Origin of the sequence: Micromonospora arborensis (assembly GCF_003205615.1) — a bacterium.
GTDB lineage: Bacteria > Actinomycetota > Actinomycetes > Mycobacteriales > Micromonosporaceae > Micromonospora > Micromonospora arborensis.
In genome coordinates, this window is the sequence record NZ_PYBV01000018.1 from 58,623 (window position 1) to 115,698 (window position 57,076).

53 protein-coding genes, 1 tRNA gene and 1 other RNA gene (1 of these 55 running past the window's edge) are annotated in these 57,076 nt (G+C 71.4%); 15 read left to right on the forward strand and 40 right to left on the reverse strand.

The features are described from left to right. Window positions 1-64: 64 nt before the first annotated feature. Window positions 65-1,180 (reverse strand): ricin-type beta-trefoil lectin domain protein, encoded by a 1,116-nt coding sequence (locus tag C7C45_RS15520; protein WP_110564379.1) that lies wholly within the window; start codon window positions 1,178-1,180, stop codon window positions 65-67. Between the two features lie 468 nt (window positions 1,181-1,648). On the opposite strand from C7C45_RS15520, the gene C7C45_RS15525 reads away from it, so the two are divergent. Continuing rightward, the gene (locus C7C45_RS15525; RefSeq protein WP_110564380.1) at window positions 1,649-2,077 is read left to right on the forward strand and encodes a VOC family protein; all 429 of its coding nucleotides are present in this window, start codon (window positions 1,649-1,651) and stop codon (window positions 2,075-2,077) included. Between the two features lie 12 nt (window positions 2,078-2,089). Here the strand turns inward: C7C45_RS15525 and C7C45_RS15530 are convergent, their stop codons facing one another. From C7C45_RS15530 to C7C45_RS15545, 4 genes are all read right to left on the reverse strand, one after another. Beyond that, window positions 2,090-3,307: a hypothetical protein gene (locus C7C45_RS15530; RefSeq protein WP_146247325.1), complete on the reverse strand. Its 1,218-nt coding sequence runs from the start codon at window positions 3,305-3,307 to the stop codon at window positions 2,090-2,092. A gap of 146 nt (window positions 3,308-3,453) precedes the next feature. Further along, entirely contained in the window at window positions 3,454-4,587 is a 1,134-nt protein-coding gene (locus C7C45_RS15535; protein ID WP_110564382.1) for an epoxide hydrolase family protein, read from the reverse strand. Between the two features lie 171 nt (window positions 4,588-4,758). Further along, window positions 4,759-5,304, reverse strand: coding sequence for a WapI family immunity protein (locus tag C7C45_RS15540; protein ID WP_110564383.1), 546 nt, complete (start codon window positions 5,302-5,304; stop codon window positions 4,759-4,761). 45 nt (window positions 5,305-5,349) lie between these two features. Further along, a complete protein-coding gene (locus C7C45_RS15545) occupies window positions 5,350-6,489 on the reverse strand; it encodes a hypothetical protein (protein WP_110564384.1) in 1,140 nt (379 codons plus the stop codon). A gap of 170 nt (window positions 6,490-6,659) precedes the next feature. Between C7C45_RS15545 and C7C45_RS15550 the strand changes: the two genes are divergently transcribed. Beyond that, window positions 6,660-8,201 carry a gluconokinase gene (locus tag C7C45_RS15550; protein ID WP_110564448.1) on the forward strand — a complete coding sequence of 514 codons (1,542 nt, stop codon included), beginning with the start codon at window positions 6,660-6,662 and terminating at the stop codon, window positions 8,199-8,201. A 22-nt stretch (window positions 8,202-8,223) separates the two neighbouring features. On the opposite strand, the gene C7C45_RS15555 is transcribed toward C7C45_RS15550, so the two are convergent. Beyond that, complete coding sequence (locus C7C45_RS15555) at window positions 8,224-8,508, reverse strand: putative quinol monooxygenase (protein WP_110564385.1); 285 nt, start codon at window positions 8,506-8,508, stop codon at window positions 8,224-8,226. Window positions 8,509-8,664: 156 nt separating this feature from the next. Between C7C45_RS15555 and C7C45_RS15560 the strand changes: the two genes are divergently transcribed. After that, window positions 8,665-10,038: a serine hydrolase gene (locus C7C45_RS15560; RefSeq protein ID WP_146247326.1), complete on the forward strand. Its 1,374-nt coding sequence runs from the start codon at window positions 8,665-8,667 to the stop codon at window positions 10,036-10,038. Between the two features lie 7 nt (window positions 10,039-10,045). Here the strand turns inward: C7C45_RS15560 and C7C45_RS15565 are convergent, their stop codons facing one another. The 7 genes from C7C45_RS15565 to C7C45_RS15595 form a co-directional block, all read right to left on the reverse strand. Then, entirely contained in the window at window positions 10,046-10,819 is a 774-nt protein-coding gene (locus C7C45_RS15565) for a hypothetical protein (RefSeq protein ID WP_146247327.1), read from the reverse strand. Window positions 10,820-11,054: 235 nt separating this feature from the next. Continuing rightward, complete coding sequence (locus C7C45_RS15570; protein ID WP_244200398.1) at window positions 11,055-13,376, reverse strand: putative bifunctional diguanylate cyclase/phosphodiesterase; 2,322 nt, start codon at window positions 13,374-13,376, stop codon at window positions 11,055-11,057. A 550-nt stretch (window positions 13,377-13,926) separates the two neighbouring features. Then, on the reverse strand, window positions 13,927-14,160 hold the full coding sequence (locus C7C45_RS15575) for a zinc-ribbon domain-containing protein (protein ID WP_110564388.1): 234 nt from the start codon (window positions 14,158-14,160) through the stop codon (window positions 13,927-13,929). Window positions 14,161-14,328: 168 nt separating this feature from the next. Further along, the gene (locus C7C45_RS15580) at window positions 14,329-15,192 is read right to left on the reverse strand and encodes an SRPBCC family protein (RefSeq protein ID WP_110564389.1); all 864 of its coding nucleotides are present in this window, start codon (window positions 15,190-15,192) and stop codon (window positions 14,329-14,331) included. After that, window positions 15,185-15,742, reverse strand: a complete 558-nt coding sequence (locus tag C7C45_RS15585; protein WP_110564390.1) for a winged helix-turn-helix domain-containing protein — start codon at window positions 15,740-15,742, stop codon at window positions 15,185-15,187. Before C7C45_RS15585 ends, C7C45_RS15580 begins: the two co-directional genes overlap by 8 nt. Before the next feature lie 100 nt (window positions 15,743-15,842). Then, window positions 15,843-17,186, reverse strand: coding sequence for a class I SAM-dependent methyltransferase (locus tag C7C45_RS15590; RefSeq protein WP_110564391.1), 1,344 nt, complete (start codon window positions 17,184-17,186; stop codon window positions 15,843-15,845). Next, window positions 17,183-18,580: an FAD-binding oxidoreductase gene (locus C7C45_RS15595; RefSeq protein ID WP_110564392.1), complete on the reverse strand. Its 1,398-nt coding sequence runs from the start codon at window positions 18,578-18,580 to the stop codon at window positions 17,183-17,185. Before C7C45_RS15595 ends, C7C45_RS15590 begins: the two co-directional genes overlap by 4 nt. A 93-nt stretch (window positions 18,581-18,673) precedes the next feature. Between C7C45_RS15595 and C7C45_RS15600 the strand changes: the two genes are divergently transcribed. Both C7C45_RS15600 and C7C45_RS15605 read left to right on the forward strand, forming a co-directional pair. Then, window positions 18,674-19,144, forward strand: a complete 471-nt coding sequence (locus tag C7C45_RS15600) for an aminoacyl-tRNA deacylase (RefSeq protein ID WP_208641179.1) — start codon at window positions 18,674-18,676, stop codon at window positions 19,142-19,144. Between the two features lie 69 nt (window positions 19,145-19,213). Then, window positions 19,214-19,921 carry an RICIN domain-containing protein gene (locus C7C45_RS15605; protein WP_110564394.1) on the forward strand — a complete coding sequence of 236 codons (708 nt, stop codon included), beginning with the start codon at window positions 19,214-19,216 and terminating at the stop codon, window positions 19,919-19,921. Between the two features lie 19 nt (window positions 19,922-19,940). Here C7C45_RS15605 and C7C45_RS15610 read toward each other — a convergent pair whose 3' ends face one another. Next, window positions 19,941-21,296, reverse strand: a complete 1,356-nt coding sequence (locus C7C45_RS15610) for an MFS transporter (protein WP_425271140.1) — start codon at window positions 21,294-21,296, stop codon at window positions 19,941-19,943. Window positions 21,297-21,315: 19 nt separating this feature from the next. On the opposite strand from C7C45_RS15610, the gene C7C45_RS15615 reads away from it, so the two are divergent. Further along, window positions 21,316-22,305 carry a GlxA family transcriptional regulator gene (locus tag C7C45_RS15615; protein WP_244200399.1) on the forward strand — a complete coding sequence of 330 codons (990 nt, stop codon included), beginning with the start codon at window positions 21,316-21,318 and terminating at the stop codon, window positions 22,303-22,305. Window positions 22,306-22,927: 622 nt separating this feature from the next. Here the strand turns inward: C7C45_RS15615 and C7C45_RS15625 are convergent. From C7C45_RS15625 to C7C45_RS34075, 7 genes are read right to left on the reverse strand one after another with little or no spacing between them, the layout of a single operon-like run. After that, a complete protein-coding gene (locus C7C45_RS15625; protein WP_110564396.1) occupies window positions 22,928-23,392 on the reverse strand; it encodes a hypothetical protein in 465 nt (154 codons plus the stop codon). 29 nt (window positions 23,393-23,421) lie between these two features. Next, on the reverse strand, window positions 23,422-25,374 hold the full coding sequence (locus tag C7C45_RS15630; RefSeq protein ID WP_110564397.1) for a VWA domain-containing protein: 1,953 nt from the start codon (window positions 25,372-25,374) through the stop codon (window positions 23,422-23,424). A 2-nt stretch (window positions 25,375-25,376) separates the two neighbouring features. After that, on the reverse strand, window positions 25,377-26,837 hold the full coding sequence (locus tag C7C45_RS15635) for a magnesium chelatase ATPase subunit I (RefSeq protein WP_110564398.1): 1,461 nt from the start codon (window positions 26,835-26,837) through the stop codon (window positions 25,377-25,379). A gap of 50 nt (window positions 26,838-26,887) precedes the next feature. Then, window positions 26,888-27,538, reverse strand: a complete 651-nt coding sequence (locus C7C45_RS15640) for a response regulator transcription factor (RefSeq protein WP_110564399.1) — start codon at window positions 27,536-27,538, stop codon at window positions 26,888-26,890. Next, a complete protein-coding gene (locus C7C45_RS15645) occupies window positions 27,535-28,779 on the reverse strand; it encodes a sensor histidine kinase (protein ID WP_110564400.1) in 1,245 nt (414 codons plus the stop codon). Before C7C45_RS15645 ends, C7C45_RS15640 begins: the two co-directional genes overlap by 4 nt. Window positions 28,780-28,833: 54 nt before the next feature. Beyond that, window positions 28,834-29,331: a hemerythrin domain-containing protein gene (locus C7C45_RS15650; protein ID WP_167454726.1), complete on the reverse strand. Its 498-nt coding sequence runs from the start codon at window positions 29,329-29,331 to the stop codon at window positions 28,834-28,836. A 5-nt stretch (window positions 29,332-29,336) separates the two neighbouring features. Then, complete coding sequence (locus C7C45_RS34075) at window positions 29,337-29,510, reverse strand: hypothetical protein (RefSeq protein WP_167454724.1); 174 nt, start codon at window positions 29,508-29,510, stop codon at window positions 29,337-29,339. On the opposite strand from C7C45_RS34075, the gene mgrA reads away from it, so the two are divergent. Continuing rightward, window positions 29,509-30,504 (forward strand): L-glyceraldehyde 3-phosphate reductase, encoded by a 996-nt coding sequence (mgrA, locus tag C7C45_RS15655; RefSeq protein ID WP_110564402.1) that lies wholly within the window; start codon window positions 29,509-29,511, stop codon window positions 30,502-30,504. The genes C7C45_RS34075 and mgrA overlap by 2 nt on opposite strands. Window positions 30,505-30,629: 125 nt before the next feature. On the opposite strand, the gene C7C45_RS15665 is transcribed toward mgrA, so the two are convergent. Further along, window positions 30,630-30,980, reverse strand: coding sequence for an SdpI family protein (locus C7C45_RS15665; RefSeq protein ID WP_244200403.1), 351 nt, complete (start codon window positions 30,978-30,980; stop codon window positions 30,630-30,632). A gap of 118 nt (window positions 30,981-31,098) precedes the next feature. Here C7C45_RS15665 and C7C45_RS15670 point away from each other — a divergent pair, with 118 nt between their 5' ends. Continuing rightward, window positions 31,099-31,221: a 50S ribosomal protein L36 gene (locus tag C7C45_RS15670; protein WP_030490864.1), complete on the forward strand. Its 123-nt coding sequence runs from the start codon at window positions 31,099-31,101 to the stop codon at window positions 31,219-31,221. 155 nt (window positions 31,222-31,376) lie between these two features. Here C7C45_RS15670 and C7C45_RS15675 read toward each other — a convergent pair. Both C7C45_RS15675 and C7C45_RS15680 read right to left on the reverse strand, forming a co-directional pair. Beyond that, window positions 31,377-31,449: transfer RNA gene (locus C7C45_RS15675), tRNA-Ala, on the reverse strand. An 89-nt stretch (window positions 31,450-31,538) separates the two neighbouring features. Then, entirely contained in the window at window positions 31,539-32,129 is a 591-nt protein-coding gene (locus C7C45_RS15680; protein ID WP_030490862.1) for a YqgE/AlgH family protein, read from the reverse strand. Between the two features lie 172 nt (window positions 32,130-32,301). Here C7C45_RS15680 and C7C45_RS15685 point away from each other — a divergent pair, with 172 nt between their 5' ends. Then, on the forward strand, window positions 32,302-33,102 hold the full coding sequence (locus tag C7C45_RS15685) for an S-methyl-5'-thioadenosine phosphorylase (RefSeq protein WP_110564404.1): 801 nt from the start codon (window positions 32,302-32,304) through the stop codon (window positions 33,100-33,102). 130 nt (window positions 33,103-33,232) lie between these two features. Continuing rightward, the gene (gene mdlC / locus C7C45_RS15690) at window positions 33,233-34,828 is read left to right on the forward strand and encodes a benzoylformate decarboxylase (protein WP_110564451.1); all 1,596 of its coding nucleotides are present in this window, start codon (window positions 33,233-33,235) and stop codon (window positions 34,826-34,828) included. Window positions 34,829-34,877: 49 nt separating this feature from the next. Here mdlC and C7C45_RS15695 read toward each other — a convergent pair whose 3' ends face one another. The 10 genes from C7C45_RS15695 to pruA all read right to left on the reverse strand — a co-directional run bounded on the left by C7C45_RS15695 (window position 34,878) and on the right by pruA (window position 43,697). Continuing rightward, window positions 34,878-35,831, reverse strand: a complete 954-nt coding sequence (locus tag C7C45_RS15695; RefSeq protein ID WP_110564452.1) for a hypothetical protein — start codon at window positions 35,829-35,831, stop codon at window positions 34,878-34,880. 45 nt (window positions 35,832-35,876) lie between these two features. Beyond that, the gene (locus C7C45_RS15700) at window positions 35,877-36,392 is read right to left on the reverse strand and encodes a hypothetical protein (protein WP_244200400.1); all 516 of its coding nucleotides are present in this window, start codon (window positions 36,390-36,392) and stop codon (window positions 35,877-35,879) included. 129 nt (window positions 36,393-36,521) lie between these two features. After that, complete coding sequence (locus C7C45_RS15705) at window positions 36,522-37,196, reverse strand: hypothetical protein (protein ID WP_110564405.1); 675 nt, start codon at window positions 37,194-37,196, stop codon at window positions 36,522-36,524. Between the two features lie 99 nt (window positions 37,197-37,295). Beyond that, window positions 37,296-37,671: a transfer-messenger RNA gene (gene ssrA / locus C7C45_RS15710) on the reverse strand. Window positions 37,672-37,775: 104 nt separating this feature from the next. Further along, a complete protein-coding gene (smpB, locus tag C7C45_RS15715; RefSeq protein ID WP_110564406.1) occupies window positions 37,776-38,255 on the reverse strand; it encodes an SsrA-binding protein SmpB in 480 nt (159 codons plus the stop codon). Window positions 38,256-38,392: 137 nt separating this feature from the next. Continuing rightward, entirely contained in the window at window positions 38,393-39,268 is an 876-nt protein-coding gene (gene ftsX, locus C7C45_RS15720; protein WP_110564407.1) for a permease-like cell division protein FtsX, read from the reverse strand. A gap of 67 nt (window positions 39,269-39,335) precedes the next feature. Further along, window positions 39,336-40,016, reverse strand: coding sequence for a cell division ATP-binding protein FtsE (ftsE, locus tag C7C45_RS15725; RefSeq protein WP_030331491.1), 681 nt, complete (start codon window positions 40,014-40,016; stop codon window positions 39,336-39,338). Window positions 40,017-40,134: 118 nt separating this feature from the next. Further along, on the reverse strand, window positions 40,135-41,256 hold the full coding sequence (gene prfB, locus C7C45_RS15730) for a peptide chain release factor 2 (protein WP_110564408.1): 1,122 nt from the start codon (window positions 41,254-41,256) through the stop codon (window positions 40,135-40,137). Between the two features lie 121 nt (window positions 41,257-41,377). Next, the gene (locus tag C7C45_RS15735; protein WP_030331495.1) at window positions 41,378-41,893 is read right to left on the reverse strand and encodes a PadR family transcriptional regulator; all 516 of its coding nucleotides are present in this window, start codon (window positions 41,891-41,893) and stop codon (window positions 41,378-41,380) included. A gap of 175 nt (window positions 41,894-42,068) precedes the next feature. Then, window positions 42,069-43,697, reverse strand: a complete 1,629-nt coding sequence (pruA, locus tag C7C45_RS15740; RefSeq protein ID WP_110564409.1) for an L-glutamate gamma-semialdehyde dehydrogenase — start codon at window positions 43,695-43,697, stop codon at window positions 42,069-42,071. 450 nt (window positions 43,698-44,147) lie between these two features. Here pruA and C7C45_RS15745 point away from each other — a divergent pair, with 450 nt between their 5' ends. Then, window positions 44,148-45,251: a hypothetical protein gene (locus C7C45_RS15745; protein ID WP_110564410.1), complete on the forward strand. Its 1,104-nt coding sequence runs from the start codon at window positions 44,148-44,150 to the stop codon at window positions 45,249-45,251. A gap of 70 nt (window positions 45,252-45,321) precedes the next feature. Here C7C45_RS15745 and C7C45_RS15750 read toward each other — a convergent pair whose 3' ends face one another. Beyond that, window positions 45,322-45,831 (reverse strand): DUF6912 family protein, encoded by a 510-nt coding sequence (locus C7C45_RS15750; protein ID WP_110564411.1) that lies wholly within the window; start codon window positions 45,829-45,831, stop codon window positions 45,322-45,324. 215 nt (window positions 45,832-46,046) lie between these two features. Here C7C45_RS15750 and C7C45_RS15755 point away from each other — a divergent pair, with 215 nt between their 5' ends. Beyond that, window positions 46,047-46,274 (forward strand): helix-turn-helix domain-containing protein, encoded by a 228-nt coding sequence (locus tag C7C45_RS15755; protein WP_110564412.1) that lies wholly within the window; start codon window positions 46,047-46,049, stop codon window positions 46,272-46,274. A gap of 283 nt (window positions 46,275-46,557) precedes the next feature. Then, window positions 46,558-47,148: an Rv3235 family protein gene (locus C7C45_RS15760; RefSeq protein ID WP_110564413.1), complete on the forward strand. Its 591-nt coding sequence runs from the start codon at window positions 46,558-46,560 to the stop codon at window positions 47,146-47,148. A gap of 272 nt (window positions 47,149-47,420) precedes the next feature. Here the strand turns inward: C7C45_RS15760 and secA are convergent, their stop codons facing one another. Next, a complete protein-coding gene (gene secA / locus C7C45_RS15765; protein WP_110564414.1) occupies window positions 47,421-50,348 on the reverse strand; it encodes a preprotein translocase subunit SecA in 2,928 nt (975 codons plus the stop codon). Window positions 50,349-50,516: 168 nt separating this feature from the next. On the opposite strand from secA, the gene C7C45_RS15770 reads away from it, so the two are divergent. Both C7C45_RS15770 and C7C45_RS15775 read left to right on the forward strand, forming a co-directional pair. Further along, on the forward strand, window positions 50,517-51,668 hold the full coding sequence (locus C7C45_RS15770) for a GNAT family N-acetyltransferase (protein ID WP_110564415.1): 1,152 nt from the start codon (window positions 50,517-50,519) through the stop codon (window positions 51,666-51,668). Beyond that, window positions 51,665-52,777: a GNAT family N-acetyltransferase gene (locus tag C7C45_RS15775; protein WP_110564416.1), complete on the forward strand. Its 1,113-nt coding sequence runs from the start codon at window positions 51,665-51,667 to the stop codon at window positions 52,775-52,777. The genes C7C45_RS15770 and C7C45_RS15775 overlap by 4 nt, the downstream gene beginning before the upstream one ends. A gap of 69 nt (window positions 52,778-52,846) precedes the next feature. On the opposite strand, the gene hpf is transcribed toward C7C45_RS15775, so the two are convergent. The 4 genes from hpf to mtrB form a co-directional block, all read right to left on the reverse strand. Beyond that, window positions 52,847-53,497 (reverse strand): ribosome hibernation-promoting factor, HPF/YfiA family, encoded by a 651-nt coding sequence (gene hpf, locus C7C45_RS15780; protein WP_110564417.1) that lies wholly within the window; start codon window positions 53,495-53,497, stop codon window positions 52,847-52,849. A gap of 245 nt (window positions 53,498-53,742) precedes the next feature. Beyond that, on the reverse strand, window positions 53,743-54,450 hold the full coding sequence (locus tag C7C45_RS15785; protein ID WP_110564418.1) for a ComF family protein: 708 nt from the start codon (window positions 54,448-54,450) through the stop codon (window positions 53,743-53,745). Window positions 54,451-54,454: 4 nt separating this feature from the next. After that, window positions 54,455-56,269 (reverse strand): LpqB family beta-propeller domain-containing protein, encoded by a 1,815-nt coding sequence (locus tag C7C45_RS15790; protein WP_110564419.1) that lies wholly within the window; start codon window positions 56,267-56,269, stop codon window positions 54,455-54,457. Further along, a protein-coding gene (mtrB, locus tag C7C45_RS15795; protein ID WP_110564420.1) for an MtrAB system histidine kinase MtrB crosses the window boundary here: on the reverse strand, window positions 56,266-57,076 show its end. The gene runs 947 nt beyond the window's last position; the window shows 811 of its 1,758 coding nt (coding positions 948-1,758); its start codon lies off the right edge, out of view; the stop codon is at window positions 56,266-56,268. Before mtrB ends, C7C45_RS15790 begins: the two co-directional genes overlap by 4 nt.

Here is a 57,076-nt window from a genome sequence, read left to right on the forward strand (position 1 = left end):
CAGCAACATCACCGATGTTGTGCGGTGGCTCTGCTCCACGCCGCGAAGCCGCGGCGCAACTGGGCTATCGGCGGCTCCACTGCTGGTTGGCCTGGCCGGTGCAGGTCCAGAGGATGAGCTTCGTGCCGTTGCTGGTGCCCTGGTTGCTGGGGTCCAGGCAGAGGCCGGACTGCACGCCGGTGATGGTGCCGTTCGCGTTGACGTTCCACTGCTGGTTCGTGCCGCCGTGGCAGTCGTAGATGGTGACCTGGGTGCCTGGGGAGGTTCCGTAGCCGGCGGCGTCGAGGCACTTGTTGCCGTACACGGTCAGTGCCTTGCCCGTGGTGTAGGTCCACCGCTGGTTCGTGCCGCCGTGGCAGTCCCACAGACTTACCTGGGTGCCGTTGGTGGTGGAGTTCCCGGGGACGTCGACGCACCTGCCGGACAGGGCGCCCACGATGGTGGTGGTGGTCTGTCCGCCGCCGCTGCCCGGGTTGCCGATGCTTCCGGGCACCGACTGCAGAGCGCTGTACCAGCGGGCGGCCATCTTGTCGTAGCCGCCGGCGGTGGGGTGGACGCCGTCGATCAGGTCGGCGGTGGTGAGGGCGCTGTGCATGTCGACCAGGTGCACCCGCTTGCCGGCGTTGACCTTGCTCTGGACGATGCCGGGGATCGCCGCGTTGAAGGTGCGGTTGGCCGCCTCCTGGCCGCTGTTGGAGAGCGGGATGAGCTGCGCCACGAACACCTCGGCGGTGGGCGCGGTGGTCGTGATCTTGTCGATCAGGGTGGAGAGCCGGTTCGGCGCGGTGCTCACGTTGTAGTTCTGCAGGATGTCGTTGGTGCCGATGTGCAGCAGGACGGTCTGCGGCCGCTGGGTGTTCAGCCAGCCGACGATGTTGGCGTCGATCTGGTCGATCCGCCAGCCGGGGTGCCCCTGGTGGTCGTGGTCGCCCAGGCTGGCCGGCCCGTTGAACTGCGACCCGACGAAGTCCACCGTGTACCGGCCGCTGGCGAGGCGCTGCCAGAGCCCGATGCGGTAGCCGCCCGGCACCTGGGTGCCCTCGGTGATGGAGTCGCCGAGCGGCATCACCCGCACCCCGCCGTTGGACTCCGCCTGGGCGGCACCCGCGGGTGTCACCACTCCGGCGACCACGACACCGAGCGCGGCGAGTGTCGCGAGCCATCGTGCCCTCGTTCGCATAGCTTCTCCCCTGGTTGGTCGAGCTGGCCGAGGGCATGGGCCGGCCGGACCGAGCAGCCGTCCGCCGCCGGGCGTCATCCGGCGTACCGACTGTCACTAGGGCGTGGCGTTACTGCCTCAGCACTGGGACGAGTGTGAGCGATAACAGCGATGATTGTAGATTCCTTGGGTGGATCTGGTCCAGCTCCAACGGCCTTGTGTTAGGGCTGCGGTCGGCGGGTCAACCCGTGCTGGACAAACGGGGCTCCCTGGTGAATCAGGGTGATGAGAGGTTCGCGCCGATCTTGCGGTTGTGGTTGTCGACATGAGATGGAATGCCCCTTGTGTCGGGACAGGAAGTGCAAGATCGCGGGGCGAGACGACGCTGGTTGACGAACAGCCGTTCCGCCTAACGCAACGGCGTTGGGTCCAGCTCTACGTCGGGGCGGCCTACCATGCCCCCAGGTGGCCGAGGGTTAGGTTACGAAGATGGAGCAGCGGATCAGCCTCGTCACCCTCGGAGTCACGGACGTAGCGCGCGCGAAGGCGTTCTACGAGCACCTCGGCTGGCAGGGCCAGGAGGTCGAGGAGACCGTCTTCTTCCAGGCCGGCGGTCTGGCCGTGGTCCTCTGGGACCGCGACAAGCTGGCCGCCGACGCTGGCATCGACAACCCCTGCACCGGCGCGCTGACCCTGGCCCAGAACGTCCGTTCCCGGGCGGAGGTCGACGAGCTGATGGCCACGGCGGCAGCCGCCGGTGCCACGGTGACCAAGCCGGCGCGGGAGACGTTCTACGGCGGCTACGCCGGCTATTACGCCGACCCGGACGGTCACCTGTGGGAGATCGCCTGGAATCCCGGCTTCACCCTCGCGGCGGATGGCACCCTGACCGTCCCCGACTTCGGCACCACCGACTGAGTCGGGAGCGATTCAGGGCGCCGGCGACGGGCAGAGGAGCTGGTCCAGCAGCGGAAGCTGCAACGGGTCCAGGCAGACCGTCAGCAGTGCCGGGTCAGGCGGAGGCGTCCCGGTCGGGGTCGGCGCGGCCGACGGCGTCGGCAGGGCTGGCATGGCCGGGGCGGTGGTGGGCGCCGGACCAGGGGTCGGCACCAAACTGACGGCCGGGGCCGGGGGCGGGACGACCAGGGGAACCGGGGCCGCCACCGGGGCGACCAGGGGAACCGGGGCCGCCACCGGGACCACCGCCGGGCGGGCCACCAGCACCACCTTCCGGGCAGGCCGCGGGGCAGGAGGCCGGGTCAGCGTCGCACGGCTGACCGATCCGGCCCTGGTCTTCGGCCCGACCGGCGCGACCGGCCCGACGGGGAGGACCGGGACCAAGACCGCCTCAGCCACAGCCGCAGGCCCGGCCTGCTCCGACCCCAGGGCGCGAGAGGCGAGAGCGCCAGGTCCCATCGCAGTGGGGCCGAGCGTCGCGAGCACCACCGTCGCGACGGCGGCGGCACCGAGCGCCCGGCGGTCGGGGCGTACCGCCGTCAGCGGCGCCTCGTCCGGCCCGACCGGAGGCATCGGTACGGGCCGAGCGCGCTGATGAGCGGCCTGCAGCGCGTCTACCTGCGCGGTGACGGCAGCACGATCGTCGGCTGCCGCGAGGGTGAGGTAGAAGCGGAAGTTCACCACCGTGTTAGCGGGCACGAGCAGCCCGAGGAGTCGACTGTGGTCGGGCAGCAGAGTGACCGGGACGTCGGGGTGGTGGGCGGTGCCGACCAGGTCGGCGTACCGCCACTCGCGCCGACGCTCGCTCCCGGCGAACGCCACCCGGTGGCTGGTCACGACGGCCAGGCCCGTGTCGACGACCCGCAGGCCCACCGGCAGTGCTTCATCCGATGTGGGAGCGAAGTCGCACGGGCCCGGGGTGGGCAGCCCGGGGAGGTGTCGCGCCTCGGCTTCGACAAGCTTGGCGCCGGGCACGATGCGGAAGACGAGTTCGTCGGCGTCGAGGTCCACCGGTAGTCCGGTGCGTGGCTGCGTACACCCGAGGAAGCTGGCGGCTTCGACGCGGAGCCGGGCCAAATGGTCGTTGCGGCGTTGCCAGGCGTCGGTGGCGTCGCGGTACGCGCGCTGCCGCCGCTGGTTCTCGCGCTCGGCCCAGGCGATCCGCCAGGGTGAGCACTCCACAGAGGTCACGGTCACACGCGGTACAACCGCTCACGTATGTGACAGGGAACGCGACCGTGATCGATGCATCCCGTTGCGCCCGAAAGGAGAGAATTGCAGGATCACGCCCGACAGCGGCGGAGCCGGGCCAAGATCGGACCGGCTCCGCCCCCCTGTCACGACCTGCGTAGCGAGCTGAAGAACTGCCTCATCTCGGCAGCCAACAGGTCTGGCTCCTCCAACGGCATGAAGTGCCCACCCCGGCCGGGTTCGCTCCAGTGCCGGATGTCGGTGCAGGCCCGCTCGGTGATCTCCCGGGGAAAGTTGGCCTGCGAGGGCTCGGTGCTGACCGTGAACGCCGCGGGCACGTCGATCATGGGTCGCGGGGTGTTGTGGGCGAAGTCGGCGTACTGCCGGAACGAGGAGCCGATCGTGCCGGTCGCCCAGTACAGCGTGATGATCGTGAGCAGGGTGTCCCGGTCGATGCTGTTCGCCAGGTCCCCGCGGTTGTCGCTCCAGTCCCGGTACTTGTCGACGAGCCAGGCGGCCAGCCCGGCCGGCGAGTCGGCGAGCGCTGCCGCGAGGGTGTCCGGGCGGGTGCCCATGATGGCGCTGTAGCCGCCGTCGGTCTCGTCGTACGCGGCCTCGGCGTCCAGGTACGTCTGCTCGGCCGCTGACAGCGGTCGCGCGTCGAAGCTGGCCGGGAACGGTGGATGGATCAGGTGGATGCCGGCCACCTGCTCCGGGTACAGGGCACCGAGCCAGCCGGTGACCACTCCCCCGACGTCGCCGCCGAAGGCGCCGTAACGCTCGTAGCCGAGCACGTCGGTCATCAGTTCGTGCAGCGTCCGAGCCAACAGAGCCCGGGTCACCGGCTCGTCCGGGACCTCTGAGAAGCCGAAGCCCGGCAGCGAGGGCACCACCACGTCGAACGCGCCCCCGGGCCGGGCCGGGTCGGTCAGGCGGTCGACCAGCGGCAGCATCTCGACGAAGCTGCTGGGCCACCCGTGGCTGAGGAGCAACGGCGTGGGCGTACCCGCCGGACGGGCCGCGCGGACGTGCAGGAAGTGCAGCTTCCGGCCCCCGACGAGGGCCAGGTGCTGCGGGTACGCGTTCAGCTCGGCTTCGCGCGCTCGCCAGTCGAACCCGTCGTGCCAGTAGGACACCAGGTCCCGCAGGTAGTCGGGGTCGACGCCGCCCTGCCACGGATGGTGGCCGCTGCGGTCGGTGAAGCGGGTACGGGCCAGTCGGGCCCGCAGGTCGTCGAGGACCGCATCGGATACGTCGATGCGGAAGGGAGAGACAGACATGGGTCCTCCGATAAAGGAGGGCGCTCCCCGACGCGAGAGGTCAGCTGAGGGGGACGGCCGAGAAGAGCGCCCAGGAATGACGATGGGTGTTCACCGGGCTCACCTCCTTCTCGTGGCTGACGAAGATCACCCTACCCACCCCGGGGTCGAGCGTGAACGCGGTGCCGCTGGTCAGCCGGCGCGGCGCGGGTGGTTCATCGGCCCGGACAGCGGGCCCCTGGTGGGGAACCTCGACGGGGCACGCGGTGGGTACGCCTCGCAGTGTTCGGCCCACTGTTCGGCGGCGGTGGTGAGGGCGTCCGCGGAGACGGTGAGGATCAGCGGGTAGATCGCGCTGGACGGGCGACGCATCCACGGTGGCAGCGACTCGGCGGAGAACTCCACGATCAGCTCCAGCCGGCGACGGCGGAGCACCCGCGTGCGCAGGGCCAGGTTGGGTTCGGTGAAGCGGACCATGGCTGGTGGGGCGCTCAACCCGAGGGCCGCGGTGGCCTGTCCGTGCAGCCAGCCGCCGAGCGCTCGGGCTTCCTCGACCATGAGGCTCGGGTAGTGGTGCGACCAGGTCTGCCCGTCGGCGGTGCGGGCGTCCACCTCGATGAGCAGCCAGTCGTGCCAGCCGGGCGCGGCCCGGTCCGGGTCGTCGGGCGGGTCGATGCCAGGCTGGTAGCCGACGGGGCGTATCCGCACCCGCGCGCCATCGTCAGACCGGATCTCCACTCGATCATTGTGGCCGACCGAAGCAGACTTTAACTCCCAAATGGGTCACTTCGTGATCGTTCGCCGCACCCCGCCGTGCTCCCCGCAGGCCTTCGGCCCGCCGCCGGCCAGGCTGACCGAACCGTCACGGCACTGCACGAGGTAGCCCCGACCGGCCCAGAACTGCGGCACGCACGTGAACCAGTCGCACACCTCGGTGGCGGGCCGACGGATCCGGGTGCCACCGCAGAAGTCGTACCCAAGTGGGTTTTCCGGTGCTCCGCAGCGCGGAGCCTGGGTCTTGCTGGGTGCCGGGCGGGGCGACTTCGTCGGTTTCGGCGTGGGGATGCGGCGCGCGAGCGCCGGGGTCGCCGGGCGGGTCGACGTGTGTGACGCGCTGGGGGTGGCGGCGACGGCGACCTCCGAGCCGCCGGTCGGGTCGGACGGGTCAGACTCGACAAGCGCCGCCGGCACCAACAACGCGATGGCCGCGGCCACCGCGACGGTCCGTCGACCACCGGGAACGAACGACGACAACCGGGCCTGCCCCGGCGTGTTCACCGCCGGCCGGAACGGCTTGAGCTGGGCGTGCTCGGCGATCAGCTCGTCGAGCTGGTCGAGCACCGCGGCGCGCTGTTCGATCGCGTCGGCGAAGGCCAGGGTCAGCTTGAACCGGAAGTCCGGCGCCGCGTCGGTGGGCAGCAACAACCCGGAGGTGTGCCGCCGGTCCAGCACCTGGATCAGGGTGACCGGCGACGCCGGGTCGTGGGCCAGACCGGTCATCCGGCCGTACGCCCAGTCGCGCCGGCCACGTCCGCCGAGCAGCACCAACCGCCGACTCGTGAGCACGGCCATGCCGGCGTCGGTGACGCGTACGCCGTCGGGGCGGCGCGGGCGCAGCGGCCCGGACGGCGGGGCGACCGTGAGGTCCGGAGCGGGCAGCACAGTGGTGTGCCGTACCTCGACCAACTGCGCGGCGGGCAGCACCCAGAGCACCACCTCGTCGGTGGCCAACTCCAGGGGCAGGCCGGCACCGGCCGCGGCGGAGCCGTGGAAGTCGGCGGCGAGGGCGCGCAGCCGCCGTAACTCGTCGTCGCGTCGCCGCCACGCCGTCTCGGCGCCGCGGTACGTGCTGACCCGCCGCACGTTCTGCCGGTGCGCCCACCGGTACCGCCACGTAGAACCCGTCGAATCAGTCTTTGCCACGCCGACTCCTTCGCCGCGCAGGCCACCAATCTGGGGTGTCACACGGGTTAACAGGTGCGGCACGGCCGCCGGACACGCCACAACGGGCGAAATGGCCGATCGGCGGAGCAACTAACACGATTGGGCGATACTGGTGCCGACGTTTCATCTTTCCCGAGGGGGTGCCGGTCGTGCCGTCAGCCACCTTGCCCGGCGTGGTGATCGGCGTCGACATCGGCACCACCAGCACGAAGGCCAACGCGTACGACACGACCGGGCGGCAACTCGCCAGCCACCTGGCCGACTACCCGATGAACAACCCGCAACCCGGGTACGCCGAGCAGGACCCGCAACTCATCCTCGATGCCGTCCTCAAGTCCCTCAGCATGGTCGTGGCCGAGCTGGCCGTGCCGGTGTCCGGGCTGGCCTTCTGCTCCGCCATGCACAGCCTGATCGGGTTGAACGCGGCCGGCGACCCGCTCACCCCGTCGTTGACCTGGGCCGACTCCCGGTCGAGCCGGCAGGCCGAGCGTCTGCGGGCGGTGCCGTCCGGGCTGGCCCTGCACCGGCGCACCGGCACACCGATGCATCCGATGTCACCGCTGCCCAAGCTGCTCTGGTTCGCCGAGCAGGAGCCGAAGCTCTTCGAGAGCGTCACGCACTGGGTGGGGATCAAGGACTGGGTGCTGCTGCGGATCTGCGACACGCTGGTCACCGACCACTCGATCGCCTCGGCCACCGGCCTGCTGGACATCCACCGGCTGGAGTGGGACAGCGAGGCGTTGGCCATCGCCGGCATCACCGCGGAGCAGCTACCCCGACTGGTCGCCACCACCGCCGTGTTGCCCGGCCTCACCCCGCAGGCCGCCGCCATCACCGAGTTGCCGCAACGCACCCCGGTGGTGGTCGGCGCCGGTGACGGACCGCTGGCGAACCTGGGCCTCGGCGCGGTGCACCCCGGCATGGTGGCCTGCTCCATCGGCACCAGCGGCGCGATGCGCGTGATGGTGGAGCGACCCGGCGTGGACCCGCTCGGTGGGGTGTTCTGCTACGCGCTGACCGAGCACCGCTGGGCGGTCGGCGGTGCGATCAACAACGGCGGCATCGTCCTCAAGTGGGCGGGTGCGGCACTCGCCCCGGACCTCGGCGACCACTCCGAGGAGGATCTGGTCGCCCTCGCGGCCCGCGCGCCGGTCGGCTCGGGCGGGCTCATCATGCTTCCGTACCTGCACAGCGAGCGGGCACCGCACTGGAGCGCGCTGCCGCGCGGCGCGTACGTGGGGCTGACCCACGCCCACCGCCGCGAGCACCTGATCAGGGCCGCCATGGAGGGGGTCTGCCAGCAGCTCGCGCTGGTGCTCAGCTCGGTCCGCGCGGCTGGCAACGAGGTCCACGAGATCCGGGCCAGCGGCGGCTTCGCCCGCAGCGGCCTGTGGCGGCAGATGCTCGCCGACGTGCTCGGCCTGCCGGTGAGCTTCCCGGCCGGGCACGAGGGGTCGAGCTTCGGCGCGGCGCTGCTCGGCATGCAGGCGCTCGGGCTGATCCCCAGCATCGACGTGGCGGCCGAACTCGTGCGGATCGAGGAGACGGTCCGCCCCGACCCGGCCGCCGCCGCCACCTACGCGGCGCTGCTGCCGCTCTTCGCCGAGCTGTACGACGCGCTGGTGCCCGCCTTCACCTCGTTGCGCCGGCTGGCACCCGGCCTGCCCACCGGCCCCGAAGCGCCGATGTGAACAACGCCGGCGCGCTCTGTGGTCAGGGTGCCTCGACGCCGGAGATCAGGTAGCGGTGCACGTCGACGTCGAGGATGGCCGTGGTCTGCACGTCACTCGGCCCGGAGCCGCGGAACGCCGCCAACTGCTCCGGGGACTCCCAGCGTTCGTAGACGTGGATCCGGCCCGGCTCCACGGGGTCGGCCGCGAGCAGAAAGTCGAGGCAGCCGGCGGCGGCGCGCGCCTGCGCGATGACGTCGGAGCAGTCGGACAGGTAGGCGTCGCGCGCTGCCGGTTCGACCTGGAGACTGCCGGCAATGATCAACATGAACTCTCCCCGGGTTGGAGTGCTGCTGATGCGCGAGATACCACAGGGTCATAGTTATACCTCTGAGGTAGGTCGCGTCCGAGGACATCGCCGCCCGGACGGGTGACACCCCTCCCGCCGGCCTCACCCGCCCCCCGCGCTTCATATCGTGCAAACGTGAGAAAAAGCGACAAGAGGCGCTCATCTTCGCTGCTGCGGATCCCGGCCCGCGTACCCCTGAAAGGGCTGGCGGCGACGGTCGCGCTCGCCGTGGTCGCGACGACCGGGCCGGCCACCGCCGACGGCCCGGGCCACGGGCCCGGCGCGGCGCCGACCCACCAGACCGAGCCGGGGTACGCGGCTGAGCCCGGCGACGGCCAGGGCCACGAGCCCGGCCTGGAGCCGACTCCGGAGCGGGCGCCGACCAGCGAGGTGTCCTGGTTGTCGTTCCCCGGTGGGGTGTTCGCGGTGGACTCGCTCGGGCACACCGTGCGCTACCGCGCCTGCGACGGCGACACCGGCCGGGTCGCCGACCCGGCGATGCGGGTCGCCGCCGGGGTGGCCAGCGGTGCGGTCGTCGTCGGGGGCACCGGCTACCGCTACCGGGTGCCGTTGGTCGGCCGGAGCGCGGGCACGCTTGAGCTGATCCGCCGGCACCGCCCGCCGATCGAGCTGACCGGAGTGGTGGTCACCAGCCCGCAGCCGCCCACCGACCCCGTCGCGGGAGCCCAACTGTTCCCGCTCAGCGGGCAGCTCGCCCGCGTGGTCGCCGACGCCAGCCTCAACCCGGCCGGGGTCACCGTCCGCGACCTCTCCGGCCGGTACGGCGACCAGCAGATCGCCGTCAACGGCGCGCTCCGCCCCAAGGCGGCCAGCGTGATCAAACTGTGGATCCTGGTCGAGTTGCTGCGCCGGGTCGACTGTGGACAGGTCTCCCTCGACGACGGCGTACTGGTCACCCCGGCGGACGTGGTCGGCGGCACCGGCCAGCTCCAGTTCGAGACGTTCCCGCAGGTGGTCACCCTGCGCCGGCTCGCCCAATACCTGATCAAGTACAGCGACAACGTCGCAGCGAACGTGCTGATCACCTACCTGGGCGGGTTCGCCCCGGTCAACGCGCTGATCGACTCGATGAACCAGCGATCCACCATCCTGGCCCGCCGGATGCTCGACAGCGCGGCCGCGCAACGCGGCGAGGAGAACTACACCAGCCCGGACGACGTGGTCTCCCTGCTCGGCGCGGTCTGGGACGGCGAGATCCTCACCCCCGCCTCCCGCGACCTGATGATCGGCTTCATGCGGGAGCAGACGCTGAACACCAAGATCCCGGCGGCGTTGCCACCCGGGGTGCCGGTGGCCCACAAGACCGGTGACCTGCCGGACGCCTCCCACGACGTCGGCTACTACCTGATCCCCGGCACCGAGACCGCCGTCGCGTTCCTCACCGCCGGACCCATGGCCACCGGCGACGAGACGGTCCGGCGGATGGCCCGCACCGTCTACGACTTCCTGGTGACCCCCACCGCCACCAACGGGTCGGTCGAGGAGTGAGCCGACGTCAGGCGCCGGGAATGTTCGCCGGCGGGTCCTCGCCGACCAGGTCGGCCGCCGGCGGCTCCGCCGACACCGACAGCCCGAAGTCCGAGTACGTCAGGTCGAGTTGGGCGGTCTGCGACTGCTCGCTGGCCAACTCGATGCGGTAACGGACCAGCCGGCCCTGCTCGTCGACGGAAGCGGTGAACGGCACCGCCCCGGCCCGGTCACCGAGCACGCCGCCGACCCCCTCGCCCAGCAGCGCGCCGCTCTCGCGCAGGTCCAGCGTGCCGGCGTACTCCCGCTCGCCGGTCTGCCGGGCGGCCGACGCCGTGGTCAGCGTGCCGGCCAGTCTGGTGTTGTCCAGGCCCTGCTTCGCCGCCGGGGCACCCGGTGCGCCCACGTGCCACCAGGTCTTGCCGTCCCAGACCGGGACACGGCGGTCCGGAGCGCTGATCCGTACGTAGACGTCCGGCCCGGTGGTGAGCCGTTCGATCTTCACCTCACCCGTGGGCACCTTGAGCGAGGTGGTCTCCAGACCACGCTTCGCCTTCGGGTCCCAGAGCACCACCGTGCCGTCCCCGCCCGCTGGTCCGCCGGTGCCCAGGCTCAACTTGTAGGTCTGCTCGTCGAGCTTCGCGGCGGCGGCCTCCAGCACCCCGACCGGGTCGGCCGGACCGGCTGACGCCGCCGGGCGACCCGCGTCCGGCTCGTCGCCGGCGACGACCAGGGCCCACGCCCCGGCACCGACCGCCACGACGAGCACGGCGACAGCGGCGATCAGCTTCGGCTTCTGCACGGTCATCTCCCCCGAGCGGCACGCCCCGGCCGGTCGCCGATCGACGCTCACCGCGGTGCGGTCCGGCCAGACTAGCCGGACCGCACCGACTCACGCGCGGCTGATTCACCCGTCCCGTCAGCGTGGTGCAACGTCCGGATCGTCACGCCAGCCAGCTTCGCCACCTGACCCACCGTGTACGCCATGGTTTCCCTCCCTTCCGGGAACCAGGCTCCCGCCTGCCGCTACGTGCGGGTCAAGCCCGATCCTGGCCAACCATGGCGGGGACGTCCGGCCGCCCGTACAGGTAGCCCTGACCGCGCGGGCAGCCGATCGCGGCGACCGCCTCGTGCTGACGTTCGGTCTCCACCCCCTCGGCGACCACCGCCAGGTCGAACGCGCCGGCCAGTCGGGTGACCATCTCCACCGTGGCGTACGCCCGCTCGTCCGACCCCAACCGGGCCACGAACGACCGGTCGATCTTCAGCTCGGTCGCCGGGATGCGGTGCAGGTAGCTCAGCGACGAGTAACCGGTGCCGAAGTCGTCGATGGCGATCTTGATGCCCAACTCCCGTAGCTGATGCAGCCGCTCCAGCACCGCTTCGGTGCCCTCGATCAGCGCCGACTCGGTCAGCTCCAGGGTCAACGCCCGCGGGGCCAGCCCGGCGGCGCTGGTGGCCGCGGTGACCGTGGCGATCAGGTCCGGCCGGCGCAGGTGTGCCGCGGCGATGTTCACCGCCACGGTCGCCTCCGGCACCCGCCCCCGCCAGGTCGCCGCGGCCCGGCACGCCTCGTGGATCACCCACCGGTCGATCGGCAGGATCAACCCGGTCTCCTCGGCCAACGGCAGGAACTTCGCCGGCGGCAGCATCCCCAGTTGGGGATGCCGCCAACGCACCAGCGCCTCGGCACTGCGTACCGCGCCGGTGGCCAGGTCGACGATGGGTTGGAACTCAAGGTGCAACTGATCCTCGTCGACCGCCCGGCGCAGGTCGGCGATCAACTCGGCACGGGAGACGGCCGACTCGCGCAGCGCCGGGGTGCACGTCCGGTACGCGGACTTCCCGGCCGCCTTGGCCGCGTACATGGCGATGTCGGCGTCGCGCAACAGGTCGCTGTGGGAGGCGTGCTGCGGGCCGTACTCGGCGATGCCGATGCTCGCCGACGGGTGCACCCCGACGTCCTCGTCGCCGTCGGAGGGCCGCAACGCGTCCAACAGTCGCTCGGCGAGCCGCTCCGGTGCGACCTGTCGATCGCCGTCGACGAGCACCGCGAACTCGTCCCCGCCGAGCCGGGCGATGGTGCCGTCACCGGCCACCGCGGCCCGCATCCGGGCCGCCAGACCGGTCAGCAGGGTGTCCCCTGTCGCGTGCCCGAAACGGTCATTTACCTGCTTGAACCCGTCCAGGTCGAGCAGCAGCACGGCCACCGGTCGGCCGTCCCGCAGGGCCAGGCGCAGCCGCCGGTTGAACAACAGCCGATTGGGCAGCCCGGTGAGCTGGTCGCCGTACGCGAGCCGGCGCAGCCGGGCCACCAGCCGCAGGTTCTCGTTGGCGGCCAACCCCTGCCGCACGGCGAGGGTCGCGAGCAGCAGCATCATGGTCACGAAGACCAGTTGCGGGGTCTGCCCGGTGGGCCGGCGGGCCAGCACCACCGCGACGATCGCCCCACCCACCGGCAGGTACGGCAACGCCACCCGCCACCACGGCGGCACTGGCGACTCGGCGGTCTCGTCGGTGCCGTCGCAGTCCGGCGGGGGCGGGTTCCGGGTGGCCAGGCCGATCAGCAGGTAGCTCAGCGGCCAGCACAGGTCGATCGGGTGGCCGGCCGAGTAGTCGACGCGGGCGACAAGCGACACGTAGCCGACGTCGGCGACGACCCGCAGGGTGAGGCTCGCCGCGAGCACGCTCATCGGCCGCCATATCGGCCGAGCCGGACCGGAGACCGCGACCAGGATGGTGAGCTGCATCAGGTCGAACATCGGGTAGAGCAGCCCGAGCGTGCGCGCCGGGTCGGCCAGGTCGGCGGCGGCGACCCCACGGAAGACCAACACCCAGCCGATCGGCACCAGGGCCAGCGCGACGATCACCCCGTCCAGCAACGTACGGGCCCGCCCGATCGCCGTCCGTGGTGCGGACGGCGAGTTGAGCAGCGCGGCCGTTCCGGTGAGGATGCCGGCGACGAACACCGCTCCGACCACCGGTGTGTGCGGCAGGTCGCCGCCGACGATCCGCTGCACCGTCCAGATCGCCCGGCCGAGCGCGGCGAGCGCCATGGTGACGGCGAGCAGCGTCCAGAACCGGCGCAGCGGTGCCGGGTGCCGACGGGCCCCGCCGGCGCAGGCGACGGTGGCCCACCCGGCGACCAGCAGCGCGCCCAGGTCACTGACGAGCGCGGCATCCGGCAGGGCGGCGAGCAGCCAGACCGCCTCCACGGCCAGCACCGTGCCGGCGGCGAGCAGGCCACCACGGCCCGTCCGGGACGTCGTGAACGCCGGCCGGTCGGCGGGATCGGGACGCGTGGACGGTGCCGACGCGGTGGACACCGCGACGGCCTGACTCGCGTCCTGCGGTGACACGACGAACGCTCCGGCTCTCTCTCGTGGTGCACCCTCGACGCTGATGGACCGGTCCCGGCAAACCCCGAAAGCCTAGCCAGCGCCCGGATGACCCGCCAGAGCCGAACGGCAGGCCCACTGTTGACGAAAGGTGCGGGCCACCCGTCGCCGGGTGGCCCGCACCGTCACTACGGATCGCTGGTCAGCGCCTCACCATCGGCGGGTGCTGTCCGGCCACGAGTCGAACGGCACCGCGGAGAGCAGCGGATCCCAGCCGGTGCTCGAGTTGCCGGCGGGGACGAAGGCCGTGAGGTCGGTGCCGCTGCCGTTGTACGGGCTGGCGTCCCGGAAGCGTTCCAGTCGACCGGCCGCGTGCGACGGATGTGGTCAACGGCCGGCGGAGCGGTTCCACGGTGAGCGGGGCAACCTGGTGCCAGCCAGGGGACGGCGGGCACGCCGGGGCTTCCGCCGGCCGGGGGTGCAGGGCGCCCGTGGGACGGTGTGCAGCGGAGGGCCGGAGGACACCGGCGGTCGACGGATCAGCCAGTGGAGGAAGCGGGACATCTGCGGCTCAGCCGACCGGGAGGTGCTCGGCGTCGGACCTGGAGATCTCGTACTGCGCCCCGCAGAACGTGCACTGCTGCGCGTACCGGGTACGGATCGGGATGAGGGGTATGAAGAAGAGGGTGAATTTCGTCGATCGGCGGGTGATCACCTGCGCGGCCTGGTTGCCGCAGTGTCGGCAGACCTGCTGCACGACACCGGATCGGTCGACCTTGGTACGCAGACCAAAGATGAAGAACATCGAACGCCAGTACCCACTCCACCGGGAAAAGTCACCGGCCCGGGTCCAGCGAATCGGGACAGCCACCTCGCCGGCCGGCTCAAGATCGTGCTCGATCCAGGAAACAGTGCCCTCGGAGCGCGAGTGAGGCCACCACATCCTTGATCGAGCACGATCATGGCGAGACCGTCAGTTGGCGGGTTCCAGGCCGGGGACCTCGGCGGGGAGCCAGATCGGCTGCCAGTCCGGCACCTCGTGGAAGCGACGCAGCTCGAACAACCCGGCAACCGACCCACTCCAGGCCGCGTACGGGGGGTTGGCCTCGTCGAAGCCGCTCTGCACGAAGGTCAGCGTGGTCCGGCCACCAGACTCGGCCAGCTCCCAGCTCATGACGCCGACCGGTCCCCAGTCGACGGACATCCGTCGCCCGGGCTCCAGGTCGACGATCTTGGCCGCGTAGCCGGACTCGAAGCCGCCCATGGCGTACCGGCCACCGACCCAGGGCTCGATGCCGATCGGATAGCCGAACCAGGCGCTGGCCTGCTCGGAGTCGGTGAGCGACTCCCACACCTTGTCGGCGGGGGCGGCGATGACCAGCTCACCGCGCAGGTCGGCGGAGGTGAAGTCGGTGCGGGGCAGCAGCGGCTGGCCCTCCAGGTGGGCGGCGAGGTTGGCGATGCCCAGCGCCCAGTACGTCTGGAGCACGCCCCGGATGCTGGAGCCGTTCATCGCCTCGGCGAAGTCGAAGTGGCTCTGGGTCAGCGTCAGCACGGTGCTGTCCGCGCCCTCGGCGGTGAGCTGGAACTCGGTGCTGGTCTCCACCCCGTCGAGCAGCCAGCCGAAGCGCAGCGTGTCGTCGTCGGCGTGCAGCAGCCGCTGGTGCGGGGCGTCACCCTCGGGCGTGTAGCGGCCCCAGAACTCGTACCGCTGGGGCAGCTCGACCTCGGCGTGCTCGGCCAGCCAGAGACGCAGCTCGGTCGGGTCGGTCAGTGCCTTCCGGACGCGCCCGACGGGCGCGGAGAGACGGGCCTGCACCTTCAACGGTTCACTCATGGTCTTTCCCTTTCGGATAGCAGGCGACGGCCAGCTTGAAGGCATCTCCTTCACTGCCGCCATAACGGGTGAACAGGTCCTGAAGTGCGGTTTGCAGGTCGTGCAGGAACTGTGGGCGAAGCTCTGCCGGCACCCGGATCTCGCCGGAGACCCCGACCGAGGGCAGTTCGGGTGCCGTCCGGTCCAGGGCCGCGACGTCGGCCTGGACCTCTTCCATCAGGTCGAGCAGGTAGCCCAGGCTCAGCTCGTCACGGGCCCGGCGTAGCCCGATCCGGCCGACGAGCCGCGGGGACAGCCAGTACGACCGGGCTGCCGCCTGGTAGATGCCCTCGGTGATGCCGCGGACCTTGCGCTCGTTGACCAGCTCGACGAGGCCGGCCGCGACGAGCTGTTTGACGTGGTAGTAGACGCGCTGTGGCGTCTGGTCGAGCCGGGCGGCGACCTCGGTGCAGGTGCGCGGCTCGGCCAGTTGCCGCAGCACCTCGACGCGCTGCGGCTTGAGCAGGACTTCGGCCTGCTCGATCTGCTCCAGGTACAGGACGTCTCTCATGGCAAAATCAGTTTGTACGTACAAAACTTGTTTGTCAATCGGTTCGCGAGAAGCCGCGCCGACTTTCTCGACGCGGCTTCAGGCAGCGGTCAGCAGGTGATCAGGGCAACCAGTCCGGTCGCAGCGGGTAGCCGCTCACACCGTCCGGGCCGTTGTGGGTGGCCAACACCTGGTGCAGCTGGATGCCGTTTCGCTCGAACGCCATCCGCGACCCGGCCATGTACAACCCCCACACCCGGGCGGTGCCCGCGCCCACCTCCGAGACGCAGTAGTCCCAGTGCTCCACGAGGTTGCGACACCAGGCGGCCAGCGTCAGCGCGTAGTGCTGGCGCAGATTCTCCTCGTGGTGCACCTCCAGCCCGGCGTCGTGGATCTCACTGATCAGCCGGCCCGGGCCGGCCAACTCCCCGTCCGGGAAGACGTACCGGTCGATGAACGCGCCGGAGCGGTGCGGCGCCCGATTGTCCGCGCGGGTGATGCAGTGGTTGAGCAGCCGACCCCCCGCGCGCAGCCGGTGCCGCAGCGCCCCGAAATAGGTCGGGTAGTTGCGCACCCCGATGTGCTCGGTCAAGCCGATCGAGGAGATGGCGTCGAACTGCTCCACCGGCGCGTCCCGGTAGTCCATGTGCCGCACCTCGGCCAGCCCGGTCAGCCCCTCCCGCTCGATCGCCGCCTGCGCCCATTCGGCCTGCGCCTTCGACAGGGTCACCCCGAGCGCCTTCACGCCGTACTCGCGGGCGGCGTGCCGGACCATGCCGCCCCAGCCGCAGCCCACATCCAGCAGCCGCATCCCCTTCTTGAGGGCCAGCTTGCCGGCGACCAGGTCGTACTTCGCGGCCTGGGCCTGCTCCAACGTGTCGTCCGGAGACCGGAAAACCGCGCAGGTGTACGTCATCGACGGGCCGAGCACCTTCTCGTAGAAGGCGTTCGAGACGTCGTAGTGGTGCGAGATCGCCGTGCTGTCGCGGACCCTCGAGTGCCGCAGCCCGTTCATCACCCGCTTCCACCGCGGCTGAGCCTCCTGCGGAGGTGCCGGCGGCGGCATCAGCCGCTCCCAGCCCAGCCCACGGACCAGCGCCAGCCCCTCGGCCAGCGACGGTGGGCGCAACCGCAACTCCTCCTTGAGCACCCGCAACGCCTCGTACGGGTCGCCCGGGTGCACCCCCTGCAACGCCAGGTCGCCACTGACGTAGGCCCGGGCCATGCCCAGGTCGCCCGGGGCGGTGAGCAGGTACGAAAGCCCCCGCTCGGAACGGATCGCCAGGGTGATGCCGGCGTCGGACGGGCCGACGGCGCTGCCGTCGTACCCGGTGATCCGCACCGGCAACGGCCCCGTGGTGACCGCGCGGACGACATCCGCCACGGTCGGACCCGTGTGCCGGCCCCCCGCCGGCGGAGTGGCGGGGACGCTCGCCGCCCCCTGGTCTCGGTCGGTCAGGCTCATGCTCGTGCTACCGCCTTTTCGTACAGTCCCGTCAGCCGGTGGTCCGGGTCGTAGCGGTCTTTCACCGCGCGCCACGTGTCGCCGCCGTACAGGCGATCGAAGGCGTCCCGGTCGTAGTACGCGTCGGAGTAGAGCGACTTGTGCCCGCCCGACTCCGACACCCTGCGTTCGATCGTGCGGTTGACGTCGCCGTCGGCGGCGCCCGGCGCGATCGGCACGCTCCCCCAGAACCCAATGTTGACGTAGTCCTGCCCCGGCCGGAGGGGATACAGCGGCCAAGACCGCGCCGAACCGGCACCCGCCGGCTCGCGCAGACGCAACGGACACAACCACACCGGGTTCATCCCCACCTCGCTGGCGAACCAGCGAAGGAAGTCGGCCGTCTGGTCCAGCGGGATCTCCACGTCCTGCACGACCCGCTCCCGGGCCGGCTGCCCCCGCAGCCGGTCGATCCGGGCCGCCACCTGATGCCGGTGTTCCAGGCGGACCAGCCGGTGGTAGAAGTCGCTGCGGCGGTAACGCGCCGGCCAGAGCCTGCGCACGACCGGGTGCTGCGCGCCGAACGCCGCCGAGCACCAGAACCAGTCGGTGTCCCAGCGCCAGAGATAGTCGTACGCGGTGAGCACGTCCCGGGTGCGCTGGCGCAGCGACCGGTAGTAGATCCCCTGACCGGTGTAGTCGCTGGGCGGGTCGGCCGTGTCGGTGAACGTGGCGAACACCAGGTACGCCTCGCCGGGGCTGAACATCACCCCGTCCATCGCGTCGACCGGCACGCCGGCCCAGGACCGGGTGGCGCTGACCTCGGCGATGGCGTCGGTGAGCGCCTCCAGTCGGGTGAACCGGACGTTGCGCAACGCCACGTACCGGCCGACCGGTTGCAGCTCGATGCGTAACCGGGTGGCGTAACCGAGGCTGCCCAGCGAGTTGGGGAACGCGGTGAACAGGTCGGCGTGGTCACCGTCGGGGCGGGCGGTCACGATCTCGCCCGAGCCGGTGAGGATGTCCAGCTCCCGCACCGACTCGTGGGGCAGGCCGTTGCGGAACGAGGTCGACTCGATCCCGAGGCCGGTGACCGCGCCACCCAGGGTGATGGTGCGCAGCTGCGGCACCACCAGGGGCATCAGCCCGTGCGGCAGCGTCGCGTCGACCAGGTCCTCGTAGGTGCACATGCCCTGCACGTCGGCGGTGCGCCCGGACGGATCGACCGACAGCACGCCGTTCAGGCCACTCACGTCGAGCCCCGGAGTCCGGGGAGCGGACCGGGGGCGGAACAGGTTGGAGGTGCGTTTGGCCAGCCGGACAGGCTCGCCCGTGGGCACCGCGGCGTACGACCGTCGCAGCGTGTCCACCGCTTGATCATGGTCATTGGGGTGATCCACACGCTCAGCGCGCATGTGATCACCTTACGCTCGTACTCGGGAAACCGTGGGATGTCGGCGGCGGGAGTTTCCCGTCCGGCGACAGGCGCGGCGGTTACCGTGACGGGCATGCCATCGCCCGCGATCACCGCCCTGGACGCCGCCGGACTGACGTATCGGCTGGTCAGCCATGGTGCGGTCGACAGCCTCGCGGAGGCCGCCGCAGTTCGGGGTGTGGCCGTCCCCGACGTGGTCAAGACGATCGTGGTCCGCCAGAGTGGAAATCATCACCTCTTCGTGCTCACCCCCGGCGACCGGGTGATCTCCTGGCCCAAGCTGCGCACCCTGCTCGGCGTGCACCGACTCTCCATGCCGGACGCGGCGGGCGCCCTGGCCGCCACCGGCTACGAGCGCGGCACCATCACCCCGTTCGGCGCGAGCACGGCCTGGCCGGTGATCGCCGACGAGCGACTGCGCGGCCGGGAGATCACCCTGGGTGCCGGTGAACGCGGCCTCGCCGTCGCGGTCGACGCCGACGCCGCGATTGCCGCCCTCGACGCCACCGTGGCCGACGTGACCGACCCGCAACCCACCCGCTGAGCGGCAGCACCAACCACCCCGCGCGCACCGGCTGGCTCCGGCGCGACGTCGTGGGTGAGGATGGCGCGTATGTCCGCGCCCGAGGAACGCCCCGACCCCGCCGGCACCGTCTACGGCGGTCGACAGGCACCCCGCCCCGGCTTGCTGGCCGACCCGCTGCTGCGGGTGGCGCTGGCGGTCGGGGTCGTCGGCGTACTCCTGGGGGTGGTCTTCGCCACCGGACTGTTCGACGGCGACAACGAGCCGGCCGTACCGGCGGCGGTCGGCACGCCGTCCACCGCGACGGAGACCACCGGCCCGGCGGCCGAGCCGAGCGCCTCGGCCGAGCCGTCGCCGACCCCGTCGGCCACCACCGCGAGCGCGCCGACCACCGGACCCCGCGTGCTCAAGGCCATCTCGGGGCTCTGCCTGGGGCTCGACGGCGACGGCGAGAAAGCCGAGGCCGAGTTGGCCGTGTGCACCGGCACCCCGGAGCAGCAGTGGGTGGTCAACCCGATCACCGCGGACGCGGTGACGTTGACCAACGCCGCGCACGGGCAGTGCCTCGACGTCGAGGGTGGCAGCGGCGACGACGGCGCACGGTTGCAGCAGTTCCCCTGCCACGGTGAGGCCAACCAGCAGTGGCGGCTGAGCCCCACCGGAAGCGGCCCGGTGCTGCTGGTCGCGGTGCACAGCGGCAAGTGTGGGCAGGCCGACGACGACGGCGACGAGGCCGACGACGAGGTTCGGCAGCGACCCTGCGACGGGCGGCCGGCCCAGCAGTGGACCCTGGGCTGACCGTCCGACCCGGGCCGTCTCAGCCCTGGAACCTCCAGGCCCTGGGTGCGGTCGCGGCGGCCAGCACGGCCTCCGGCACCGGTTGGCCCGGGCACCGGCGCAGCAGCAACGACAGCCCGGCGGCGCCGATCGACAGCGTGCCGGCCACGTACCAGGCCATCGCGTAGTCGCCGAGCCGGTCCCGGACCAGCCCCGCGCCGGTCGCGGCGACCGCCGCACCGAACTGGTGGGCGGCGAACACCCAGCCGAACACCACCGCCCCGGCACCACCGAAGTACTCCCGGCACAGCGCCACCGTCGGCGGCACGGTCGCCACCCAGTCCAGGCCGTAGAAGATGATGAACACCAGCATGCTCGGCTCGGCGGTGCCGGAGAACAGGCTCGGTAGCACCAGCAGGGACGCCCCCCGCAGCGCGTAGTACAGGCCGAGAAGCAACCGGCTGTCCACCCGGTCGGTGAGCCAGCCGGAGGCGATGGTCCCGACGATGTCGAAGAGTCCCACCAGGGCGAGCAGCCCGGCCGCGGTCGTCTCGGGCATGCCGTGGTCGTGCGCGGCCGGCACGAAGTGCGTACCGACCAGGCCGTTGGTGGTCGCTCCGCAGATCGCGAACCCGCCGGCCAGCAGCCAGAAGGGTCGGGTCCGGGCCGCGGCCGCCAGCGCGCCCAGCGCCCGGGTCGCCGCGCCACCGGTCGCCGGGGGCGCCGCGACGACCTCGGTCGCGCCGTAGGCGGGCAGGCCGAGATCCGCCGGGTGCTCGCGCAGCAACCACACCACCAGGGGTACGACCGCCAGCGCGGCTCCGGCCACGACGAGTGCCGCGGTACGCCAACCGTGGTCGCGTACGAGGATGGCGATCAGCGGCAGGAACACCAGTTGTCCGGCCGCCCCGCCGGCGGTCAGCACTCCGGTGACCAGGCCCCTTCGGCGTACGAACCAGCGCCCGGTGATGGTGGCCACGAACGCCAGCGCCATCGAGCCGGTGCCCAGCCCGACCAGCACACCCCAGCAGAGCAGCAGTTGCCAGCTGGCGCTCATGAAGACGGTCAGCCCGCTGCCCGCGGCGACCAGCACCAGCGCCACCGAGACCACCCGGCGGATGCCGAACCGGTCCATCAGGGCGGCCGCGAACGGCGCGGTGATCCCGTAGAGCAGCAGGTTGACCGACACGGCTGCGGAGATGGTGGCCAGCGGCCAGCCGAACTCCTCGTGCAACGGGTGCAGCAGCACCGACGGCGTGGCGCGGAAGCCGGCCGCGCCGACCAGCGCCACGAAGGCGACGGCGGCGACCAGCCAGGCGGGGTGTAGACGGCGATTCTTGGTCACCGGAACAGTCTGGGCGGTGCCGTGCACCGCGACGAGTGGCCGGAAAGCCATCGTGCGCAATAATCGGGCCATGACTGTTCGCCCGCACCGGATCGCCGTACTCGCCCTGGACCAGGTGGTCGGCCTGGACCTCGGCACCCCGTCCCAGGTCTTCACCACCGCCCGGGCCGCCGACGACACACACCTCTATGACGTACGGGTCTGCACCCCGGGCGGGCGGCCGGTTCGCAGCACCGCCGGGTTCCAGGTGCTCCCCGACCACGGTCTGGAACTGCTCGACACCGCCGACACGGTGATCGTCCCCGGCATCCACGCCGGTGGCGCGTTGACCTCGGGCACCCTGGAGCCGGAGGTGGCCTCGGCGCTACGGGCGGCTCACCAGCGGGGTGCGCGGATCATGTCGATCTGCACCGGGGCGTTCGTGCTGGCCGCCGCCGGGCTGCTCGATGGACGTCGGGCGACCACCCACTGGGCGTTCACCGAGCAGTTCCGTCGCCTGTACGACCGGGTGGACCTCGACCCGGGCGTGCTCTTCATCGCCGACGACCGGGTGCTCACCTCGGCCGGAGTCGCCGCCGGCATCGACCTCTGCCTGCACGTCATCCGCCTCGACCACGGCAGCGAGGTGGCCAACCGGGCGGCCCGCCGCTGCGTGATGCCACCGTGGCGGGACGGCGGCCAGGCGCAGTACATCGAGCGGCCGGTGCCGAAGGCCACCGACACCAGCACCGCGGGCGCCCGGGAGTGGGCCCGGCGGCGGCTGCACAAGCCGATCGCCCTGCGCGACCTCGCCGAGCAGGCGCGGATGAGCGTGCGCACCTTCACTCGGCGCTTCCGATCGGAGACCGGCCTGAGCCCGGCGCAGTGGCTGCTGCAACAGCGCACCGACCACGCACGGCTGCTGCTGGAGACGACCGACCTCACCGTCGACCAGATCGCCCACCGCACTGGTTTCGGCACCACCGCCGCCCTGCGCCAGCAACTCCACCAGCGCATCGGCGTCGCCCCGTCGGCCTACCGCCGCACCTTCCACCCCCGCCCGGAGCTGATCGACACCTGATCCACCACCCGGGGTCGGACCCTTCCTTCCCACCACCCCCGACCACCGCGCAGCCGCCGCCAAGCCGCGAAGCCAGGCCGTCTTGACCGCCCGCCACCCGCCGCCACCCGGCCGCCTTGACCGCCCGCCACCCGCCGCCACCCGGCCGCCCGGCCGCCTTGACCGGCCGCACACCGCAGGACGGCCCACCGCAGGACCGCCCGCCGCCCAGCCGCCCAGCGCAGGACCGGCCGCCGCCCAGCCGCCCAGCGCAGGACCGGCCGCCGCCCAGCCGCCCATCGCAGGACCGGCCGCCACAGGACCGGCCGCCACAGGACCGGCCACTGCAGGACCGGCCACTGCAGGACCGCCCGGCCGGCCACCGCCCGGCCGGCCGCCGCAGGACCGGCCGCCGCAGGACCGGCCGCCGCAGGGCCGCCCGCCCGCCGGCCCCCGGCACCAGCATGGGAGACGCGACAGCGCCTCGGAGGCATCACTGCGATGAGCGATATACCTGTGCGTCATATTTATGACTCAGAGGTATACCGCTCATCAGGGCGGCATGCCCGAGAACCTCGCCACGTCGGGCGGCGACCCGGACCGAACCGCTCAGCCATCGAGCCCGCTCAGCCATCGAGCCCGCTCAGGAGCGGAGGAGACGGAGCTGCGCCTGGTGCTTGGGCAGGTGGACCCGGGTGTGCAGGTCGAGCGTTCGGGACCAGGGCAGCGGCTCGTCGACGATCAGGTCGAAGCCCTCCCGCAGGTGGGTCTCGACCGGGGTCTCGGCAGCCAGGCCGAGCTGGTCGACCAGCCCGCACAGACGGTCGCTGGTCCCGTGCAGCAGAGCGGTCAGGCCACGCAGACCGCCCTGCTCGGCGGCGAGCGCGTCGAGCTGTGGGCGGTGCATGTCCTCCTCCAACTCGTAGTAGGCGAACGGCGAACCGGCCAGCAGCGCCTCGGTGGCCTGGATCATCAACTCGTCGTTGGCGACCAGATGTGCGACGACCTGCTCGGCACTGAGCTGCCCCTCCGGAGCCGGACCGAACCCGCCCGCGTCGACCTCCGCGAGCAGCACGCCGTACGCCCGCCGCAATCCCCCGCTCTCCACGCCTCCCAGTCAACCGCGCCCGCGGCGGATTAGCGGCGGGATTGACGGGAGCGGAGGTAGTCGCTGACCACGTACTCGCCGAGGTCATCGGTGTCGGGCGTGAACATGCGGCCTCTGCTGCGGCGGGCCACCGCGTCCACGAAACGCCGCAGACCCGGGTCGTCGCCGAGCATGAACAGGTTGATCGTGGCGCCGTATCGGCTCAGCCGGTCCACCTCACGAACCGTCGCCTCGATCGTCTCCGGCAGCGGCGGCCAGTGGAACAGCGCCTCCCCGTCGTCCGGGTCCAGGTGAGCAGTCGGCTCGCCGTCGGTGACCACCAACACGATCGGCTCGGCGTCCGGGTGCCGGCGCAGGTGCCGACCCGCCAACCGCAGCGCGTGCTGCAGGTTGGTGCCCTGTTCCAGGTCCGGTTCCGTGGCGGCCAGCTCATGCTGGGTGAGCGTCATCGCCTCCCGGCCGAAGCCCACGATCTGCAGGGCGTCCTGCGGGAAACGCGTCTCCATCAGGTGCGCCAGCGCCAGGGCGGTCTGCTTCATCGGCCCCCAACGCCCCTGGGAGATCATCGAGTACGACAGGTCGACGCAGAGCACCACCGCGGCCGAAGCTCGCTTCTCGGTCTCCACCACCTCGAAGTCGTCCACCGCGAGCTGCACCGGAACCGTCGGCCCGGCCCGGCTGACCGCCCGGGTCAGCGTTCGGACCACGTCCAACGGCTGCTCATCGCCGTACTCCCAGGGTCTGGACGCACCGCTGACCTCGCCGGCGGCCCCCGCCGAGCGCAGGTCGTGCTGGCCGCGCGGGCCGGCGGTCAGCTCGGCGAAGACCCGTCGCAGCGCCGTCCCGCCGAGGCGGCGCAGCGCCTTCGGGCTCAGCGTGAGCCCGTCCGCGTCCCGACCGACCCAACCCTGCCGGCGTAGCTCCCGCTCCAGATCACGCAGCCGGCGAACGTCATCGGCCGCGTCCCGGCCCAGTGTGCGGGCCACCGCGTCGACGTCCACGTCGTCCAGCGTGGCCCCCGGGTGCTCCTGGTCGAGCTGGTCGAGCAGGTCGTCCAGCTCGCCGATCTCGCCCAGGGCACCGGCCGCGTCGGCGTAGTCCAGCGGCCGTTCGCCCCGGACCCGCTCGCCGCGCCCCCAGCGCAGGTCCGGGCGGAGTGCCCGCAGGTTCGCGTCGAGGGCGGACAGCTCCCCCGCGAGGCGGTCGCCGAGCGACTGCTGCATCAGACCGGCCAGCTCGGCGCGCTGCCGGTCGGAGAGCGAGTTCATCAGCCGCTCGCCGGCCGCCGACCGGCGGGCCAGCACGTCGATCAGCTCGTCGACGGTCTCCGGTCGCTCCGGGAAGAAGTCGCCGTGCCGGCGCATGAACTCGGCGAACGCGTCGGTGGTGTCCTCGGCGCGGCCGTGCCGGGCCAGCAACTCGTTCAGGTCGCTCATCATCTCGGCCAGCCGCTGCTGAGCGGCCGGGTCGGCGGACGCACGCACCGCGTCGCGCAGCCCGGCGAAGCGCTGACCGAGCACATCGTCACGGAGCTGGTCGAGGATCTGCTGGTACGACCGGCGGGCGTCTGCGCTGGCCCACTGATAGCCGGACAGCTCCTCCACCGCCCGCGCGGTCGAGCGGGGCAGGCTGTCCAGCACCGACTCGGCGAACCGCGCGTCGTCGCCATCGCGGCCCCGCAGCTCGTCCCGCTCGGCGGCGAGAGCCTGGTCGAGCAGGGCCTGAGCCCTGGTCACCGCGCCATCCAGGTCACCGCGACGAAGCGCCTCCCGGCGCAGCCGCCGAGCCCGGGCGGCCAGGTCGTCCAGCCCACCCCGCCCCTGCGGCCCACGGCGCAGCAGGTCGCGCAGCGCCTCCCGGAGGGAGCCGCCGGCCAGCACCTCGGCGCCGACCGCGTCCACCGCCTCACGCACGTCGTACGGGGGTGCCAGCGGGTCGGGCCCGCCACGCCACTGCCCGTACCGGAACCTGTTGCCGGCCACGGTCAGTCCCGGCCGCCGTAGACGGTGCGCCCCGAGTCGGTGACGTCCTTGCCGAGCCTGCGGGTCAGGTGCAACCCCTCCAGCACGAACTCGACGGCGGCCGCCGCCTCCTCCGGGGTCGGCGCGTCACCCAGGCCGAGCCGATCGAGGACCTTCGCCAACCCGGGCACGGTGCCCACCTGTCGCAGCAGCTCGGCGGCACCGACCAGCTCACCGGTCTCGATCGCCGCGCCCTCGTCGACGAGGGCGGTGAACCCGGACAGGTCCAGCCCGGCCAGGTGTGCCCGGAACGTCTCGGCGGTCGCGGTGCGCAGCAGGTGGGCAAGGACCTCGATCTCCCGTCCCTCCTCGCCGCTCTCGAACTCCACCTTGCCGCGCAGGGTGCTGGTCACCGAGACCGCGTCCCCGACCCGCGCCACCGCAGCCTCGGGGCGTCCCTCCGGGGTCCCGGAGGCGGCGAGCAGACCGGCGCGGCGCAGCGCGGCACCAGCGACCGTCTCCGCGGCGGCGATGGCGAACCGGGCGGACACGCCGGAGCGCGGGTCCACCGACGGCGACTCCCGCACCGCACGGGCGAACCGGGCCAGAACCTCCAGTACGTGCTCCGGCACCTCGGCGACCAGATCGGCCTCCTGCCGGATCAGCGCCAGCTCCAACTCCAGGTCGACCGGGTAGTGGGTACGGATCTCCGCGCCGAACCGGTCCTTGAGTGGGGTGATGATCCGGCCCCGGTTGGTGTAGTCCTCCGGGTTGGCGCTGGCCACCAGGAGCAGGTCCAGCGGAAGCCGCAGCTGGTAGCCGCGGACCTGGATGTCCCGTTCCTCCAGCACGTTGAGCAGGGCCACCTGGATCCGCTCGGCCAGGTCGGGCAGCTCGTTCACGGCGAAGATGCCCCGGTTGGTCCGAGGTACCAGCCCGAAGTGGATGGTTTCCGGGTCGCCGAGGGTGCGGCCCTGGGCGATCCGGATCGGGTCGACGTCACCGATCAGATCGCCGACGCTGGTGTCCGGGGTCGCCAGCTTCTCGCCGTACCGCATCGAGCGGTGCAGCCAGCCGACCGGCTGGTCGTCACCGGCCTCGGCGATGAGGGCGCGGGACGCGGGGGTGAGCGGGTGCATGGGGTGCTCGTTGAGCACCGAGCCGGGGATGACCGGGGTCCACTCGTCGAGCAGTGCGCCGAGCGAGCGGATGAGCCGGGTCTTGCCCTGGCCGCGCTCACCGAGCAGCACCATGTCGTGCCCGGCGAGCAGTGCCCGTTCGACCTCGGGCAACACGCTGTCGTCGTAGCCGACGATGCCGGGGAAACGGGCCGCACCGGAGCGCATCCGGGCCAGAAGGTTGTCGCGGAGTTCCTGCTTGACGGTGCGGTATTGGTGACCGGCCGCCCGAAGCGCGCCGAGCGTGCCGGGCAGGTCGGCCGGTGGAACCGGGGTCACGGGGGTAGGCGCAGTCACCCGCCCCACGCTAGCTCACGTTTGAAAGAGGTCCCCAAACAACAAGAAAGGGGGACCACTCAGCCGGACGGGGTGACGAACCCGGACTCGTAGGCGGCGATGACCGCCTGGGTACGGTCGCGGACGCCCAGCTTGGCCAGCACGTTGCCGACGTGCGTCTTGACGGTCTCCAGCCCGACCACCAGGTGGGCGGCGATTTCCGGGTTGGACCGCCCGGTGGTCATCAACCGCAGCACCTCGGCCTCCCGTTCGGTGAGCCGGGCGGCGCACAGCCGGTCACCCCCGGCCGGCCCGTACGCCCCGACGAGTTGCCGGATCGCGGCCGGGAAGAGCAGCGACTCCCCCGCCGCGACCACTCGGACGGCTTCCACCACCTCGGCGGGCCGGGCCCGTTTGAGCAGGAAGCCGGAGGCGCCGGCGCGGAGTGCCTCGTAGACGTACTCGTCGTTGGCGAACGTGGTGACCACCAGCACCCGGGGTGGGGTGGCGGAGGTGGCCAGCAGGTGCCGGGTGGCCTGGATGCCGTCGATGCCGGGCATGCGCACGTCCATCAGCACCACGTCCGGCCGATGCCGGGCGACCAGCGGCGGCACCTCGGCGCCGTCGGCGGCCTCGGCGAGCACCCGCAGGTCGGGTTGGGCGTCGATGATGGCGCGCAGCCCGACGCGGATCAACTCGTCGTCGTCGACGATCAGCACACCCGTGGTCATGTCGTCTCCTCGTACGGCAGGCGGGCCCGGATCAGCCATCGGTCGCCGTCCGGTCCCACGGTGAGCCGGCCGCCGAGCAGCAGAACCCGCTCGCGCATGCCGTCCAGGCCCCGGCCGCCCCGGCCGGGGTCGGCGCGACCCGGACGAACCACCGCGTTGACCAGTTCCAACTCCATCGCGTCGGGTTGCAGCTCCAGCCGCAGGGTGACCGGTCCGTGGCCGTACCGGGCGGCGTTGGTCAGGCCTTCCTGGACGATCCGGTAGCCCTCCCGGGAGACCACGGCGGGCACCCGGGCCGGGTCGCCGGCGCGCTGCGCGTGCACCGTCAGCCCGGCCGCGCGGGCGTCGGTGACGAGCCGGTCCAGGTCGGCGAGGGTACGCTGCGGCGCCACGGCCGGCCGGCGGCTGCCGGTCTCCCGGAGCAACCCGAGCACGTGGTCCAGCTCGTCCATCGCGGTCCGTCCGGTCTCCTCGATCGCGGTGAGCGCCCGCCGGACGAACTCGGGGTCGGTGTCGAGGACCTCGCGGGCGGCTCCGGCCTGGAGGGTGGCCACGGTCAACGCGTGGCCGACCGAGTCGTGCAGTTCCCGGGCCAGTCGGTTGCGTTCGGCGAGCCGGTTGGCCTGCGCCTCCAGCGCGGCGATCCGCTCCGCCTGGGCGGGGCCGAGCAGCACCGGCGCCATGGATCCGGCGAGCGCGCCGAGCCCCGCGACGGCGTAGCCGAGGCCGACCAGCAGAGCCACCCCGGTCAGGGTCAGCCAGCCGCTGTCCCGCCCGTCGAGCGGCCCGAACTGTTCCCGGCTGGTCAGCTCGGTGCCGATGCCGAACTGCTGACCGATGAAGGCCAGCGCCATCGGCAGGGCGCCGAACAGCGCGACCATCACCAGGGCGCCGACGACGAGGTGCGTGGTGATCCAGAGTGCGCTGCGCAGCCGGGTTTCCCGGTCGCCGCGATGCGCGAGTGCCGGCTCGGGCAGGTCGACGCCGAGCAATGCCCGCACGGCGGCGATCTCCAGGGCCCGGCTGCCGTCCAGCAGCAGCGGCACCCCGGCGATCACCACCGCGATCACCAGCAGCGCGTACACCAGTGAGCGGGGGAGCGCCGGGTCGGCGAGCAGTTGGGCGAAGGTCACCACGAGCAGCCCGTACGGCAGCGCCAGCACTCCACCCAGCAGCAGGAACACGCCGCGCCGCCAGGTGGTGCCGGCGACCAGCGGGGCCAACGCCGCTCGGAAGGTCACCCCGTCATTCTGCTGCCGGGAGGGTCTGGACGACTCCCCCGTACCGGGGAGATCTCAGCGGTGGTCGGCGACGTACTGCTGCGGGTCCTTGTCGCGGAACGGCAGGTTGCGGCCGTTCTTGTGCTCGCCGTAGAACGTCAGCCAGCGTTGGCCCAGCTCGGCGCGGAGTTCGGTGCTGGCGTGCCGGCGGAAGTCGGGCAGCGCCTCGTCCTCCTCCTCGGCCAGGTGTTCGCTGTTCTCCCGGCGGGCCGTACCGACCGCCGCCCACCACTGCTGCGAGCCGACCGGGTGCAGCTTCGCCTCGGCGATGGCGTCCCGGATCTTGTTGTGGTCGCCGATCGCGTCGGCGGTCTCGTCCTCGCCGTCGTCGCCGTGCTTGACCAGGTGCGGGTAGAGGATCGACTCCTCCGCCTCGGCGTGGATGTCCAGGTGCAGGGCGAGGGCGTCCCAGATCGCGAGGAGTTCCTGCTCGTCGCGGGCGTCGTCGAGGCGGGCGAAGCCGCGCCGGAAGGCGGCGTGGTCGTCCAGGATCAGTGCGGTGATGTCGTCCACTGTGCTCACTTTCCCGTCGGGCCGGCGAACCGGGCACGCAGCATTTGGGGCACCGCGGCGAGTCCGGTGACCGGGCGGAAGCGCTTGTCGAGGGCGATGAACCGCATGGCGTCGAAACTACCCCGCTGTCCGGGTTCCCACGCCTGATCCCGGGCACCACTGGCCGGAGCTAGGCTCATGATCGTGACCTACCTCGCCGCGGATGACCGCTACGACACCATGACCTACCGGCGCAGCGGACGCAGTGGCCTGCGGCTGCCCGCCGTCTCACTCGGGCTGTGGCACAACTTCGGTCCGGACCGCCCATTCGAACGGCAGCGCGACATCGTCCGACGCGCCTTCGACCTGGGTGTCACCCACTTCGACCTGGCCAACAACTACGGGCCGCCGCCCGGCGCGGCCGAGGAGAACTTCGGCCGGATGCTCGCCACCGACCTGAAGCCGTACCGGGACGAGTTGATCATCTCCAGCAAGGCCGGTTACCTGATGTGGCCCGGCCCGTACGGCGAGTGGGGTTCGCGCAAGAACCTGATCTCGTCGTTGGACCAGTCGCTGGGCCGGATGGGCCTCGACTACGTCGATATCTTCTACTCGCACCGGTTCGACCCGGACACTCCGCTGGAGGAGACGATGGGCGCGCTCGACGCGATCGTCCGCTCCGGCAAGGCGCTCTACGTGGGCATCTCGAACTACAACTCGGAGCAGACCGCGCGGGCCGCCACGATCCTGGGCGAGCTGGGTACGCCGCTACTGATCAACCAGCCGTCGTACTCGATGCTCAACCGCTGGACCGAGTCCGACGGCCTGCTCGACACGCTGGAGCAGGTCGGCGCGGGCTGCATCGCGTACAGCCCGTTGGCCCAGGGCCTGCTGACCGACCGCTACCTGGGTGGCATTCCGGCGAACTCGCGGGTGCGCACCAGTGTCTTCCTCAACGAGAGCGACCTCAGCGAGGAGAAGATGGCCACCATCCGGGGGCTCGGTGCGGTCGCCGAACGGCGCGGCCAGTCCCTCGCCCAACTCGCGCTGGCCTGGGCGCTGCGCGACCCGCGGATGACCAGCCTGATCATCGGGGCGAGCAGCGTCGAGCAGTTGGAGACGAACATCGCGGCGCTCGACAACCTCGACTTCACCACCGAAGAGATCGCCGAGATCGACGGCCTCCTGGCCTGAGTGACGCCGGGCCGCCGGGTCACCAGATCCGGCGGCGCCCGGCGCGGTGGTTGCGCACCTCGCACTGCCGGCCGACCGGAGCAGCGGCGTTGCGGCGCCGCCGCCCCGCGCCGACCAGCAGCGCGTCAACGCTCAGCATCGACGGCCGCGGCCGCCCGGTCGGCGAGGTGTCCCAGGTAGAGCAGATAGGGCACCACCAGCACGGCGAGCACCAGCACGGCCGCGATCACCGGCGGGTCACCGAAGGCGACACCGAGGATGACCGGGAGCGGCGAAGCGGCCGCCAGCAGGATGCCCGTCCGGTGCAGGGGGCGGGCGACCCGACGGTGTGCGGCGTGCCAGTGCTTCGCCGACCGCAACGTCTGCGGCGTACGCACCCCGGGGCTGCGGTATCTGCCGACCGACGGTCGCAGGGCGACCCGGGCGGTGTAGGCGACGAGCCATCCGAGGAACGCGTAGACAACGGACACGAACACCCCAGGCAACACTGGACACCTCCTGCCGCATCGTCCGCGATCATTGCAGGTCGGCGGGAATCCGGTGGGTGGGCGGAGCGTTTCGATACTCGGAACCGCTTGCACCGAGGAGGCAGACATGAAGGTACGTAGCTCGTTGCGTGCACTGAAGCAGAAGCCGGGTTCGGTGGTGGTCCGCCGTCGTGGCCGGGTGGTCGTGGTGAACCGCGCGAACCCGCAGTGGAAGAGCCGCCAAGGCTGATAACCCCCTTACCGGACATATCGCAATTAACGCCCCGACCGGGCCACTCCCGGTCAGGGCGTTAATTGTGCAAGATCGCCACGGGGGACGGACCCGGACGACAGACAGCGGCCCGGTTGATAATCAACCGGGCCGCTGACCTGCGTTCACAAGGGTGGAGCCGAGGGGACTCGAACCCCTGACCCCCACACTGCCAGTGTGGTGCGCTACCAGCTGCGCCACGGCCCCTTGCTGTCGTCCCGGTCGCCCGGGCACTGGGAAACTATACACAGACCGGCCCGCATGGTCATCTCGCGGGGTCCCCCGCCGAAGCCGGGTCAGTTGAGCGCCACGTCCGGCGGGAAGTGGGCGACCGCGGCCATCATCCCGCCCTGCCGACGCAGCACCATCGGCCACAGGTCGTCGGGCCGGTCGACGAAGGCGTCACCGGGCAGCCCGTCCAGCACGAACCAGGAGCCGTCGGCGATCTCCTGCTCCAACTGCCCGCTGCCCCAGCCGGAGTAGCCGGCGAAGACCCGGATCCCCCCGATGCTCTCCCGCAGCCGCTCCGGGTCGACCGAGAGGTCAATCGTGCCGACCGCTCCGGAGACCTGGTGGAAGCCCTTCAGCCGGCGCATCGGGTGCCGCATCCGGGCCAGGCAGATGGCCGAGTCGGGCTGCACCGGCCCACCCTCGAAGAGCACCGCCGGATGGCGGGCCAGATCGCTCCAGTCGCCGAGCACCTCGGCCACCGGCACCTCGGTGGCCCGGTTCAGCACCACACCGAGCGCACCGCCCGGCTCGTGGGCGACGAGCAGCACCACCGTACGGTCGAAGTTCGGGTCCTTGAGCGCCGGAGTCGCGACCAGCAGCCGCCCGGTCATCGACTCCATCGCTCGTCCGCCGATCGCCTGACCCTCTCCCTGCATGCCACACACCCGTCAACCGTGAGCCCACGCCGGGGATCGGTCATCTACCGGATCCGCCCGGTGCACCAGGGCCAGCCGCGCTGTCAACGCCATGCCTGGCACCATAGCCTGCGTCCCGGGTGCTGGCTAAGGTCTGACCGGCAGGTGATCGGACAGTTGAGACGGAGGGCTGATGGCACCGACGGCAGACATCGCGGTGATCGGCGGGTCAGGCCTGTACGCCCTCCTCGACGGCACCGCCCATGAGCTGGAAACCCCGTACGGGCCACCGTCGGACGCGGTGACCATCGCCGAGGTGGCCGGGCGGCGGGTCGCGTTCCTGCCCCGACACGGGCGGGACCACCGGCATCCACCACACCTGATCCCCTACCGGGCCAACCTGTGGGCGTTGCGCTCCCTCGGCGTACGCCAGGTGTTGGCGCCGTGCGCGGTCGGCGGGCTCCGTCCGGAGCTGGGTCCGGGCACGTTCGTGGTGCCGGACCAGCTGATCGACCGGACCAGCGGCCGGGCGCAGACCTACTACGACCAGGGTGCCGTGCACGTGCCGTTCGCCGACCCGTACTGCCCGAACGGCCGGCGGGCCCTGCTCGCCGCCGCCGCTGGCCGGGACGTCACGGCCGTGGACGGCGGGACGGTGGTGGTGGTCGAGGGCCCCCGGTTCTCCACTCGGGCCGAGTCCCGCTGGTACGCCTCGATCGGCGGCACTGTCGTCAACATGACCGGCCACCCCGAGGCGGTGCTCGCTCGGGAGCTGGCCCTCTGCTACTCCTCGATCGCGTTGATCACCGACCTGGACGCCGGAGTGCAGGCCGGTGAGTCGGTGACCCAGGACGAGGTGTTCCGGGTCTTCGCGGCCAACACCGACCGGCTGCGGGGCGTCCTGCTGGACGCGCTGGCGGCACTGCCCGCCGCGCAGGACTGCGTCTGCGGCCACGCGCTGGACGGCATCACCCTGCCCTTCCCGTTGCCCTGAGCAGGCACGGAGCCGGCCCATCGGATGGGCACACGGGAAACACCCGAAAGGTCCGTCACATCCCGATAGATTCGGCTGATCGGGAGGGCGACCGCGATCGTCCCTGCCCGTGAGACGGAGGCGGGTGACGATGGCAACGGTCCGGGACGCGACGTACGACGTGCTCCGCACCCTCGGCATGACCACCATGTTCGGCAACCCCGGCTCCACCGAGGAGCCGTTCCTGCAGGACTTCCCCGCCGACTTTCACTACGTCCACGCCCTGCACGAGGCGACGGCGGTCGCGATGGCGGACGGCTACGCCCAGGCCAGCGGAACACCCGCCCACGTCAACCTGCACACCGCCCCGGGCACCGGCAACGGCATGGGCAACCTGGTCACCGCCTGGCACAACAAGACCCCGCTGATCGTCACCGCCGGCCAGCAGACCCGGGAGATGCTGCTGCTCGAACCCCGCCTGACCAGCCGACGGCCCACCGAACTGCCGCAGCCGTACGTCAAGTGGGCCTACGAGCCGACCCGGGCGCAGGACATCCCGGCGGCGGTGCTGCGGGCGTACGCGACGGCGGTGCAGCCACCGGCCGGGCCGGTCTTCCTCTCCCTGCCGATGGACGACTGGGCCCAACCCGCCGACCCGCTGCCCGCACCGCGAACGGTGGCCACCCGGTTCGCACCGGACCCGCACCGGCTGGACGAGTTCGCCCGGATCCTGACCGACAGCCACAACCCGGTGCTGGTGTACGGGCCGGGAGTGGACCGCTCCGCGAGCTGGTCGGCCGCCGTCGCGCTCGCCGAGCGGCTGGCCGCACCGGTCTGGTCGGCCCCCGCGCCCGAACGCGCCGTGTTCCCGGAGGACCACCCGCACTTTCGTGGTGTGCTGCCGTACGCGATCGGCCCGCTCGCCGACGCGCTGCGCGGGCACGACACAGTGCTTGTCATCGGCGCTCCGGTGTTCCGCTACTACCCGCACATACCGGGCGGGCACCTACCGGACGGCGCCCGGCTGCTGCACGTCACCGACGACCCCGACGAGGCCGCCCGCGCGCCGGTCGGGGACAGCCTGCTCGGCGACCCGGGGCTGACCCTGGCCGCGCTGATCGACCTGGTGCCGCCGGCCGACCGGCCACCCCCCGCGCCCCGGGATGCCCCGACGCCGCCGGAGATCACCGCGCCGCTGAGCGCGGACGCCCTGTTCGCCGGGTTGGCCGCGCACTGGCCGGCGGACGGGGTGCTGGTGCAGGAGTCACCGTCCAATCTGTCCGCACTGCGCCGGCAGTTGCGGATCACCCGCCCGGCGTCGTACTTCACGATGGCCAGCGGCGGCCTCGGCTACGGCCTGCCAGCCGCGATCGGGGTGGCACTCGCCGAGCGGGACACCCGGCGCGGCCGTCCGGTGGTGGCGGTGATCGGTGACGGCTCGTTCCACTACTCGGTGCAGGCGTTGTGGACGGCCGCGCGCCTCGCGCTGCCGGTGGTGGTCGTCGTTCCGGTCAACCAGCAGTACGCGATCCTCAAGGCCTTCGCCGAGCTGAAGGAAACTCCCGGGGTGCCCGGGCTGGACCTGCCGGGGTTGGACATCGTCGCGATCGCGTCCGGCTACGGCTGCGCCACCGAGGTGATCCAGACCCCCGACCAACTCGGCGCGGCGCTCACCACCGGGCTGCGCGCCGACCGTCCCACCGTGTTGCCGGTGCCGATCAGCACCGACGTGCCCAGCATCCTCTGAGCCGGACCTGTCGACCTTCTGGGCCGGCCCGGTGGGCTGGGCCAGCCGGTCAGCGCGGGGCGATCGGGAGTGGGGCACCGGTGAAGACGTCCAGGACCGGCCGGGCGCCCAGCGGTGCCGCGAGGGTGACGGTGACGGGTGCCAGTTTGAGCACGGCCGGGCAGACCCCGGTGCCCCGGGTGACGCTGCCGCCGACCACCACGACGTCCGGGCGTTCCCACACCAGCGGCGTGATTCCGCTGTCGCAGGCGCCGACGCCGAGCCGCACGGTCAACCGGGCACCGTCGGTCGCCGTGAGGTCCTGGGCGGCCACCAGCCCGTCCGGCAGCGGCCGGGCCGGCACGCTCGGCTCGGGAACCGGGGTGACCGCCGTCGCGGCGACGGCGAGCCGGACCACCGGGGTGGCCAGCTCCTCGACGGTGAACAGCCAGGCCGGGGCCTGTGCCTCACCCCGGCTGGTCCGCACCGGCACGGTGCCGTACGTGACCCCGGTGACGGTGAGCGACAGGCAGGCGGTCTGCGTCGTGCTGGTGGCCCACCCGTCCGGCCCCGGTTCGACGGTGGGGCCGCCGGGGCTCGGCCGGCCGGGTCGCTTCGGCCGCCCCGGACAGGGCAACGGGTCACCCTGGTCGAGCTGCCGGTACGCCTCGGCGGCGCTGACCAGCGGCAACGTGAGCCGACCGTCGGGAAATCGGATCTCGCCGGCAACCCGGGTGGGCGGGATCGGCACCTGCGCGCGGTACCACCCGGCGCGGAAGGCGGCCTCGGTGTCCGGGGTGAAGCGGGGGTCACCGGGGAGCAGGGTCGGCCCCTCCAGCGGGACGTATCCCGTGCGCCAGTCGGGGCCGGGTCGCCACGTCTCGGCAACCTCGGTGGCCCGCTGGTTGAACGCCTCGGCGTGGTGGGAGCCGGTGCTGGGCCTGTCGGCCGGCTCCGCGCCGTTCGGGGCACAGCCCGCCGTGAGCAGCAACGGAAGGACGAGCAACAGGGCCGATCGACGCATGTACGGTTCGACGCGGCCGTCCACCCCCCGGTTCCCGGTGGACGCTCAGGTCTCGCCACCCAGATCGGTCTGGTACGCCTCCCAGAGCAGGTCGGCACCGCGCCGCCGATGCCGGGCCAACCTCCGCAGCAGGTTCCCGGCCCGGTGCCGCAACTCGTCGGGGTTGATCTCGGGCTGCTCGGCGACCCGCTGCACCGCAAGAATCGCGGCGATGATCGCTGCGTGCTCCCGGGTCAGCAACCGCACCCCGTGGTCCAGCCGCGGCGACTGGGCGAGCAACTCCCGATAGAGGCCGGCGGGGCCTTCGGTGACCCGGACGTGCTCGGCGAACCCCTGCCCCACCGGGCGCAGCCGGAGCAGGACCTCTTCGCGCCAGCGCGGCTCGGTGGCGGCCACGGCGACGGCCCGACCGAACGCGTGCACGTCACCGGCGAGCCCGGCCGGGCGTGGCTCACCGGGCAGCCCGATGAGGTGCGGATCGGCCGGGAGGCCAGCCGGGTGCGGGTGCGCGGCGGACGGCCGGGCGACGAGTGACGGCTGCTGGACCGGACCGGCGACCATGGCACCTCCCGCGCTGCGCTGCTACCCCATACCGCGATGGTGAGCCCGCCCAGCCGCCCTGTCCAGAGCCCGCGAAAGGCTCATCTGCCCCCTTGGCCCCAATGGCCCCACCCGCCCCTCTGGTACGGCTCAGCGGGGCTGCTCCGCCAGGCGGCGCAGTTGGTTGGCGACCGCGTGCGCGTCGCCGTCCCGACCGCCGACCGGCCGGCCCGTCGTGATCGCGTCGGCCAGGGCTCGCAGCTCGGACGGGGGCAGGCTGCCCAAGCCCATGCCACGCAGCGGGATGGTGACTCGCCGCCCGTTCTCCTGATCGGTGGCGATGATGGTCGGCACCCGCTGCCCAGCCGCCGGGTAGTCGTCCCCCGCATCGCGATACGACACCGCGCCGGCGTCGATCCGAGCGGTGGCGAGGTCGACGCTGCGGGTACGGAGCGCGCCCCGGACCCGCGCCCGGCTGCCGTCCAGCCATGCGGCCGTGCGGAGCACCCGCAGCACGAGGTAGATGCCGAGCACGACGAACGGCAGGCCGCACAACCCGATGAACGCACCGGGCCCCGACTCTCCCCCGCCACCGCCGGAGTCCTGCAGCGCGGGCGGCAGCATTCCCGGCGGCAGGTCGCGAGCCTCCTCATAGGAGGCGAACGGGTCACCCGGGCCGGTCAGCCGGTCCAGCAGCCCAGCGGCGATCAGCGGCAGCACCACGAATGCCGCACCGACGGCTGCGATGAAGACGCCGAAGAGCACCGCCATCGTGCGCTGACCGGGTGAGGCGCCGACCGACAGTCGCAGGTCCTGGTTCGTCACGGGGTGCAGCGTAGGCGAGGCAGGCCGCTGACCGTCGCCTGCGGGAGCCACACACAACGAAGCGCCCCGGCTGGTGGGCCGGGGCGCTTCGCTTCGAGGTGGTGGAGGTGCCGGGAATCGAACCCGGGTCCTTCGCCGGTTTGTCAGGGCTTCTCCGAGCGCAGCTCGCTATGCCTCTACTCGGCCCCACCGCTCACGCGAGCAAGTTGGTGTGACGGGCCCAGTCGCTGATTAATCTCGCCGCACGGACCCCGCGACCGGGTCCGATTGGCCAGCCTCCTAACTGATGCCGGCTACTGGGACGAAGGCGTTCCCAGACCGACAGACTTAGCTACTCGCCTCAGGCGGCGAGAGCGAAGTCAGCGCGAGTGTTATTGGCGCTTATAAAGTTCCGACGACCGATTCTCGAGACGACGTCGGCTTCCTCGGCTCGCTTCCCCTGTCGCTGCGTACGAAGTCGAAACCAGTCACCCCCTCGACAGGCCGCCGATGTGGCGGCACTGACAAGACTAACGCCTGCCGCAACCGCTTTCATCCCGAGCCCCGGGTCGGCGTGCCGACCCGGACAAACGGGATAATCTACTCGTCCATCCCCTTGCCGCGTCGACCGGACACCCGGGCGATCTCCCGGTCCGCGTCCCGCTTGGCGAGGTCCTGACGCTTGTCGTACGACTTCTTGCCCTTCGCCAGGGCGATCTCGACCTTGGCCCAGCCGTCCGAGAAGTAGACCTGCAACGGGACGATGGTGAAACCACCCTCGCGGGTCTTGCCGAGCAGCTTGTCGATCTCGACCCGGTTGAGCAGCAGCTTGCGCGTGCGCCGGGGCTCATGGTTGGTCCAGGTGCCCTGGGTGTACTCCGGGATGTGCATCGAGTGCAGATACAGCTCGCCGTCACGTTCCTGGGCGAACGCGTCGACAAGCGACGCGCGCCCGGCCCGCAGCGACTTGACCTCGGTGCCGGTCAGCGCCATGCCCGCCTCGTACGTGTCGAGGATCGCGTAGTCGTGGCGTGCCTTCTTGTTGGAGGCGACCACCTTGCGCCCCTTTTCCCGTGGCATCGGTGCCACCCCCTCTCCGGACGTCCGTGGGCCGGGCTCGCCCCAACCGGACAACGGATCATGCTACCCGAATGACAAGGACCCTCCCGCGCCGTTTATTTCCGGGCGGGAGGGTCCTCAGGTCAGCGACGGAACAGCTAGACCCGCAGGTAGAAGCGGAGGGTGATCCAGGCGGTGGCGGCGCTGATCAGACCACCGACGCCAGCCATCAGCGGGAAGATGAACAGGATGTCGCCCCAACTGATCGGCGAGAGCAACCCCTCCAGGGCCTTGAGTGACCCGTCGAAGAGCAGATATTTCGCCGCTATCAGTGCGACCAGGCCGAGCAGCGAGCCGATCAGACCCGCGACCACGGCCTCCAGCACGAACGGCGCCTGGATGAACCAGTTCGACGCGCCGACGAGCTTCATGACCGCGACCTCACGCCGCTTGCTGTACGCGGCGACCTGAATGGTGTTCGCGACCAGCAGCAGCGCGGCGATCGCCATCACGATGGCGGCGGCCAGCGCGATGTTCTGGATCGCGGTGAGGATGTTGAAGATCTTGTCCAGCAGCTTGCTCTGGTCGACGATCTCGTCGACGCCCTCGGTGTTCTTGTACTGGTCGTAGATGTTCTTGTACTGCTCCGGGTTCTTCAGCTTGATCCGGAACGACGGCGGAAGGCTGTCCTCCTTGACGGCGCTGATCAGATCCGGCGCGTCCTGGAACATCTCCTGGAACCGCTTGTACGCCTCGGCCTTGTCGACGTAGATGACGTCGCTGACCAGCGGGTCGACCTCGAGCTTCGAGTTCACCTGCTCGCGCTGCTCATCGGTGACGTCGGTCTTGAGGAAGATCGAGACTTGGATGTTCTTGTAGTAGAGGTCCTTCATGTCGTCGACCTGGCGGTACATGAGACCGCTGGCGCCGAGCATGGTCAGCGAGACCGCCATCGTGATGATCATCGCGATGGACATGGTCACGTTGCGCCACAGTCCGACCAGTACCTCGGACAGGACGTATTTCACGCGCATCGGGATTTCCTCCGGGTCTCCGGCATGAGGTGTTCGTCGTCAGGCTGCGCAGGGGTGGAGCGGCGGCTCACCCGTAGACACCGCGGGCCTGGTCACGCACGATCCGACCGCTCTCGATCTCGACGACGCGGCGGCGCATCTGGTTGACGATGTTGGAGTCGTGGGTGACCATCACGACGGTCGTGCCGGTGCGGTTGATCCGGTCCAGCAGGCGCATGATCTCGATCGAGGTGTCCGGGTCCAGGTTTCCGGTGGGCTCGTCCGCCAGCAGGATCAGCGGACGGTTGACGAACGCCCGGGCGACGGCGACACGCTGCTGCTCACCACCGGAGAGCTCGTGCGGGTAGCGGTGCTCCTTGCCACCGAGCCCGACCAACTCCAGCACCTCCGGCACGACCCGGCGGGCAACCGCCTTGGTCTTGCCGATCACCTCGAGGGCGAACGCCACGTTCTCGTAGGCGGTGCGGTTCGGCAGCAGCCGGAAGTCCTGGAAGACACAGCCGATGGAGCGCCGGAAGTGGGGTCGCTTCCAGGAGCGCATCGACGTGACGTCCTTGCCGTTGACGACGACGCGTCCCTTGTTGGGGGCAACCTCGTGCAGCAGCATTTTGATGATCGTGGACTTGCCGGAGCCGGATGGACCGATGAAGAAGACGAACTCGCCCTTCTCGATCGAGACGGACACGTTGTCGAGCGAAGGCCGGGACGCCTTCGGGTACGTCTTCGTCACTTGCTCAAGCTGAATCACGGGTGGTGAGTCTACGCGGTGTAACAACTGAGCCAAGCCCCACGCCCCGCCGATCCGGCGCGAGTCGTCGAATCACGCCTCTACCTGGAGATCGACGAAGCGTTCCGCCCGCGAGTCGTTACGCTCCGTCGTTGGCGAGTTGCTGCTGCTTGCGCCAACGGATACCCGCCTCGATGAAGCCGTCCAGATCGCCGTCGAACACCCCACTCGGATTGCCGGTCTCCTGCTCGGTTCGGAGATCCTTCACCATCTGATACGGGTGCAGGACGTAGGAGCGCATCTGGTCGCCCCACGAGCTGGTGCCGCCGCTCTTGAGGCCGGCCATCTTCTCTTCCTCCTCCTGGCGCTTGCGCTCCAGGAGTCGGGCCTGGAGCACCCGCAGCGCGGAGGCCTTGTTCTGCAGCTGGGACTTCTCGTTCTGACAGGTGACCACGATGCCGGTCGGGATGTGGGTCAGTCGGACCGCCGAGTCGGTGGTGTTGACGCTCTGTCCACCGGGGCCGGAGGAGCGGTAGACGTCGACCCGTACCTCGTTCTCCGGGATGTCGATGTGGTCGGTCTGCTCGGTGACCGGCAGGACCTCGACGCCGGCGAAGCTGGTCTGCCGGCGGCCCTGGTTGTCGAACGGGCTGATCCGGACCAGCCGGTGGGTGCCCGACTCGACGCTGAGCGTGCCGTACGCGTAGGGCACCTTGACCGCGAAGGTGGCCGACTTCAGGCCTGCCTCTTCGGCGTAGGAGGTCTCGTAGACCTCGGTCGGGTAGCCGTGCCGCTCCGCCCAGCGCAGGTACATCCGCAGCAGCATCTCGGCGAAGTCCGCGGCGTCCACGCCACCGGCGCCGGCCCGGATGGCGACCAGCGCCTCCCGGGAGTCGTACTCGCCGGAGAGCAGGGTGCGGACCTCCATCTCCTGGATGGCCTTCGTCAGCCCGGTGATCTCCGACTCGACCTCGGTCAGCACGCCCGGGTCGGCCTCCGCCTCGGCCAGCTCCAGCAGCACCTGGGCGTCGTCGAGGCTGGAACGCAGGCTGCCCAGCTTGCTGATCTCGCCGTTGACGTGCGACAGCTGCGAGGTCACCTGCTGAGCCTTGGCCTGGTCGTCCCACAGGTCGGGGGCGGAAGCCTCCTGCTCGAGGCGGGCCTTGTCCTCGTGGAGCCGGTCGAGGTTGAGGACGGCCTCGATGTTTCGCAGGGTCGCGTCGAGTTCCTTGAGCTGTTCGGCGTAATCGGCAGCGGTCACGACAGACAAGCGTACTGCGCGGACGAGGAGTGAGCTTGCGAGCCCCGCAGGCCGACGCCAAATTGACGCTGCGCCACCGTGGGCCAAGCAGCTCGTTCCGTATGCGCGAACCCGCCGATCGTCACCCGACGGGGGCGGACTTCAACCACGACAGGGCCGCCCGATGGTAGGCGACGGCGAACTCCAGCGCGCTGGCGTCGTAGGTCTCCCCGTCCCGTTTGGCGTTCTTTACCTGTTCCCGCACCTGGGCGAGGGCCTCGGTGTGGTATTCGTTGGCCGAGGCGTACAGGCTCTTCAGCTGACTGGCGGAGTGCAGGTTGCCGAAGGCCATCCGGAGCGCTATCGGGTTGCGGATGGTGTCCCGCCCCGGGTTCTCGGCCAGCCAGCGGGAGAATGTCCTCTTCCCGCTGGCGGTGAGCGCGTAGGGCTGGCTCATCCGCGGCCCCGGCTTACCGAGGCGCACGAAACCCCGCTCGGCCAGCACCGGCAACTCGCGGTAGACCTGACTGCGGGTCATCGACCAGTACGGCGCCAGACGGCGCTCAGCGGCGGCCATCAACTGACCGCCTGTCATCGGGCCCTCATGGAGGAGCCCAAGAAGGGCTGCCGCCGTAGGGTTGACTCCGGAATCCGCCATGCCCACTACGCTGCCACTTTGCGCACCCGGCGTCCAGGATTTGCCAGTTTGCCACCCAACAGGTCTTCCTAAGTGCACTGTCGGCGACAGACTGTCCGTTGAGGACTATCGATGGGTTACGCCGTTCGGTCGACCGCCGGCGGCGTCACACGCGCCACCGGCGGGTCGTCGCCGGTCAGCCCATGTGGGGGTACGTGTGGTCGGTCGGCGGCACGAAGGTCTCCTTGATCGTGCGCGGCGACACCCAGCGGACCAGGTTCAGCCAGGAGCCGGCCTTGTCGTTGGTGCCGCTGGCCCGGGCACCGCCGAACGGCTGCTGCCCGACCACCGCGCCGGTCGGCTTGTCGTTGATGTAGAAGTTGCCGGCCGCGTACCGCATCCGCTCGGCGACCGCGTCGACCACCCGGCGGTCGGTGGCGAACACCGACCCGGTCAGCGCGTACGGGGCGATCGACTCGGCCTGCGCCACCACGTCGTCGAAGCGGGCGTCGTCGAAGACGTGCACGCCCAGGATCGGCCCGAAGTACTCGGTGGTGAAGGTCTCGTGGGCGGCGTCGCCGCACTCGAAGAGCGTCGGCCGGACGAAGTAGCCGACCGAGTCGTCGGCGGTGCCACCGGCGAGCACCCGGCAACTGTCGTCACCGGAGATCAACTCCAACGCCGCGGTGTGCCGGGCGAACGCCTTGTCGTCGATCACCGCGCCACCGAAGTTGCTGAAGTCGGCCACGTCGCCGTAGGTCAGCGAGTCGGTGGTGGCGGCCAGCCGGTCGCGCAGCCCACCCTCCCAGATCGAGCGCGGCACGTACGCCCGCGAGGCCGCCGAGCACTTCTGGCCCTGGTACTCGTACGCGCCACGGATCAGCGCGGTGTGCAGGGCGTCCACGTCGGCGCTGGTGTGCGCGACCACGAAGTCCTTGCCGCCGGTCTCGCCGACCAGTCGCGGGTAGCCCCGGTAGCGGGCAATGTTGTCGCCGACGGTCCGCCACAACTGCTGGAACACCTTGGTCGAACCGGTGAAGTGGATGCCGGCCAGATCCGGGTCGGCGAGCACGACGTCGGAGACCTCCTCACCCCGGCCGGTGACCATGTTGATCACGCCGGGCGGCAGGCCGGCGGCCTCGAACAGCCGCATGGTGAAGTGCGCGGCGAACTGCTGGGTCGGGCCCGGCTTCCAGATCACCGTGTTGCCCAGCAGGGCCGGCGCCGACGGCAGGTTGCCCGCGATGGCGGTGAAGTTGAACGGGGTGACCGCGTAGACGAAGCCCTCCAGCGGGCGGTGGTCGAAGCGGTTCCAGACGCCCGGCGAGGACGCCGGCTGCTCCTCGAGCAGACGGCGGGCGAAGTGCACGTTGAACCGGAGGAAGTCGATGAACTCGCACGCCGAGTCGATCTCCGCCTGGATCGCGGTCTTCGACTGGCCGAGCATGGTGGCGGCGTTGAGGGTGTCGCGCCAGGGACCGGCGAGCAGCTCGGCGGCACGCAGGAAGATCGCGGCGCGCTCCTCGAAGGGCAGTGCCCGCCACATCGGGGCGGCGTCCTTGGCGGCCTTGATCGCGGCGCGGGCGTCGTCGTGGGTGGCGTGCGCGGTCACACCCAGCACGTGCGCGTGCCGGTGCGGCTGCACCACGTTGATCGGGTCACCGGCGGCCATCCGCTGCTCACCGCCGATGGTCATCGGCAGATCGATGCGCTCGGCGGCGAGCTCGGTCAGCCGCCGCTGGAGCCGGTCCCGGTCTCCGCTGCCCGGCTCGTAGTTGCGAACCGGCTCGTTGCGCGGCTCGGGAACGGAGAAGACGGCATCCATCAAGGCTCCTGGCGATCTCGACAGCAGTGGCGAAACCGGACCCGCGGGCACCGACCGGACGGCCGGACACCGGACGCCGCACCGGAGGGCCGAGCAGCGGCGGGACCTCCTGCGATTCTTTCATGCGGCGGTGCTGGCCTCGCCTCCACCACCACCCGGATGCGAAGGACCGGCCGACGTTTCTCTCCTTACCGGTCGCCGGGGTGGGCTGGGGCGACCGTCCCCGGCTCCGGGCGGTCAGGCTTGATCCTCCCGCCGGGGACGGTCGCCCCAGCCCCCGACGTTGGTCGCGGTCCGTGGGCCCGTTGCGCTTCGCCGGGGTACGGCGCTCGGGTACTGCTGATCGACTGACAGCCCCTCCCGACTCAGGGGGTGTGGCTCGTTCGGTGGGGGTCGCGGTGGCCCGCGTACCCTGAATGGTCGGTGACCTGCCGCCTCGAAGGGGAGACGATGACCAAGCAGCCCGGCCGCGTCCCGGCCGCGGAGTCGCACGAGGCGGCGGCCGACGCGGCCAGCCCCAGCAGCCGGCCGCTGCCCGCGCCCGGCGCGGCGGTGCTCGCGCTGCTGGCGCTCGGGTGGCTGACCGCCATGCTCTGGTCCACCCGGGAGGCCATCAACTCGGCGGCGGCCGGGGTCACCGCGATCAGTCTCTCCGCGTTCGCCCTGCCTGGCGTGATCTCGGCCGCGCTGGTGTGCGGGTCGGCCGTCGCGCTGGCCGGCGGCAACCTGCTGGCCCGCCGGTACGGCGACTGGGCCACCCTGCGCTTTGCCGGTGCCATCGGCGGCGGAATGCTTGTCGGGTTGGCGGCCGCGCTGGCCATCAACCTCACCTACTTCGACACCTCGACCACCAACGTGATCGCCGGCACCACGGCCGCCGCGGCGATCATCGGTGGCGCGGTGGCCGGCGCGCGGAGCGCCCCAGCGGTCGGTGCGGTGGTGACCGCGGCGCTGGGCACGTTGCTCTTCGTGGTCGCGTTCAGCCGCGTCCGGGATCCGCTGTTCGACCTCTTCGGGGCCGGCGACAGCCAACAGTCGTTGGTCGACGCGGCCAAGTGGGTGTCCCGGACCGAGTCGCTCGTCGCCGGGCTGCTCGCCGGGCTGCTCGCCTTCGGCTACCTGACCTGGGCGCGGCGTCGGGCCGTTCGCCGTGATCCCGACACCCCCGCCCTGCGCTGGCCGGCGTACCTGCTCGCCGGCGCCGGGCCGGGGCTGCTCCTCCTGCTCGCCGAGGTGATCATCCGAATCGGTGGCCGGTCGCTGCTCGACCTGGCCAGCGCACTCAGCGAAGCGGACGCCGTGGCGCAGACCTCGCTGGGCAGCTCGCGGGTCGACAACGCCATCTGGGTGCTCTTCGTGGGGGCGCTGACCGCGCTGATCGCGTTCGGCCGCACGCTCGGCCCGGCAACCCACACCGACGACGAACCAGCCGACGGCTCGGACACCGTCCCGGACCGGGTCGACCCCGAGGACGGCGAGCCCGACCCGGCCGAGGCGTTCGATCCGGCCGAGGCGTTCGACCCGGACCCGGCCAAGGCGGACCCGGCCCGCTGACGTCGGACGGGGCTGTTCGACGGCCGGCGTCAGCGGGCCCTGCCGCTGGCTGTTGGCGCGGCAGCGTGGCTCAGCTGGCCGCGCGTAGCAGCAGGTCCAGCTCCGTCACGTCGTACCACTCCAGCTCGTGGTCCTCGGCCCCATCAACTGTGAACTGGGCGTCGGGGTCCCCAGCGGCCGCCTCGGCCACCACTTCGGCCGCCGCGGCGACCTCCTCGACCGCGTCCGCGCCGTCCACGTGGATGGCCGCGACGGCACCCACCGGCACGGCGTCGGCCAACGTCACCGTGCTGGAACCCAGCTCACCGTCGCCCCGCCCGAGCGCGCGTGCCGGCAGATCGGCCGAGACGACGACGCGGCGGCGGGGAGCGGCCGGGTCGGCCCGGAGCAGGTTCAGCGCGTCCTGGGCGGCCCGGGTGAACGCGACGTACTCCAGCTCCTCCTCGTCGCCCTCGGCGTACCACTCGCGCAGCGCCGGGGTCACCGCGTGCGCCTGGTCGGCGGCCAGCCCCTCCTCGCGCAGCCGGGCCAGCATCGGTACGGTCGCCGGCACATACACCCGGACAAGCTCGTCGGTCACCGGTCGTCTCCCCGCCTCGTCCTCCACCGGCGTCCGCCGGCACGGGCGCAGATCATGCCGCACGCCGTGACCGTCATACACCCCGGCTCCGGCCGGTGGAAGTTCCCAACCGGCGTGTCTCGGGAGGTCGGCAAGCCGCCGGCCCGTGCGGATGCTGGGCGGCCGGGGCTGTCGATGGCAAACTGAGCCAAACGACGCCAACCCCGGGAGTTCCTGTGGAGCCGAGGTTCCTGCTGCTCTCCGACGTCGCCGCCGAGCTGAACGTGTCGGATTCGCAGGTCTACCACATGGTGCGCAGCGGCGAACTGCCGGCGATCAAGATCGGCGGACGCGGCCAGTGGCGCGTCGAGCGCGCACGCCTGGAGGATTACATAGCGCGCAAGTACGACGAAACAGCGGACTGGGTCCAGAGCAATCCGCTGATCGACCGCGACCCCGAGTAGACGCGACCCCCACTCAGCCAGCCCTCCGCGTGATCCTCCGCATCGCCGCGCCTCTTTCGCACGATCCACCCCGCGTCGCCGCACCCTCCTCGCACGATCCACTCCATATCGCCGAAGTTGGGGTTTCGAGGCGGGTTGGATACCGCCATGTCGGCGAAACGGAGTGGATCACGCCGCGTAGCGGGCGGGTTCCCACGCTGAGCCATTGACCGGGGCCGCTTTGTCGCTCAGAATCGAGCTTGTCGGAGGCAAACGAAAGCAAACGCAAGATCAAGGGGGCACGATGAGCGAGGCACGACCCGGTCCTTCCCGGCCACCCGTGCGACTGCGCCCTGTCCCGCCCATCGACCCGCCGTACGCCGACGAGACCGACGAGGCGTACTGGCCGGCACCCACCCACGGTCAGCTCGCCCTCGACCTGTTCGCCTCGACCCGGCCAGACCCGGTCCGGCCGCCCGAGCGCCGGGCCGCTCTTCGCCCGGTTCCCAGCCGGTCGACCACGCACCCGGTCACGCCGATACCGCCAGCGACCGCCCCGGAAGCCACCCGAGTCGCCCATCGGTTCGTCGGCAGTTGCCTGGAGGTGGTGAACGGCTACCGCTCGCCGGCACAGGTGCGGGCGCTGCTCGACCCGGCCCGAGCAAGTGACCTCCTGACCGAGCTGGCCCGTGCGTCCGGGCGGGCCGCGGCACCTCGTCGCCGCGCCGGCCGGCCAGTGGTCCGGCTGCTTCGCATGCGGGTCTGCGAACCCCGGGAGGCCGCAGTGGAGGCAGCAGCCGTCCTCACCGGCGCGGGCGGTCAGAGTTGGGCCATGGCGCTCCGCCTGGAGCATCGCCGGGGCCGCTGGCTCTGCACCGCCCTGCACGTCCTCTGACCAAACCCGACCCGGCGCAGCCCCGAGCCCCCGCGCGACCCCCGAGCCCTCGCGCGACCCCCAGCCACGCGAGGCCCAGCCACGCGAGGCCCTTAGCCAAGCGCGACCCCCAGCCACGCGAGGCCCTTAACCACCGCGCAAGCCACAACCACGCGAGGCTCACCGGCCCTCAGGCGTGTGAAAAACCAGCCAGTCCGGCTGGACGTGTGAGGGCTGGAGACGCCGACGGGTCCCGGCCTGATCGGCCGGGACCCGTCGGTCAGTGCTGTTGGTCAGTTGCCGCCGTTGGGGGCACCGTGGCAGCGCTTGTACTTACGGCCCGAACCACACGGGCACGGCGCGTTGCGGGACGGGCCGTTGCTCGCCTCCGCCTGGTTCGGTGCCGGCCGTCGAGAGGCCACCGAAGGAACCGCCGGGCCGCGCAGCCCGGAGGCCGGCCGCTGCGGGGCGGACGGCGCGCTCTGGCCTGGTGCCGCCGGGGCACCCGGGGCCGGTCGGCCCACGCCGAGCGCCGGAGCCTGCTGCCCGGCCTGCTCCACGGCGACCTCGCCAGGGCTGGCCTCGCCGTCGATGGTGGGAGCGGAGTATTGCAGGCCCTGCCGCTGCGGAGCGCGGTTGAGGCCCTTGGCGCGGATCTCCACCGGCTTGTCGAGCAGAGCGACCTCGTCCGACCCCGCCTCCGGCTCCGGTTCGGCCACCTGGACGTCGACGTTGTAGAGGAAACCGACAGTCTCCTCCTTGATTCCCTCCATCATGGTGGCGAACATGTCGAAGCCCTCGCGCTGGTATTCCACCACCGGGTCGCGCTGGGCGTACGCCCGAAGGTTGATGCCCTCCTGGAGGTAGTCCATCTCGTAGAGGTGCTCGCGCCACTTGCGGTCGATGACCTGGAGCAGCACCATCCGCTCGAGTTGGCGTACCCCCTCGGTGCCGACCTGCTCCTCACGCTGGTCGTACGCGGCGTTCGCGTCTTCCTTGAGGCGGGCGACCAAGAAGTCGGCGTCCATGCCGGCCCGGGAGCCGCCGGCCTCCTCCTCCAGCTCCTCGATCGTCACGCCGACCGGGTAGAGCTGCTTGAGGCTGGACCAGAGCTGCTCAAGGTCCCAGTCCTCGCCGTAACCCTCGGAGGTGGCGCCCCGCACGTACGCCTCGACGGTGTCGTCGATCATGTTGCGCACCTGGTCGGAGAGGTCCTCACCGTTGAGCACTCGGAGCCGCTCGGCGTAGACGACCTGGCGCTGCTTGTTGAGCACCTCGTCGTACTTGAGCACGTTCTTGCGGATCTCGGCGTTCTGGCCCTCGATCTGGGCCTGGGCGCTCTTGATCTGCCGGGTGACCATCTTCGACTCGATGGGCACGTCTTCCGGGATGTTGAAGCGCTCCATCACCGCTTCGACGGCCCCGGCCCGGAAGCGCCGCATCAGCTCGTCCTGCAGCGACAGGTAGAACCGGGACTCGCCCGGGTCACCCTGCCGGCCGGCGCGACCGCGCAGCTGGTTGTCGATCCGCCGGGACTCGTGCCGCTCGGTGCCCAGCACGTAGAGGCCACCGGCGGCGGCGACCTCGTCCGCCTCGGCGTCGCAGGCCTGCTTCCACGTGGGCAGGACCTCCTCCATCGCCTTGGCGTACTCCTCCTCGTCTTCCAGCGGGTCGAGGCCGCGCTGGCGCAGCTCGTTCGCGGCGAGGAACTCGGCGTTGCCGCCGAGCAGGATGTCGGTGCCGCGGCCGGCCATGTTGGTGGCCACGGTGACGGCGCCCTTACGCCCGGCCTGGGCGACGATCTCGGCCTCCCGCGCGTGGAACTTGGCGTTCAGCACGTTGTGCGGGATGCCCCGTCGGCGCAGCAGTTGGGAGAGGATCTCGGAGTTTTCCACCGAGACGGTGCCGACCAGCACCGGCTGACCCATCTGGTGCCGCTCGGCGATGTCCTCGATGACGGCGTTGAACTTGGCCTTCTCCGTCTTGTAGATGACGTCCGGCCGGTCTTCGCGGACCATCGGGCGGTGGGTCGGGATCGTCACGACGCCGACCTTGTAGACCTTGTTGAACTCGCTCGCCTCGGTCTGCGCCGTACCGGTCATGCCGGACAGCTTCTCGTAGAGGCGGAAGTAGTTCTGCAGGGTGATGGTGGCAAGAGTCTGGTTCTCCTGCTTGATCTCCACCCCCTCCTTGGCCTCGATCGCCTGGTGCATGCCCTCGTTGTAGCGACGGCCATGCAGGATGCGACCGGTGAACTCGTCGACGATCAGGACCTCACCGTCGCTGACGATGTAGTCCTTGTCGCGCTTGTAGAGCTCCTTGGCCTTGATGGCGTTGTTGAGGTAGCCGACCAGCGGCGTGTTCACCGACTCGTACAGGTTGTCGATGCCGAGCCGGTCCTCGACCTTGGCGACACCGCGCTCGGTCACCGCGATGGTGCGCTTGGAGTGGTCGACCTCGTAGTCGCCCTCACCGTCGGTGCCGGGCTGGAGGCGGCCCACCACGCCGGCGAACTCGCCGTACCAGCGGGCCGAGTGCTCGGCCGGGCCAGAGATGATCAGCGGGGTGCGGGCCTCGTCGATCAGGATGGAGTCGACCTCGTCGACCACGGCGAAGTTGTGGCCGCGCTGCACCAGCTCGTCCTTCGACCAGGCCATGTTGTCGCGCAGGTAGTCGAAGCCGAACTCGTTGTTGGTGCCGTAGGTGATGTCGCACTCGTAGGCAGCCTTGTGCTCGGCGGCCGGCCGGTTGGGCAGCACCACGCCGACGGTCAGCCCGAGGAACTCGTGCACCCGACCCATCCACGCCGCGTCACGCTGGGCGAGGTAGTCGTTGACCGTGATCACGTGCACGCCCTTGCCGGACAGCGCGTTGAGGTAGACGGCCATGACCGAGGTCAGCGTCTTGCCCTCACCGGTCTTCATCTCGGCGATGTTGCCGAAGTGCAGCGCCGCGCCACCCATCACCTGGACGTCGTACGGACGCTGGCCGAGCACCCGGGCGGCCGCCTCGCGGGCCACCGCGAACGCCTCCGGCAGTAGGTCGTCGAGGGTTTCCCCGTCGGCGAGCCGCTCCCGGAACTGCCCGGTCATGCCGGCCAGCTCCTCGTCGGTGAGGTTGACGTAGTCGTCCTCGATCGAGGTGACGGCGGCGGCGATGGCCTTGAGCCGGCGCACCATGCGGCCCTCGCCCGCGTTAAGGACCTTTTCCAGAATCGACACGGATCAACGCTCCCCTAGACAGTCTCGAACCATCGTAGGCGCTCCATCGGCGCGATGGTCACTGGTGGCGGTGGTCGCCTCCGCCGAACCCGACATAATTCGCGTCCTGCGCACTCCCCGAACGTTATCCGGTTACGCCGTCGGCGAACGGTGCGGCACGATGCACGGGTGGAGCCCGTGGAGATCATCGAGGACGGCGTGCTGCTGCGGCCCTGGCGGGACACCGACGCCGACGCCGTGCACCTTGCCTGCCAGGATGCGGACATTCAGCGCTGGACCACCGTCCCGCGCCCATATCGACCCGAACACGCCCTCGGCTTCGTCACCGAGATGAGCCGGACGGCCTGGGCGGAGGGCACCGGGGCGCCGTTCGCGGTCTGCGACCCGGCGACAGGTGAACTGCTCGGCTCGTGCGGGTTGATCTCCATCGACCGGGACGGCACCGGCGAGGTCGGTTACTGGACCGCCCCCTGGGCGCGCGGCCGCGGGGTGATGGTCCGGGCCACCCGGGCGGTTGCCCGCTGGTCCTTCGACACCATCGGGCTGCGCCGGCTGATCTGGCAGGCCGAGGTGGGCAACCACGCCTCCCGGTTGGTCGCCCTCCGGGCCGGTTTCCGGATCGACGGCCGGCTGCGGCTGGCCAACCCGGCGTCGCGGTCCGACGCGGACGGCTGGATCGGCTCGCTGCTGCCCGGTGAGGTGCCCACGCCCGGGTCGACCGGGCCGGCCGGTCCGGGCACCCTCGCCGCCCGGCGTGCCGCCGTCTTCGGCCGCCCACAGCCCACCCTGTTCGCCACCGCCGGGGCCGGTGAGCTGCGGATACGGCCGATGGAGGAGCAGGACCTGGACGCCGTGGTGCAGACCTGCCAGGACCCGGACAGCATTCGCTGGACGACCGTGCCGGACCCGTACGAGTACGCCGACGCGCAGGGGTACCAGGCCTACGGCCAGGACGCCTGGGCCCGAGGGGACGCCGCCTGCTTCGTGATCGCCGACCCGGACGACAGGTACGCGGGCACGATCGACCTGCGGCTCTCCCCCACCGACGCCCTGCTGGCCGACGTCGGCTTCATGACCGCCCCGGCGGCCCGGGGCCGGGGGTACATGCCGGCCGCGCTGGTGGCGCTCAGCGCCTGGGGCTGCACCACGCTGGGTCTGGCCCGGATCGAGTGGAAGGCGAACGTGGGCAACACCGCCTCCCGGCGGGTGGCGGAGAAGGCGGGCTTCACGTTCGAGGGGACGGCCCGGGACGGGGTGCAGCACCGGGGCGAGCGGGTCGACGTGTGGGTGGCCGCGCTGCTCGCGAGGGATCTGGGATGAGCGTCGGGCAGGTCGTCGAGGCGCACGGGGTGCGGCTTCGGCCGTTTCGCGCCAGCGACACCGCCGACGTGGTCGACGGCTGTGCGGACCCGCTCAGTCAGCGCTTCGTGTCGAGCATGCCGGCGCCGTACACCGAGATCGATGCCCGCTGGTGGATCGACACCGGCGCACCGGCGGTCTGGACCGGCGGCGGCGCGGCGTACGCCATCGCGGACCCGGCCACCGACCGCCTGCTCGGCGCTGTGGGGCTGAGCTATCCGGTGCCCGCGCGGAGCCAGGCCGAGATCGGCTACTGGGTGCGGCCCGCGGCCCGCGGGCGCGGGGTGGCCACCGCGGCCACCCGCGCGCTGAGCGAGCAGGCGTTCGCCACCGGAACGCTCCGGCTCGAGTTGCTCACCGAGACGGAGAACGGGGCCAGCCAGCGGGTCGCGCTGGCCGCCGGATTTCGGTACGAAGGCCTGCGCCGGTCCGCCGGCCAGCACCGGGGCGGGGGCCGGCACGACCTGCTGGCCTGGGTACGCCTCGCCGAGGATCCGCCCGGCCCGGTCGCGCGCCTGCTGCCCGACCTGCCCGACGGAGTGCTCACCGATCAGGTGGTGGCCCTGCGCCGGCTCGCGCCGGACGACGCGGACCTGATGTACCGGCTGCACAGCCGACCCGAGGTGGTGGCAAACCAGGCGCCGCCGGTGCCGCCGACGCGGGAGGCGATCGAGCGGCGCTGTCGGCTCGCGGAGAGCAGTTGGCTGACCGGCGAGATCGCCCGGCTGTTGATCGTCGACGTGGCCACCGGTGAGCCGGCGGGCAGTTGCGGGTTGTCGTACACGGAGGTGAGCAGCGGCGAGGGCTCGATCGGCTACGCGCTGCTGCCGGACTGGCGGGGCCGGGGGTACGCCACCCGCGCGGTCCGGCTGCTCGCCGGCTGGGCGTTCGGTCCGGCCGGTATCGCTCGGCTGACCGCCGGCACCGTGCCGGAGAACACCGCCTCGCACCGGGTGTTGGAGCGCGTCGGCTTCCAGCGTGAAGCCCTGCAGCGCGGCCGTCTGCCTGGGCTTGGCGGCACCCGCCTCGACGACCTGACCTTCGCGCTGCTGCCGGCCGAACTGCGCTGACGGATCACGGAGTTGTGGCGGGTTTCGTTCCCCACCACAACTCCGTGATCGACGCGGGTCGGCTACCGGTCAGGTGGCGAGGGAGATGATGCCGTAGTCGTACGCGTGGCGTCGGTAGACGACGCTCGGGCGACCGGATTCCTTGTCCTGGAACAGGTAGAAGTCGTGGCCGACCAGTTCCATCTCGAACAGCGCGTCGTCGACAGTCATCGGCTCCGCCGGGTGCACCTTCTCCCGGGCGATGTGCCACGGCTGCTGGTCGTCGTACTCCTCCTCGACGCGCTCTTCGACGCGCTCCGCGACGGCTGTGCCGGCCCGGGCACCGTCGAGCGGCGCGCTCAACGGGGCGGCAACCAGGTCCGCGACCGGCAGGCCCGCGGTCGCCTCGGCGACGGAGATCGGCGCGTGCCGACCCCGGTGTACGCGGCGGCGGTCGGCCGCACGGCGCAGGCGGGTGTCGAGCTTCGCGATGGCCGCGTCGAGCGCGCTGTAGAAGTCGTTTGTGCAGGCCTCGGCCCGCATCACGGGGCCCCGCGAAACGCAGGTGATCTCGACCCGCTGGCAGTGGTCGGACTGGCGCGGATTGCGCTCGTGAAACAGCTCGACATCGACACGAATGAGTTTGTGATCGTAACGTTCGATCTTTGCGAGCTTCTCAGCTACGTGCACCCGGTAATGGTCGGGCACTTCGACGTTTCGACCCTTGACCACGATTTCCACGTGACCTCCCTTGTTCGGACGGTCTTCGATCCGGCAACCCGGTCGCGCGTCGTGGGGAGACCCGCTGGCGTCGACCGGTTGGTACGGCTACGCCTCCTCTCACCGCCGGGGGCGGTTGGAACGACCTCCTACCCCCGACAACGAAACGCTAACTCCTGTTTGGCTGGCCGTCACCCCATGTTGCGGAGACCGCCCGATATTTTTCGCAGCTCATACACCAATGGGTGAAACGGAAACACGGTCGGTTACAAGACGTGTCTTTTCTCGGTCGCCGCGAGCACCGCGGCGACACTCGGTGCCCAGCCGGTCGCCGTCAGCACCCGGCTTGCGGCGGCCAGGGTGACGCCGGTGGTGACGATGTCGTCGAGCAGCACCACGACCGGCGCCGCGCCCCCGGCACGACCCCAACCCGGTGCCGTGGAGCGGAGCCGGAAAGCAGCCTCGGCCGCCGCCGCCCGCCCGGCGCTGTCCAGGGTGACCGAGTCGGGGCGGGGCAGCGCACGCAGCGGCCGGTGCACCCGCACCGCCCAGCCGCCCCGGTTGAGCCGGGCCGCGCAGTGCCGAGCCAGCCGGTCCAGGTGGTCCCCGTAACGGGACCGGGCCGCCGCCGCAGTGTCCGGGACCGGCACCAGCGCCAGGGGACGAGCCACGCCGACCGCCGCCGCGACGACCTCGGCGAGCAGGGCGCCGAGCGGGCGGGCCAGACCGTGCCGGCCATGTTCCTTGTACGCCAGCAGCGTCTCCCGCAGCGGCCCGGCGTACGGGCCGAGTGCGACGCAGGACGGCAGCCCCGGCGGGGCGGGGGTGGGGCGGACCGACCGTGGACGCAGCGCGCCGAGCGCTTCGGCACAGGCGGGGCAGACCCCGTGCCGCAGCCCGGGCCGGCGTTCCCGACAGCCCGCGCAGTCGGCGGGCAGCACCAGGTCGGCGAGGTCCGCCCAGAGCCCGGTCACCGCGTCAGTAGAGGAAGAACGGTGCCGACGGGTTGCTCGGGCGGACGCCCGACGGGACCGGTGGGATGCCCCGTACGCTGGCGGGCTCGATCCGTTCGAACGGGCTGCTGCGGTAGGCCACCCCGTTCGCCTCGTACATGTAGGCCCCGCTGGGCGTACGCACGCTGCGGTTCGTCGGGTACGCCGTCAGGTGGTTGACCTTGGCACCGAGGTCGGTCCTCAGCGGTGTCTCCAGGGCGCCGTCGACGCTGATCTCGTAGATCGCCGGCTGGCCGGCGGACCCCGCCACCACCAGTTGGTCCTCCCTGCCCCAGTCGACCGCCGTGAGGTTGGTCAACGAGGTGGACAGCTCTCGGGGCGGGCCGATGGAGACGCCGCCGCCATCCGAGTTGACCGCCGCGACGTAGAGCCGACCGCCGACGATCAGCGCGACCCGTTGGCCGTCCAGCGCGGCGGCGACCGCGGTGACGTCGGAGGGCAGATTCAGTGGCACCGGGTACATCTTGGCCGCCTCGTCGAACCGGTAGAGCTGCCCGTCGGCCACGACCAGGCCGCGGCCGGGGCGTGTGTCGACCGCACGCAGCCAGACCGGCCGGCTCATCGAGGAGTACTCGGCGGGGCTGCGACTGTCGACGGAGACCGGCGCGGTACCCGTGCCCACCGCGAGTCGGCGCCGACTACCGCCACTGCTGGTCACCACCATCGCGGCGAGGACCCGCTGCTCTCCGGCCAGCGCCAGGTCGGCGGAGACGATGTTGCGGTTGGCCTCGGGTACCAACGGCACCGCGCCGCTGAGTTCGGTGCCGAAGTCGAGCGGGTGGATGGCGCCCTCGTACACGCCGAAGCGCTGCGGGACCACGGCGTTCGGATAGAGCTCGTAGGACTCTCGTCGCTCGTTCAGGTCCTGCACGGGCAGCGCGTTGTTGCGGATCTTCAACTCCAGCTTGCCCGGCAGATCGCCCAGCGACCAGGCGATCTGTTTGATCAGCTGGTCGATCCCGTTCTGGTCGTCACCGGACATGTCCAGGTTGACCTCCCACCGACCGTTCCCGCCGGTAGCGTTGTTGATCAACTCAGTGCGGTCGGGTAGCCCGACGACACCCGGACGCAACCAGTCGGAGGGGCCGCCGACCAGCCACTTCACCACCTCGTTGACCCGGCGCTCGTCCGGCAGCGCCTGCGGCCGGTAGCGCTGGTCGGGCACGAGACGGCTGCGGTCGGAGCTCCAGAAGTAGATCGACTCGGTTTGGTAGTACTGACGAAGGGCGACGTCGCTGAGCAGCAGCACGTTCGGTGGGTCGAGAACGTACAACCCGGCGCGCTCGTCGTTGGCGCCGCCGTTGAGCGCCGCGCTGCGGAGCCCGAACTCGTACTCCGTGTCGGTCGCCACCGGTGGCGCCAGGGTGCCGTTGGCCCGCAGCACACCGATCTGCTGCACGGTGATCTTCACGGTGGTGGTCGAGTCGCTGTTGAGGGTGTAGACCGCCTCCCGCAGCCGGACCACGTTCAGCGCGACCTCGCTGCCCTTCTTCTCCTGCAGGCGGTGCTTGTGCTCCGGAGCGATGAACGCCTTGACCCGCTCGTACGCCCGATCCGGCTCGCCGGCGGCAGCGGACAGGAAGTTGCGGACGAACGCCTCGTTGACGCTGCCGCTGGCCGTCCGCGTCGGCGGCTCACTGACCCCACCGTTGACCACGCCGGCCCCCGTCGCGGCGCCGCCCTTACCGTCCACCCGCACGTCGGATACCGCCGGGATGCCGCAGCCAGCGCCCAGCAGCACCACCACGCCGAACGCTCCGAGCAAGGTCGGCCGTCTCATGAGCGCACCTCCGCCCGCTGTCCGTCCCCGGTCGGCGCCGGGTCGATCGCCAACGCCCCGCCGGTGCCGGGCCCGATGGCCAGCGGGCCACCGTCCCGGGGGCCGCCGAACGGCAACGCGGCGTCGGCCGGCACCAGCCGCAGCGGCGAGGTGGTCAGCCGGTCACCGGCACGTGCCGGCAGCGTGAGCCGGAACTGCGCGCCCTGCCCGGGAGCACCCCATGCCTCCAGCCAACCGCCGTGCAGCCGGGCGTCCTCCAGGCTGATCGACAGCCCCAGCCCGGTGCCCCCGGTCTGCCGAGCCCGGGACGGGTCCGCCCGCCAGAACCGGTTGAACACCAGCTTCTCCTCGCCCACCTTGAGCCCCACACCGCGGTCGCGGACGGTGATCGCCACGGCGGTCTCGTCCAGGCCGAGGGTGATCAGCACCGGACGGGCCTCGCCGTGTTCGACGGCGTTGCCGACCAGGTTGCGTAGCACCCGCTCGACCCGGCGCGGGTCGACCTCCGCGATCACCGGCGTGCCCGGCAGGTCGAGCTCGATCGGCACACCCACCCGCTCGGCCAGGCCAGCCAGCCGGTCGACCACCCGGTGCACCACCGGCACCAGGTCGGTCGGCTCGGAGTCCAGCATGGCGAAGCCCGCGTCGAACCGGCTGATCTCCAGCAGGTCGGTGAGCAGCTCCTCGAACCGGTCCAGTTCGGCCTGGAGCAGCTCGGCGCTGCGAGCCACCGCCGGGTCGAACTCGTCGCGTTCGGCGAAGATCAGATCAGCCGCCATCCGGACCGTGGTCAGCGGGGTACGCAGT

Excerpts from the sequence above, each read along its gene's own strand:
- C7C45_RS15520 (WP_110564379.1), bottom strand. The coding sequence starts at position 1,180 with ATGCGAACGAGGGCACGATGGCTCGCGACACTCGCCGCGCTCGGTGTC.
- C7C45_RS15525 (WP_110564380.1), top strand. The coding sequence starts at position 1,649 with ATGGAGCAGCGGATCAGCCTCGTCACCCTCGGAGTCACGGACGTAGCG.
- C7C45_RS15535 (WP_110564382.1), bottom strand. The coding sequence starts at position 4,587 with ATGTCTGTCTCTCCCTTCCGCATCGACGTATCCGATGCGGTCCTCGAC.
- C7C45_RS15555 (WP_110564385.1), bottom strand. The coding sequence starts at position 8,508 with ATGTTGATCATTGCCGGCAGTCTCCAGGTCGAACCGGCAGCGCGCGAC.
- C7C45_RS15575 (WP_110564388.1), bottom strand. The coding sequence starts at position 14,160 with ATGTTCTTCATCTTTGGTCTGCGTACCAAGGTCGACCGATCCGGTGTC.
- C7C45_RS15580 (WP_110564389.1), bottom strand. The coding sequence starts at position 15,192 with ATGAGTGAACCGTTGAAGGTGCAGGCCCGTCTCTCCGCGCCCGTCGGG.
- C7C45_RS15585 (WP_110564390.1), bottom strand. The coding sequence starts at position 15,742 with ATGAGAGACGTCCTGTACCTGGAGCAGATCGAGCAGGCCGAAGTCCTG.
- C7C45_RS15590 (WP_110564391.1), bottom strand. The coding sequence starts at position 17,186 with ATGAGCCTGACCGACCGAGACCAGGGGGCGGCGAGCGTCCCCGCCACT.
- C7C45_RS15595 (WP_110564392.1), bottom strand. The coding sequence starts at position 18,580 with ATGCGCGCTGAGCGTGTGGATCACCCCAATGACCATGATCAAGCGGTG.
- C7C45_RS15600 (WP_208641179.1), top strand. The coding sequence starts at position 18,674 with ATGCCATCGCCCGCGATCACCGCCCTGGACGCCGCCGGACTGACGTAT.
- C7C45_RS15605 (WP_110564394.1), top strand. The coding sequence starts at position 19,214 with ATGTCCGCGCCCGAGGAACGCCCCGACCCCGCCGGCACCGTCTACGGC.
- C7C45_RS15610 (WP_425271140.1), bottom strand. The coding sequence starts at position 21,296 with ATGGCTTTCCGGCCACTCGTCGCGGTGCACGGCACCGCCCAGACTGTT.
- C7C45_RS15615 (WP_244200399.1), top strand. The coding sequence starts at position 21,316 with ATGACTGTTCGCCCGCACCGGATCGCCGTACTCGCCCTGGACCAGGTG.
- C7C45_RS15640 (WP_110564399.1), bottom strand. The coding sequence starts at position 27,538 with ATGACCACGGGTGTGCTGATCGTCGACGACGACGAGTTGATCCGCGTC.
- mgrA (WP_110564402.1), top strand. The coding sequence starts at position 29,509 with ATGATCGTGACCTACCTCGCCGCGGATGACCGCTACGACACCATGACC.
- C7C45_RS34075 (WP_167454724.1), bottom strand. The coding sequence starts at position 29,510 with ATGAGCCTAGCTCCGGCCAGTGGTGCCCGGGATCAGGCGTGGGAACCC.
- C7C45_RS15670 (WP_030490864.1), top strand. The coding sequence starts at position 31,099 with ATGAAGGTACGTAGCTCGTTGCGTGCACTGAAGCAGAAGCCGGGTTCG.
- C7C45_RS15680 (WP_030490862.1), bottom strand. The coding sequence starts at position 32,129 with ATGCAGGGAGAGGGTCAGGCGATCGGCGGACGAGCGATGGAGTCGATG.
- C7C45_RS15685 (WP_110564404.1), top strand. The coding sequence starts at position 32,302 with ATGGCACCGACGGCAGACATCGCGGTGATCGGCGGGTCAGGCCTGTAC.
- mdlC (WP_110564451.1), top strand. The coding sequence starts at position 33,233 with ATGGCAACGGTCCGGGACGCGACGTACGACGTGCTCCGCACCCTCGGC.
- C7C45_RS15695 (WP_110564452.1), bottom strand. The coding sequence starts at position 35,831 with ATGCGTCGATCGGCCCTGTTGCTCGTCCTTCCGTTGCTGCTCACGGCG.
- C7C45_RS15700 (WP_244200400.1), bottom strand. The coding sequence starts at position 36,392 with ATGGTCGCCGGTCCGGTCCAGCAGCCGTCACTCGTCGCCCGGCCGTCC.
- smpB (WP_110564406.1), bottom strand. The coding sequence starts at position 38,255 with ATGCCACGGGAAAAGGGGCGCAAGGTGGTCGCCTCCAACAAGAAGGCA.
- ftsX (WP_110564407.1), bottom strand. The coding sequence starts at position 39,268 with ATGCGCGTGAAATACGTCCTGTCCGAGGTACTGGTCGGACTGTGGCGC.
- C7C45_RS15735 (WP_030331495.1), bottom strand. The coding sequence starts at position 41,893 with ATGGCGGATTCCGGAGTCAACCCTACGGCGGCAGCCCTTCTTGGGCTC.
- pruA (WP_110564409.1), bottom strand. The coding sequence starts at position 43,697 with ATGGATGCCGTCTTCTCCGTTCCCGAGCCGCGCAACGAGCCGGTTCGC.
- C7C45_RS15745 (WP_110564410.1), top strand. The coding sequence starts at position 44,148 with ATGACCAAGCAGCCCGGCCGCGTCCCGGCCGCGGAGTCGCACGAGGCG.
- C7C45_RS15760 (WP_110564413.1), top strand. The coding sequence starts at position 46,558 with ATGAGCGAGGCACGACCCGGTCCTTCCCGGCCACCCGTGCGACTGCGC.
- C7C45_RS15775 (WP_110564416.1), top strand. The coding sequence starts at position 51,665 with ATGAGCGTCGGGCAGGTCGTCGAGGCGCACGGGGTGCGGCTTCGGCCG.
- C7C45_RS15790 (WP_110564419.1), bottom strand. The coding sequence starts at position 56,269 with ATGAGACGGCCGACCTTGCTCGGAGCGTTCGGCGTGGTGGTGCTGCTG.